Source organism: Empedobacter falsenii, assembly GCF_013488205.1.
In the GTDB taxonomy this organism is placed as follows: domain Bacteria; phylum Bacteroidota; class Bacteroidia; order Flavobacteriales; family Weeksellaceae; genus Empedobacter; species Empedobacter falsenii_C.
Genome location: NZ_CP040908.1, coordinates 1,565,590 through 1,623,260, shown reverse-complemented (window position 1 = coordinate 1,623,260; position 57,671 = coordinate 1,565,590). Strand labels below are relative to the sequence as shown.

Annotated in this window: 51 protein-coding genes and 1 pseudogene (2 of these 52 only partly in view); 27 read left to right on the top strand and 25 right to left on the bottom strand. The window is 31.0% G+C overall.

Features of this window, described 5'->3' with window-relative positions; translation table 11 throughout:
• The 4 genes from FH779_RS07555 to FH779_RS07540 all read left to right on the top strand — a co-directional run.
• Window positions 1-62, top strand: the 3' portion of a protein-coding gene (locus FH779_RS07555; RefSeq protein WP_180906609.1) for a helix-turn-helix transcriptional regulator. Its footprint begins 196 nt before the window's first position; only the last 62 of its 258 coding nucleotides appear in the window; the start codon falls outside the window, past its left edge; the stop codon is at window positions 60-62.
• Between the two features lie 288 nt (window positions 63-350).
• A complete protein-coding gene (locus FH779_RS07550) occupies window positions 351-1,427 on the top strand; it encodes a DUF262 domain-containing protein (RefSeq protein ID WP_159155288.1) in 1,077 nt (358 codons plus the stop codon).
• 1 nt (window position 1,428) lies between these two features.
• Window positions 1,429-1,998, top strand: a complete 570-nt coding sequence (locus tag FH779_RS07545; RefSeq protein ID WP_180906608.1) for a hypothetical protein — start codon at window positions 1,429-1,431, stop codon at window positions 1,996-1,998.
• Window positions 1,999-2,450: 452 nt separating this feature from the next.
• Window positions 2,451-3,035 carry an SOS response-associated peptidase gene (locus FH779_RS07540; RefSeq protein ID WP_038330378.1) on the top strand — a complete coding sequence of 195 codons (585 nt, stop codon included), beginning with the start codon at window positions 2,451-2,453 and terminating at the stop codon, window positions 3,033-3,035.
• On the opposite strand, the gene FH779_RS07535 is transcribed toward FH779_RS07540, so the two are convergent.
• Window positions 3,024-3,830, bottom strand: a complete 807-nt coding sequence (locus FH779_RS07535) for a GIY-YIG nuclease family protein (protein WP_180906607.1) — start codon at window positions 3,828-3,830, stop codon at window positions 3,024-3,026. The genes FH779_RS07540 and FH779_RS07535 overlap by 12 nt on opposite strands.
• Before the next feature lie 90 nt (window positions 3,831-3,920).
• Here FH779_RS07535 and FH779_RS07530 point away from each other — a divergent pair, with 90 nt between their 5' ends.
• Together FH779_RS07530 and FH779_RS07525 are read left to right on the top strand one after the other, a co-directional pair.
• Complete coding sequence (locus FH779_RS07530; protein WP_317169021.1) at window positions 3,921-5,189, top strand: Y-family DNA polymerase; 1,269 nt, start codon at window positions 3,921-3,923, stop codon at window positions 5,187-5,189.
• The gene (locus tag FH779_RS07525; RefSeq protein ID WP_180906606.1) at window positions 5,190-5,648 is read left to right on the top strand and encodes a LexA family protein; all 459 of its coding nucleotides are present in this window, start codon (window positions 5,190-5,192) and stop codon (window positions 5,646-5,648) included.
• A 320-nt stretch (window positions 5,649-5,968) separates the two neighbouring features.
• On the opposite strand, the gene FH779_RS07520 is transcribed toward FH779_RS07525, so the two are convergent.
• Window positions 5,969-7,315, bottom strand: coding sequence for an IS5 family transposase (locus tag FH779_RS07520; RefSeq protein WP_180904470.1), 1,347 nt, complete (start codon window positions 7,313-7,315; stop codon window positions 5,969-5,971).
• 757 nt (window positions 7,316-8,072) lie between these two features.
• Between FH779_RS07520 and FH779_RS07515 the strand changes: the two genes are divergently transcribed.
• The 7 genes from FH779_RS07515 to FH779_RS07485 are packed head-to-tail and all read left to right on the top strand — an operon-like array spanning window position 8,073 to window position 19,179.
• Window positions 8,073-10,910, top strand: coding sequence for an SNF2-related protein (locus FH779_RS07515; protein WP_180906605.1), 2,838 nt, complete (start codon window positions 8,073-8,075; stop codon window positions 10,908-10,910).
• 14 nt (window positions 10,911-10,924) lie between these two features.
• Window positions 10,925-11,467 (top strand): transposase, encoded by a 543-nt coding sequence (locus FH779_RS07510; protein ID WP_180906604.1) that lies wholly within the window; start codon window positions 10,925-10,927, stop codon window positions 11,465-11,467.
• Window positions 11,468-11,482: 15 nt separating this feature from the next.
• Entirely contained in the window at window positions 11,483-14,533 is a 3,051-nt protein-coding gene (locus FH779_RS07505; protein ID WP_180906603.1) for a site-specific DNA-methyltransferase, read from the top strand.
• 36 nt (window positions 14,534-14,569) lie between these two features.
• Window positions 14,570-15,097, top strand: a complete 528-nt coding sequence (locus tag FH779_RS07500) for a hypothetical protein (RefSeq protein ID WP_180906602.1) — start codon at window positions 14,570-14,572, stop codon at window positions 15,095-15,097.
• Window position 15,098: 1 nt separating this feature from the next.
• The gene (locus FH779_RS07495) at window positions 15,099-15,539 is read left to right on the top strand and encodes a helix-turn-helix transcriptional regulator (protein WP_180906601.1); all 441 of its coding nucleotides are present in this window, start codon (window positions 15,099-15,101) and stop codon (window positions 15,537-15,539) included.
• A 5-nt stretch (window positions 15,540-15,544) separates the two neighbouring features.
• Window positions 15,545-15,979 carry a hypothetical protein gene (locus FH779_RS07490; protein ID WP_180906600.1) on the top strand — a complete coding sequence of 145 codons (435 nt, stop codon included), beginning with the start codon at window positions 15,545-15,547 and terminating at the stop codon, window positions 15,977-15,979.
• A 5-nt stretch (window positions 15,980-15,984) separates the two neighbouring features.
• The gene (locus FH779_RS07485) at window positions 15,985-19,179 is read left to right on the top strand and encodes a DEAD/DEAH box helicase family protein (protein WP_180906599.1); all 3,195 of its coding nucleotides are present in this window, start codon (window positions 15,985-15,987) and stop codon (window positions 19,177-19,179) included.
• A 178-nt stretch (window positions 19,180-19,357) separates the two neighbouring features.
• On the opposite strand, the gene FH779_RS07480 is transcribed toward FH779_RS07485, so the two are convergent.
• The 3 genes from FH779_RS07480 to FH779_RS07470 are packed head-to-tail and all read right to left on the bottom strand — an operon-like array spanning window position 19,358 to window position 20,866.
• Entirely contained in the window at window positions 19,358-20,338 is a 981-nt protein-coding gene (locus FH779_RS07480; RefSeq protein ID WP_180906598.1) for a type II toxin-antitoxin system HipA family toxin, read from the bottom strand.
• A 1-nt stretch (window position 20,339) separates the two neighbouring features.
• Window positions 20,340-20,660, bottom strand: coding sequence for a HipA N-terminal domain-containing protein (locus tag FH779_RS07475; RefSeq protein ID WP_180906597.1), 321 nt, complete (start codon window positions 20,658-20,660; stop codon window positions 20,340-20,342).
• Complete coding sequence (locus FH779_RS07470) at window positions 20,657-20,866, bottom strand: helix-turn-helix transcriptional regulator (protein WP_180906596.1); 210 nt, start codon at window positions 20,864-20,866, stop codon at window positions 20,657-20,659. The genes FH779_RS07475 and FH779_RS07470 overlap by 4 nt, the downstream gene beginning before the upstream one ends.
• 504 nt (window positions 20,867-21,370) lie before the next feature.
• On the opposite strand from FH779_RS07470, the gene FH779_RS07465 reads away from it, so the two are divergent.
• Both FH779_RS07465 and FH779_RS07460 read left to right on the top strand, forming a co-directional pair.
• Window positions 21,371-21,991 (top strand): DUF6088 family protein, encoded by a 621-nt coding sequence (locus FH779_RS07465; RefSeq protein ID WP_180906595.1) that lies wholly within the window; start codon window positions 21,371-21,373, stop codon window positions 21,989-21,991.
• Window positions 21,992-22,351: 360 nt separating this feature from the next.
• Window positions 22,352-22,903, top strand: a complete 552-nt coding sequence (locus tag FH779_RS07460; protein ID WP_180906594.1) for a ferritin — start codon at window positions 22,352-22,354, stop codon at window positions 22,901-22,903.
• Between the two features lie 92 nt (window positions 22,904-22,995).
• Here FH779_RS07460 and FH779_RS07455 read toward each other — a convergent pair whose 3' ends face one another.
• Window positions 22,996-23,547 (bottom strand): lipocalin family protein, encoded by a 552-nt coding sequence (locus FH779_RS07455; RefSeq protein WP_180906593.1) that lies wholly within the window; start codon window positions 23,545-23,547, stop codon window positions 22,996-22,998.
• Window positions 23,548-23,550: 3 nt separating this feature from the next.
• Window positions 23,551-24,393: an alpha/beta fold hydrolase gene (locus tag FH779_RS07450; RefSeq protein ID WP_180906592.1), complete on the bottom strand. Its 843-nt coding sequence runs from the start codon at window positions 24,391-24,393 to the stop codon at window positions 23,551-23,553.
• A 187-nt stretch (window positions 24,394-24,580) separates the two neighbouring features.
• On the opposite strand from FH779_RS07450, the gene FH779_RS07445 reads away from it, so the two are divergent.
• Window positions 24,581-25,795: an NAD(P)/FAD-dependent oxidoreductase gene (locus tag FH779_RS07445; RefSeq protein ID WP_038330343.1), complete on the top strand. Its 1,215-nt coding sequence runs from the start codon at window positions 24,581-24,583 to the stop codon at window positions 25,793-25,795.
• A gap of 63 nt (window positions 25,796-25,858) precedes the next feature.
• Here the strand turns inward: FH779_RS07445 and FH779_RS07440 are convergent, their stop codons facing one another.
• Window positions 25,859-26,017: a lmo0937 family membrane protein gene (locus FH779_RS07440; RefSeq protein ID WP_115000514.1), complete on the bottom strand. Its 159-nt coding sequence runs from the start codon at window positions 26,015-26,017 to the stop codon at window positions 25,859-25,861.
• Window positions 26,018-26,063: 46 nt separating this feature from the next.
• On the bottom strand, window positions 26,064-28,673 hold the full coding sequence (gene cphA, locus FH779_RS07435; protein ID WP_038330341.1) for a cyanophycin synthetase: 2,610 nt from the start codon (window positions 28,671-28,673) through the stop codon (window positions 26,064-26,066).
• 145 nt (window positions 28,674-28,818) lie between these two features.
• On the opposite strand from cphA, the gene FH779_RS07430 reads away from it, so the two are divergent.
• Both FH779_RS07430 and FH779_RS07425 read left to right on the top strand, forming a co-directional pair.
• The gene (locus tag FH779_RS07430; RefSeq protein WP_180906591.1) at window positions 28,819-29,700 is read left to right on the top strand and encodes a cyanophycinase; all 882 of its coding nucleotides are present in this window, start codon (window positions 28,819-28,821) and stop codon (window positions 29,698-29,700) included.
• A gap of 1 nt (window position 29,701) precedes the next feature.
• The gene (locus tag FH779_RS07425) at window positions 29,702-30,544 is read left to right on the top strand and encodes an isoaspartyl peptidase/L-asparaginase (RefSeq protein ID WP_038330340.1); all 843 of its coding nucleotides are present in this window, start codon (window positions 29,702-29,704) and stop codon (window positions 30,542-30,544) included.
• Window positions 30,545-30,555: 11 nt separating this feature from the next.
• On the opposite strand, the gene FH779_RS07420 is transcribed toward FH779_RS07425, so the two are convergent.
• The 9 genes from FH779_RS07420 to FH779_RS07380 all read right to left on the bottom strand — a co-directional run bounded on the left by FH779_RS07420 (window position 30,556) and on the right by FH779_RS07380 (window position 38,899).
• Window positions 30,556-30,810, bottom strand: coding sequence for a hypothetical protein (locus FH779_RS07420; RefSeq protein ID WP_038330338.1), 255 nt, complete (start codon window positions 30,808-30,810; stop codon window positions 30,556-30,558).
• A gap of 49 nt (window positions 30,811-30,859) precedes the next feature.
• Window positions 30,860-31,846, bottom strand: a complete 987-nt coding sequence (locus FH779_RS07415; RefSeq protein ID WP_180906590.1) for an SDR family NAD(P)-dependent oxidoreductase — start codon at window positions 31,844-31,846, stop codon at window positions 30,860-30,862.
• 77 nt (window positions 31,847-31,923) lie between these two features.
• A complete protein-coding gene (locus FH779_RS07410) occupies window positions 31,924-32,175 on the bottom strand; it encodes a GlsB/YeaQ/YmgE family stress response membrane protein (protein ID WP_019976198.1) in 252 nt (83 codons plus the stop codon).
• 128 nt (window positions 32,176-32,303) lie between these two features.
• A complete protein-coding gene (locus FH779_RS07405; RefSeq protein WP_180906589.1) occupies window positions 32,304-32,819 on the bottom strand; it encodes a pyridoxamine 5'-phosphate oxidase family protein in 516 nt (171 codons plus the stop codon).
• 277 nt (window positions 32,820-33,096) lie between these two features.
• On the bottom strand, window positions 33,097-35,220 hold the full coding sequence (locus FH779_RS07400; RefSeq protein WP_038330328.1) for a catalase: 2,124 nt from the start codon (window positions 35,218-35,220) through the stop codon (window positions 33,097-33,099).
• A 241-nt stretch (window positions 35,221-35,461) separates the two neighbouring features.
• On the bottom strand, window positions 35,462-35,866 hold the full coding sequence (locus tag FH779_RS07395) for a hypothetical protein (protein WP_038330326.1): 405 nt from the start codon (window positions 35,864-35,866) through the stop codon (window positions 35,462-35,464).
• Between the two features lie 10 nt (window positions 35,867-35,876).
• Complete coding sequence (locus tag FH779_RS07390; RefSeq protein ID WP_038330325.1) at window positions 35,877-36,143, bottom strand: hypothetical protein; 267 nt, start codon at window positions 36,141-36,143, stop codon at window positions 35,877-35,879.
• A 1-nt stretch (window position 36,144) separates the two neighbouring features.
• Complete coding sequence (locus FH779_RS07385) at window positions 36,145-37,137, bottom strand: cbb3-type cytochrome c oxidase subunit II (protein WP_038330323.1); 993 nt, start codon at window positions 37,135-37,137, stop codon at window positions 36,145-36,147.
• A gap of 10 nt (window positions 37,138-37,147) precedes the next feature.
• Complete coding sequence (locus FH779_RS07380) at window positions 37,148-38,899, bottom strand: cbb3-type cytochrome c oxidase subunit I (protein ID WP_038330321.1); 1,752 nt, start codon at window positions 38,897-38,899, stop codon at window positions 37,148-37,150.
• A gap of 481 nt (window positions 38,900-39,380) precedes the next feature.
• Here FH779_RS07380 and FH779_RS07375 point away from each other — a divergent pair, with 481 nt between their 5' ends.
• Genes FH779_RS07375 through FH779_RS07365 form a run of 3 tightly spaced genes read left to right on the top strand, consistent with a single transcriptional unit; the run spans window position 39,381 to window position 41,031 of the window.
• The gene (locus FH779_RS07375; RefSeq protein WP_038330319.1) at window positions 39,381-39,797 is read left to right on the top strand and encodes a Crp/Fnr family transcriptional regulator; all 417 of its coding nucleotides are present in this window, start codon (window positions 39,381-39,383) and stop codon (window positions 39,795-39,797) included.
• A gap of 31 nt (window positions 39,798-39,828) precedes the next feature.
• Window positions 39,829-40,680, top strand: a complete 852-nt coding sequence (locus FH779_RS07370; RefSeq protein ID WP_038330317.1) for an SDR family oxidoreductase — start codon at window positions 39,829-39,831, stop codon at window positions 40,678-40,680.
• Between the two features lie 6 nt (window positions 40,681-40,686).
• A complete protein-coding gene (locus FH779_RS07365) occupies window positions 40,687-41,031 on the top strand; it encodes a hypothetical protein (protein ID WP_038330316.1) in 345 nt (114 codons plus the stop codon).
• Between the two features lie 228 nt (window positions 41,032-41,259).
• On the opposite strand, the gene FH779_RS07360 is transcribed toward FH779_RS07365, so the two are convergent.
• From FH779_RS07360 to FH779_RS07340, 5 genes are all read right to left on the bottom strand, one after another.
• A complete protein-coding gene (locus FH779_RS07360; protein WP_038330314.1) occupies window positions 41,260-41,859 on the bottom strand; it encodes a Crp/Fnr family transcriptional regulator in 600 nt (199 codons plus the stop codon).
• A gap of 191 nt (window positions 41,860-42,050) precedes the next feature.
• Window positions 42,051-42,617 carry a YciE/YciF ferroxidase family protein gene (locus FH779_RS07355; RefSeq protein WP_052217411.1) on the bottom strand — a complete coding sequence of 189 codons (567 nt, stop codon included), beginning with the start codon at window positions 42,615-42,617 and terminating at the stop codon, window positions 42,051-42,053.
• 57 nt (window positions 42,618-42,674) lie between these two features.
• Complete coding sequence (locus FH779_RS07350; protein ID WP_115000521.1) at window positions 42,675-43,301, bottom strand: KGG domain-containing protein; 627 nt, start codon at window positions 43,299-43,301, stop codon at window positions 42,675-42,677.
• Window positions 43,302-43,740: 439 nt separating this feature from the next.
• Window positions 43,741-44,376 (bottom strand): hypothetical protein, encoded by a 636-nt coding sequence (locus FH779_RS07345; RefSeq protein WP_052217408.1) that lies wholly within the window; start codon window positions 44,374-44,376, stop codon window positions 43,741-43,743.
• 1,128 nt (window positions 44,377-45,504) lie between these two features.
• Entirely contained in the window at window positions 45,505-47,076 is a 1,572-nt protein-coding gene (locus FH779_RS07340) for a Na+/H+ antiporter (RefSeq protein WP_180906588.1), read from the bottom strand.
• A gap of 225 nt (window positions 47,077-47,301) precedes the next feature.
• Here FH779_RS07340 and FH779_RS07335 point away from each other — a divergent pair, with 225 nt between their 5' ends.
• From FH779_RS07335 to FH779_RS17745, 3 genes and pseudogenes are all read left to right on the top strand, one after another.
• Complete coding sequence (locus FH779_RS07335; protein ID WP_038330308.1) at window positions 47,302-48,180, top strand: helix-turn-helix domain-containing protein; 879 nt, start codon at window positions 47,302-47,304, stop codon at window positions 48,178-48,180.
• 64 nt (window positions 48,181-48,244) lie between these two features.
• On the top strand, window positions 48,245-49,396 hold the full coding sequence (locus tag FH779_RS07330) for an iron-containing alcohol dehydrogenase (protein WP_038330306.1): 1,152 nt from the start codon (window positions 48,245-48,247) through the stop codon (window positions 49,394-49,396).
• A 501-nt stretch (window positions 49,397-49,897) separates the two neighbouring features.
• Window positions 49,898-50,365 (top strand): annotated as a pseudogene (locus FH779_RS17745) (type I restriction endonuclease subunit R); the annotation flags it as partial.
• An 830-nt stretch (window positions 50,366-51,195) separates the two neighbouring features.
• Here FH779_RS17745 and FH779_RS07315 read toward each other — a convergent pair.
• Window positions 51,196-52,401 (bottom strand): PepSY-associated TM helix domain-containing protein, encoded by a 1,206-nt coding sequence (locus tag FH779_RS07315; RefSeq protein WP_038330304.1) that lies wholly within the window; start codon window positions 52,399-52,401, stop codon window positions 51,196-51,198.
• A 6-nt stretch (window positions 52,402-52,407) separates the two neighbouring features.
• Complete coding sequence (locus FH779_RS07310) at window positions 52,408-54,591, bottom strand: TonB-dependent siderophore receptor (RefSeq protein ID WP_180906587.1); 2,184 nt, start codon at window positions 54,589-54,591, stop codon at window positions 52,408-52,410.
• Window positions 54,592-55,665: 1,074 nt separating this feature from the next.
• Here FH779_RS07310 and FH779_RS07305 point away from each other — a divergent pair.
• The 3 genes from FH779_RS07305 to FH779_RS07295 all read left to right on the top strand — a co-directional run.
• The gene (locus FH779_RS07305; RefSeq protein WP_180906586.1) at window positions 55,666-55,878 is read left to right on the top strand and encodes a hypothetical protein; all 213 of its coding nucleotides are present in this window, start codon (window positions 55,666-55,668) and stop codon (window positions 55,876-55,878) included.
• 46 nt (window positions 55,879-55,924) lie between these two features.
• Complete coding sequence (locus FH779_RS07300) at window positions 55,925-57,382, top strand: DoxX family protein (protein WP_180906585.1); 1,458 nt, start codon at window positions 55,925-55,927, stop codon at window positions 57,380-57,382.
• A 72-nt stretch (window positions 57,383-57,454) separates the two neighbouring features.
• Window positions 57,455-57,671, top strand: the 5' portion of a protein-coding gene (locus FH779_RS07295; RefSeq protein ID WP_180906584.1) for a DUF6520 family protein. It continues 50 nt past the right edge of the window; 217 of the gene's 267 nt are visible here — the first part of the coding sequence; the start codon lies at window positions 57,455-57,457; its stop codon lies off the right edge, out of view.

The window sequence follows — 57,671 nt, the reverse complement described above, 5'->3', positions numbered from 1 at the left end:
GGGACAATGAAAAATCTGAAACTTACGAGGAGTTTGTGAAAAAAGTAAAAGACATTAAATAATTAAAAACGTTTAGTTTAAAATAAAAATCTTAAATTCGAAATGAATATAAGTCATAGGCATGACGTTCATTTATTACTCAGGTGTTAGATTTTAGGTTAAAAGTTCACCTGAGTTTTTTATTTATACGTAAATTAATATAAGTAAAGGGCTTCTATATAGAAGCCCTTTACTTATTTACACAACAATGGTTATAAATTAGATTTTTTTATATATTTGTTATTTACGAAACTAAAGCTATAGTATTCGTAAAAAAATGTTATGTATAATACAAATAACCCCTCAAATTTATGAGTGAAGTAAAAGATACAAAGTCATTTTCAATTAACGATATTCTTTCATGGAAAGATAATGGCGAATTAATATTATCACCAAAATATCAGAGAAATAAAGTTTGGAATCTAAATGCAAAATCTTATTTAATAGATACAATATTAAGAGGCTATCCTATTCCTCAAATTTTCATTAGACAACAAATCGACATAGCAACTAGAAAGACTTTTAGAGAAGTAATTGACGGGCAACAACGTATTACTGCAATTTTAGAATATTTCGATAATCAGTTTAAAATCCAAAAATCACATAATAAAGAATTTGCCAACTTAACATATACTGAACTTCCAGATGCTGAAAAGGAAAATTTTTTAAACTATAACATAAGTTTCGAGATTGTAAAACTTAAAGACGACTCTAAAATATATGAAATGTTTGCTAGATTAAATACAAACAATATAGCATTAAATAAACAAGAGTTAAGAAACGCTCAATATTGGGGTGAATTTAAAGTTTTCATTCTAAGAAAATCATCTGACTTTAAAAATATTTTTATTGATAAGAAAATTTTCAAGGATAAGGACTTAAGTAGAATGGCAGATGTAGACTTTATGAATTCGTTAGTTATTAATTTAATTGATGGTATTGTCACTGACAGCAATACAAAAACTGAATCGGCTTATAAAAAATATGACAAAGAATTTCTTAATCAAGATTTAATTGAGGAAAAATTAAATCGCATTTTCTTCATCATTGAAAGTATTTTTTATAACCAGTTATTTAATTCAAAAATATTTTATCGTAAAAATTATTTTTGGACTTTATTTGTAACGCTTAACCATCAATTGTTTGGTAATCTAGATGTTTCAATTCCTAGAAATCCAAAATTTGATAATCATAATTTTGATACTAATATTAATTCATTCATAAGTAAACTTTCGCTGTTTGAATCAGAATTTTTAAATGCTGAATATGATTCTGAAAATGCACCACATAATGTTTTAGAATTTGAAAAATATCATCGTACAAGAACTACGAGTAAAGATGAAAGAATAACTAGAGTAAGAATACTTTCAGAATTTTTAATGGATTAGAATGAATAACCAAGATTTAATTGATGAAATTGATAAGTGGAACGCTGTATTCTCATCAGCTTTAACAATTGATAGTTCCTTATATGAACTAGCTTTTTTTAAAATATTTATAAAATTTGAAAAATTTCTTTCAGATTCATTTGAGAATTATGCTATAGGAAATTCAAGTATTCATGGATATTGTCCACCAAGAAGATTAACTTTTGATGATTTAGAACACTTAAATAAAGTTATAAAAAAAGAAAATAGATCGTTTGTAAATCATTTTGAGGTTATTAAAAATATTTCTGATTGCTTTTTTACAAACAATCCATTTGATATAATTAAAACAGACCCCAATTATTCAAATATTATTAATCAAATGAAAGTTATTCGAGATTATATTGCTCATGAAAGTACTGCGGCAAAGCAGAAATATATAGTTAATATATTAAATAACAGACTATTTATCGAACCTCATCAACATTTACTTTCTATAAAAAGAGGCACAAGTCTATCCTATTATACATACTATATTAATTCCATTAAAGATATAAGTAACTTCATAATCAATACGCCAGTAAGCGCGTAAATAGTTCTTTACATAATAACTAAGCTATTATCTTGCCCTGAGGGCATGAGAGTATTGAAATTACTGAATACAAATAACAAATAAAAGTAGTAAAGTAAAGCCTGTTGAACCCTTCGATAAACTCAGGACAGGCTCACCGAAGTTAGCTTTTAATTCTTATGGAGTTATCTAAGTTTGTTTTAAACTACACAAGCAGTATTTTATATGATTACTGCTTTTTTTGTGCTTATTTAAAATGCGAAGTAGTAAAAACTATAAAAAACACAAAATAGTATAAATAATAACCTCTTTAAAAGCGGGTTTAGGGAGGTTTTTTGTTTTATATGAAACCGTAGTATATAAAACTCTTTATAAAAAACATTCGTTTTAATTCTTCTACAATCATTTAAATTGATTCAATTTTTAATTGTTCTTATAGTCGTAATCATTACCTTTATTCCAAAGTAGATGCTATGTGTTTTCATGTAAAAGTGACCAAAACAAAAGAACAGATTGAAAAGAAATCGAGGTTGAAATTCAAACCCGAGGTTACATTTACGCCAAATCCTCATTTCAAAGGTTTTGATCATCCAAAGTTGCCTGTTATCACTAATCAACAAGATTATATTCATTTGTTCGAGTGGGGTTTAATTCCGCATTGGGCTGGAAATGATTTTAATTCGAATAACACCTTAAACGCACGTATTGAAACTATAGATGAAAAACCATCTTTTCGAGATGCTTACACCAATCGTTGTGTGATATTGGTTGATGGCTTTTATGAATGGCGACACGAAGGCAAAGACAAAATCAAATATGATATCGGAATCAACAATAATCTGATGTGTTTAGCAGGATTATATTCTGATGATACGTTTACGATAGTTACAACTGAAGCTGTCGGCATTATGGATTATATCCACAATACTAAACATCGTATGCCAATAGTCCTAAATGATGATGAAAACTTAATGAATTGGCTTAATTGTAAACCAATTGTTCCGTTTACTGATTTCAGCTACCAGCGTGAAGATGGTCAAGTGAGTTTATTTGGATAATTCGGATTTTATATGTCGAAATAAGATTTTTCGGACATCCTTATTATCTTGTTTTTGTTCAATAAATGATTTCATTTCGTCTAGATTCTCAATTAAATGATCGCAATAGCCAAATCCTTTGTAAACTCCTTTTTCAATTAATACAATACCTTTTTCATTTTCAGTTCTTCCAACCAATTCAAATAAAAAGTCCTTTTTGGGTAAATGCACTGTTTTCAAAAATTGACGAACTCTTTTGTTGTAAAGTTTCACATCTTCCCTATTTATACAAGCTCCGTTACATTCTTCTAAACTATATTGAAAACAACTTGATTTGATTTTATATAAACCATTTACTTTTTGACAAAGCTTATATTTTTCAGTGATATAGAATAAATAATCTTTTGCTTCATTTAACGATGTAAATGAGATAATTTCGTTCCCAGAGTTATCAATTTTCTTCACAATTAATGCATGATAACCATCCGAATTTATTTCTTTATATAATGCGTAAAAGAACTTAATCTTGCGTTGAGCTCGATTAAATATTGGCAGATTTTGTTTGATTAATTCAGATTCTCTCAACAAAGCAATCAATTCATTTCCTGTATTTTCAAATTGTATAGAATGCGTAAAATGTTGTAGCTTGATTTCCTTTTTATCAAGTGATTTGAAATGCTGAATCAATCTTTTTCTGATATCAATACTTTTTCCAATGTAGATAATATCTTGCTTGTCGTTGTATAAATAATACACGCCACAAATATTTTTTGGAACTTTGTCAACCAATGTTTTCAATCTATCATTCAGTACCATAGCGCAAATTTACAGAATCAATTTTTAACTTTAATTTTTTAACACTTTTCCGCGACACCTTGTAGCGCTTTATTTGCTCAACTTTGTAACATGATGTATGCTTTAGTTGACTGCAATAATTTTTATGCTTCGTGCGAACGAGTTTTTAATCCAACGCTGAATGGAAAGCCTGTTGTAGTACTTTCTAACAATGATGGTTGTGTAATTGCACGTTCTAATGAAGCAAAAGATTTAGGGATTCCAATGGGTGCTCCTGCTTTTGAATACGAGAATAATTTTAGATTAAATAAAATTAATGTATTCTCTTCAAATTATGCTTTATATGCGGATATGAGTAATCGCGTGATGATGATTTTAAAATCCTATTGTCCTGATATAGAAATTTATTCGATTGATGAATCTTTTCTTCTTTTCAAAGGCTTTGATAACTATGATTTGGTAAATTACGCCCAAGAAATTAAACAAAAAATATATACCATTACCAAAATCCCTGTTTGTATTGGTATTGCTCCTACAAAGGCTTTAGCTAAAGTGGCGAATCGAATAGCAAAGAAATTTCCTAAACATCATAATGGTGTTTATATGATTGATTCGAAAGAGAAAATAAACAAAGCTTTAAAATGGTTAAAATGTGAGGATATCTGGGGAATAGGGCGACGTTTAGCTAAACGTTTATCTTATATCGGATGTCGGAATGCATTTGATTTCACCTTGCTTGAAGATGAATACATCAAACGAAATTTCTCCATCGTTGAATTGCGTTTGAAAAAAGAATTATTAGGCGAAAGCGTCTTAAAATTAGATGAAGTTCAACGCAAAAAATCAATTGCCACAACTCGAAGTTTTGAGAAAACAATCAATGATTATGAAAATCTGAAAGAGCGTGTTTCTACTTTTGCTGTTTCTTGTGCCGAAAAGCTTAGAAAAGAACAATCAAAATGCAACATTATTACTGTTTTTGTGATGACCAATCGTTTTGATGAAAAGCAATCATTTGTTTCAAACTCATTAAGTACAACCTTAGATTTTGATTCGAATTCGAGCATTGTTTTGTCAAAAACAGCTTTATTTTTATTGGATAAATTGGTTCCTGCAGAAGGCAAAGTTCCTGATTATAAAAAAGCTGGCGTTATTGTTTCGGCTATTACACCCGATAATCAAGCACAGATGAATTTATTTCATACAGAATCTCCAAAACATAAAGCGTTGATGAGTGTGATGGATAAATTAAATGCAAATTATGGCGATCATATGCTAAAATTAGCTTCTCAAGATATACATAGAAAATGGAAAATGAAGCAAGAACGATTGTCACCTTGTTACACAACAAGATTTACAGATATTTTAAATGTTTATTAAATGGTACATTTTATTCAAGTTCCGAAATTCTCAGAAGAGTTAATCAATATTCCTATCAAAACAGATGGTGAAAAACGATTTGTTCAATTTTTTGGTGATGTTTCGGCAGGTTTCCCCTCTCCTGCTGCTGATTTTGTACAGAATAATATTAGTTTGGATGAAATTTTACTGAATCATCCCGAAGCAACTTATCTTAATCGTGTGGGTGGCGAAAGTATGTATCCTGAATACCTAAAAGGTGATTTACTTATCATTCGATCTGATATCGAACCCAGACATCATGATGATATTGTAGTATCGGTCAACAATTCCGAATACACGTTCAAACGTTATGATGCCATCAACAAACAATTGATTTCTCTTAATCCGAAATACAAAAATTGTATTCAATTACAAGATGAAGATGTTGTCATTATTTTGGGAGTTGTAACTGATTTGGTGAGGCATAAGAGGAAATAAATCATTTCTAATGTTTTATTTATAATTTATTACATTTTATCCAACTTTAATAAAATCTCAAAATAATGGAAACAAATTTTTATATTATAAACATGCATAAAATACTTAATCTGGCTAGAAATTTACATGAAAAAGGTTACAATAATTTGAGAGTTATACCCTCATTGTCATCGTCAGGAATGTATTGGAGATGTATATTTCTAGTTGATGTGAATGGAAAAAGAAACAATCTTAATATAACAAATTGGATTCATGAATTTTATGATGTTAATCTTAAAGAAATAGATCTTGATGAATTAACGAGATTATTTAGTCGTTCCTTAACAAAACCCACTATTTAATTTATTTTTAAAAACAGGATTAGAAAACAGCATAATTTGTATCTTATAAAATAAGATAATAATTTTCTGTTTCAGTAGTTCCATCATTTTCTTCATGTTCCAAGCGGTTGCAGCTAGTAATGCATTGATTTGTGGTCCCGTTTCTCCCATGAAGTAATTTTTTGCCAGCCTAAAATCGGTTTTTAAATGTCCGATGATAGGTTCTATTGCCGCTCTGGTTCTAAATTTTTTGCGCTTTGTCTGCTTTTGATAAGCAGTGTCTTTTTTTCTTGGAGTGCTTGGGATGGAGATTTTCACGCCCTTTATTTCTGATTTTCCTCTGCCACCTCTATCGTAAACGAGTTCTTTTGGGAGCTTTTGACCACCGGTTTCCATCTGTTCCAAAAGTGGTTCTATGGTGTGACCATCGTAAGGAGTTTGCAAAAATGCTTTAATCCCGAGAATGATTTTCTTGCCTTTGTTGGCGGTGGTTATCAAACCTACCTTATTCCCAAATTCATACTGGCTATGCGCTTTTCCTTTGGCAATACATCGGGTAAAAGGCTTGTGAATGCTGTAAATTTTATCGGCATCGTTTCTTTTTTGTGTGACAACCTTGGTGTACAATGTCATTAAATCTTTATAAAATTCTTGCTGTTCTGCATTAAAATTCCGTTGCAATTCACGAATCAGTCTCATGGCGATGGTTTTGAGCTGTCTTTGAGATTTCCTTGCCGCTTTTGCCCGCTTGGGATGTTTTCCGTTGTAGGTGTTGCGCACCATTTGTTTGCTGACTTTTGTGTAGCGTTGTCTTTGTTTTATGCCTTCATTTCCGGCTATTTTGTTGCAATAATCGATCACTTTTTTGCACAATTTTGCATCGGTAGGAAAAGAGGTATTATTCTCCTGAACGGTAGTATCGGACAAAACAAAATTTGAGGTGTTCGTCTTGGCATCGTGCATTCTTACGCTGTAGGCAAAGATTTTTTCGATGCCTTTTTCGCCAATTCTTTTTCGGAAATGAACAAAATTACTCGGGTCACAAGGAAATTCGTGTTCAAAGAAAACCCTGCCACAAAAATGCTGCATATAAGGATTCATGATCCAGGCTTTTTCCAACGTCTCATCGCCCAAATTATACAAATGTTTCAGTAGCAAACAACCCACCATAAACCGAATCGGATGGCTCGGATTGCCCACTTTGGAATACAAGGACGAAAATTCTTTCTCAAAATAATTCCAATCTATTTTTTCTGAAAGTAGAACAAGTTCATGCTCGTGGTCAATAAAATCCACCAACATTGGGCGGAATAATTCTGGCTTCTTTTCTGGATTTTTCCCCAACATATTTGCAAGGTTTTAAAGCTCTAAGATACAAATTCTTGCAATAAAAAACAAACTTTTTAAACCCAAAATACTAATAATCAGTAAATTATAAGTAGTTTAAGGAGAGACTATTTATTTCAGAAGAAAAAGAATTTCTAAAAAATGCTAAAAGCGAAAATAATCAATATGTTGAATGGTTTAAAAATGTACTTGAAAAAGTAAAAAAAGATGAGTTAACATATGCTTTTTCAGATTTTTATTCATCAACTCATTATTGGAAAACTTCAATCGGAAATAAAATCAAAATTATTCCTGGAGAAGAAAAGTATAATTTTTAAACTAATAAATCAACTTCTAAAAATTCATTGCAACGATAAAATCCAATGATGATTCAGTTTTTCAATAGTATCTGAATCAAAATCAGAACACGTACAAAACGTGACATCAGCATAAACTTGACACATAAATTTAAGTTTTTATAAATATACTTTTTCTTTTCAAAAGCTTCTATCCTATTCTACCTTTTTATTCGTTGTTTATTATCATAGCGTCTTATTTTGTCGCTATACTTCATTATATTTAAAAAACAATAACAAATATGGTTTACCGTAAATAATTATCCGTTATTATGACTTTATTTGCAGTTTAACATTTTGTATATTTACAAATATTTTTAAAAAAAATTCAATGATAAATTATATAATCATCACATTTAAATGTAATTAAATATATAAACATAAAAAATCTAATATTTCCTTAAATTGTATATCAATTAAATATGATCAACCAATACCAAGCTAAATATTACGCCTACGAATTATCTAAAAAATCAACTTCAGATAGTCCAGAGAAGTTCGGAGCTACATTGATGGATGCCAAGGTAGAATTGAATCCCCACCAGGTGGAAGCCGCTTTATTTGCTTTTAAATCACCATATTCTAAAGGAGCTATTCTTGCTGACGAAGTTGGTTTAGGTAAAACCATTGAAGCAGGGATTTTATTAAGCCAAAAATGGGCAGAAGGAAAAAAGAAAATATTAATTATTTGTCCTTCCTCTCTACGTAAGCAGTGGGTAAACGAATTAGAAGATAAATTTTACTTAAAAGCTGAAGTTTTAGATAATATTTCTTACAATAAAAAAGCTAAAGCTGGAATCAAAAATCCATTTGATAATGGCCATACCATAAAAATTTGTAGTTATCAATTTGCTCGTAAACGTGCGGAAGAAATACAATTGACTTCTTGGGATTTGGTTGTATTAGACGAGGCACATTATTTAAGAAATGCTTACAAATACGGAAATGTAACGGCACAGACTATTCAAAATGCAATTCGTGATTATAAAAAAGTTTTACTTACAGCTACTCCTCTTCAAAATAAATTAGATGAATTATATGGTTTAGTTTCTTTTATTGATCCTGAAATATTTGGTGATATTAAAAGTTTTAGGCGCAATTATATCTTAGAATCTGGCAATAGAGATATTGAAGGTTTAAAAGAAAGATTAAATTCAATTGTTCATCGTACGTTACGTAGAGATGTTAAAGAATTTATCAATTACAGAGAACGTATTCCGATTACTCAACAGTTTACTCCATCAAAAGAAGAACAGGAGTTATACGATAAAGTTTTAGAATATCTAAGACAAGAAAGAACTTACGCTTTTCCGCCTGCTCAAAAACATTTAATGCAATCCGTAATATTTAAATTACTGGGTTCATCTTCATTTGCAATAAGTAGAACGTTAGAATCTTTATTAAAAAGGTTAAGAATGCTATTGGAATCTTCTAAAGTGGTTGAAGATGACTTATATGAAATGTTCTTAGAAGAATACGAGAATTTAGATGATGAATTTGATGAAGGTGAAATTATTGATGAAGGTGACTTTAATGAAATTACTTTAGATGATAAAATTGCAATTGAAGAAGAAATTAAGCAATTAGAAGAATTTTTAATACTTGCCAATAGCATACAACATAATGAAAAGGGAGAGAAATTATTAATTGCTTTAGATCAAGGTTTTGCAAAATTAAAAGAATTAGGTGCAAAACAAAAAGCATTAATATTTACAGAATCAACTAGAACACAACAATACTTATTAGAGCGTTTATCTAAAGAAAAATATGCAGGAAGAATTTTAATCTTTAACGGTAATAATTCGGATCCTATATCTAATCAAATTTATCGAGATTGGATTGCAGATGATAAAAATGCAGGAAAAGTAACTGGATCTAAGGCAGTTGATATAAGACAAGCCTTAGTAGATGCTTTTAAAAGTGATCAATACGATATTATGATTGCGACAGAGGCAGCAGCAGAGGGTATCAATTTACAGTTCTGTAGTATGATCGTTAATTACGATTTACCTTGGAATCCACAACGTGTAGAACAGCGTATTGGTCGTTGTCATCGTTATGGTCAAGAATATGATGTGGTGGTTGTAAATTTTCTTAATGCAGCGAATGCGGTAGAAACACGTGTGTACGAATTATTGGAAAATAAATTCCGTTTGTTCGAAGGTGTTTTTGGTTCTTCTGATGAGGTGTTAGGAACAATTGAGAATGGAGTTGATTTTGAAAAAAGAATTATAGAAGTATACAAAAAGTGTCGTACGAAAGAAGAAATAGAAGCATATTTTAATCAATTACAAAATGAATTTGAAGATCAAATTAATCAAAAAGTAAAAGAAGTACAATCTAAATTATTCAATCATTTCGAAGCAAGCGTAATCGAAAAACTTCGTACTACGTATTCAGAAACAAAAGTATTTATTGAAAAATTCGAAAAATGGTTGTGGGAATTAACACAATTCTATCTTAAAAACAAAGCACAATTTATTTTTGATGATTTTACCTTCATTTTAGAAAATGGTGAAAAATATACATTAAATAAAAAGCGTGAAGATGCCAAGCGTTTTCTGATCAATGGTTCGATAGCACAAAAAATAATTAGTCAGGGTAAAAAAGAAAAAACGCCTTTGGCTCATTTGTCATTTAATTGGAGTAACATTAATGTTAAACATACAGATATTAGTAAGCTAAAAGCGAAGTCAGGCGTATTAAGAGTGAGCAATTTAGAGGTTTCATCTGAAATTGAATCGCATTCGGTTTTACTTTTTTCTGGAATAACGGATGAAAACGAAGTCCTAAATGACGATATTTGCCGCTTTATTTTAGGGCTTAATTCTACAATCAATGATTCTTTTAAAGGCGATTTAGATACAATCGATAAACACCATGCTATCATTAAACAAGAAAGGTTAAAATATTTAGAAGATACCGATGCAGCTTTAATGCAACGTGAATTTAAAAAATTCCATAATTGGGCAGATGATAAGATTTTTGAATTAGAATCCGAATTAAAAGAAGCTAAGAAAGAGGAAAAAGAAATTGATAGAGCTGCTATGCAAGAAGGATTATCTGGTGCGGAAGCTTTAGCCATGCAAGAACAATTAGCAAAGGCGAAGAAAAAAGTATCACGCCTGAAAAGAGAAATGTTTGATCGTGAGGATGAAATCAACGAAGAACGCGACCAAATGATTGCTGAAGCGAAGAGTAAATTAAACAGAACTATAACAGAAGAAGAAGTTTTCACCGTTTCTTTTGAATTAATATAAATCGAAGCAATAGTTTGTGTCCGTTAAAAAATAGAAAGTCGCCAAGAGCAAAATGGTGGGATTATACAAATCCTGCAGCATATTTTGTGACGATTTGTACCAAAGACAGATCGCCGATTTTGGGTGAAATAATAAACGGTAAAATGCACCATTCGCATTCAGGTATTATAGCCAATATATTGTGGTATGAAATTAAAAATCATTTTCGCAATGTAGAATTAGACGAATACGTGATAATGCCCAATCACGTACACGGAATTATTATCATAAAACCAACGATGGAAACGGATAATATGGTAGGGACAGGGCGAAATGATATTGTTGTAGGGACAGGGCATGCCCTGTCCCTACAACCACCACCACCACCACCAAATCTATCAACCATTATTGGTTCGTATAAATCAGCGGTAACCAAACATTGTAACCGTTTAGGGTTACCGTCAGGTTGGCAATCTCGTTATCACGATGTCATTATCAGAACAGAAATAGATTATCAACGTATCAAAAAATACATCATCACAAATCCTGAAAATTTGGATACCGATGAATTAGCATAAAAAATAATTGTAAACATGAACAATTACGAAAATTTACAAAAGGTTTTAAAAGAAATATTTGAGATGGATAAGGCGGATTTAGATTTTGGAATCTACCGCATTATGAAACAAAAACGCGATCAGGTAATGGATTTTATCGATCGCAAATTACCAAAAGATATCAAAGATATATTAGCTCAAACACAGTCAAAAGATGCTGTAAGTATTCAAGCAGAAATAGATCAATTGGGTAAATCTTTGGATGATGCGGGTGTTGCTCGTGAATCGGCTCCTAAATATATAGCTTTGAAAGCGCAATTAGAAAATGCGATTGATACCAATGATTTAGAGCAAGAAGTATTCTCGCATTTGGCAAATTTCTTTAAGCGTTATTACAAAGACGGTGATTTTATTTCGTTACGTCGTTACAAGAAAGATGTGTATGCCATTCCTTATGAAGGTGAGGAAGTAAAACTGCATTGGGCAAATCACGACCAGTATTATATCAAAACATCAGAATATCTAAAGAATTACAGCTTTAAATTAAAAGATGGGAAATCGGTTCATTTCCAATTAAAGGAAGCGTCTACTGAACAAAACAACAATAAAGCACAAGGCGATCAAGAACGTCGTTTTGCGATTTATGAGGAACAACCTGTGGAAGTGATTGATGGACAATTATACATCAACTTTACGTATGAACAGCATAAGAAAACGGTAAAACAAGAAGATTTAACTAAACAAATTTTTAAATCTTTACAAAATAACACGCCAAACGAATTCCTTGATATTTTTTCTCCCTACAAAGATATCAATGGAAAAACAAAGACGAGAAAAGAAGATAAAAAGGATGTTGTTTGTGAAATTATATATCATCATTTGAATTCTTTCATCTCGCGTAACAGTTTCGATTATTTCATTCATAAAGATTTAGGTGGATTTTTACGTCGTGAGTTAGATTTTTACATCAAAAACGAAGTCTTATACATCGACGACATCAATACCGAAAATCCTGCTTTTTTTACAGCGCAGTTATCCAAGATAAAAGCGTTGAAGACCGTTGCGACTAAGATTATTACCTTCTTAGCACAGATAGAAGATTTCCAAAAGAAATTATGGCTGAAGAAAAAATTTGTCATCAGTACCAATTACTGCATTACCTTAGACCGTATTCCAGCAAAATACTATCCTGAAATTGTAGCCAACCAAGCACAATTAGACGAATGGAAAGAATTATTCGATGTCACCCTGAGCCCGTCGAAGGGTCCAGAAGCATTGAAAGAGGAACCCTATTTGGTATTGGACACCAAACACTTCTCCGAAGAATTCAAAGATAAATTATTAGCAGAATTCGACAATTTAGACGAAGAAACCAACGGTCTATTAATCAATTCCGAGAATTTACAAGCATTGAATGTGATGCAGGAGAAGTATAAGGAGAAGATTAAAACTGTATATATTGACCCGCCATATAATACTGATGGAGATGGATTCTGCTATAAGGACTCATTTAGAGATTCGTCATGGTGTTCAATGCTTTATGACAGATTATCATATACAAAACCATTGCAAAAAATTGACAGTTCTTTATTTTGTTCAATAGATGAAATCGAACATCATAACTTGCATAACTTACTTTGTAATGAATACGGTAAAGAAAATTATTTAGGAGACTTTGTTTGGTCTGCAGGAAGAAAAAATGATTCAAAATATATTTCAGTCTCTCATGAATATATGAAAGTATTTGTTTTGAATAAAGAATATTTAAAGCAAAATAAGATTGAATGGAAACAAAAGAAAAAGGGACTAGATGATATCTATAAGGAATATAATAGATTAGTAAAATTATTTAAAGAAGATTATCAAACAATCACTTTAGAGCTAAAAAAATGGTTTAAATCTTTACCTGAGTCACATCCATCTAAAGCTCATAAACATTATTCTGTAGTAGATAAAAATGGAATTTATTTCCCTTCAGATATATCTTGGCCTGGAGGTGGTGGTCCTAAATATGATATTTTACATCCTATAACTAAAAAATATGTTAAAATCCCATCACGAGGTTGGATTACAAATGAAATAACATTAAAAGATTGGATTGATAAAGGAATGGTCCACTTTAATGAAGATGAAAACTCTGTACCTTGTTTAAAAACGTATTTAATAGATAGAGAATTTCAAGCTCCATATAGTGTAATATATCAAGATGGTCGAGGAGCAACTAAGCGTGTAAGACACATTTTAAATCAATCTAATTTTGGGTATCCTAAAGATGAAAATGTATTATTAGATACATTTAAAATGGTATTAGATTCAAATGATACAATAATTGATTATTTCGCAGGTACGGCAACAACGGGTCACGCTACGATAAAATTAAACCGTGCGGACCAAGGAAATCGAAAATACATCTTGGTAGAAATGGGTACCTATTTTAATACCGTAACCAAGCCACGTATTCAAAAAGTCATCTATTCCGATAACTGGAAAAATGGGAAACCGCAAGATAAAATAGGTATTTCGCAGATGTTTAAATACCAAGTGTTAGAATCGTATGAAGATGCCTTAAACAATTTGCAGTTACCCAATAAAACCAATGCCGCTTTATTAAACTTTGAGGAGCAAGCACAAGAAGAGTACCTCTTAAATTATATGTTGGATGTAGAAACACAAGATCATCTGTTCAATGTACAAATGTTCCGTAATCCGTTCAATTACCAATTAAAGGTGACCGAGAATAACGAATTAGTGCCTACAAAAGTAGATTTGGTAGAAACCTTCAATTATCTCATTGGCTTGTATGTAGAACGTGTACAACGAGTAGGCGATATCAAGTTTGTAGAGGGTAAAACCAGAGAGGGCATCAAAACTTTGGTCATTTGGCGAAATCTGGAAACCACCAGCAATGAAGAAACTGCACAACGTTTCCGTAAAATCTACGATAGCGTTCGTTCTTCAGAGTTTGACCAAATTTACATCAACGGCGATCATCATTTCGATAATATGCGTACAGGTGAAGATACCTTCAAAGTAAAATTGATAGAAGAAACCTTCTTTAAGCAAATGTTTAATGTTTCGGAATTGTAAAATTTACATAATAAAATAAACCTATAAGTTGATTTTATGAAAATAGTTAATATATTTGCAAACAGATTGTTCGCACTTCACTATCAAAACGAGACGTATAATGAATACGATCGTTTGATGGATTTGTGGGACGATACTACATATATTTATGATTTTTTAAAGGAGAATGTAGCTGATATTCCGAAAGGAAAAAATATAAAGGATATTGCAGAAGATATTATAGAGGATGCTTATGCTATCGAGGATACGTTATTAGAAATTACAGAAACATCAGACAAAACTTTATCACAATTTTTCAAGCCATTATACAACCAAGAGTATCAACTAAAAGTTTTGTCTTTACAAAAAGGTCGAGAAGATTACCTTAGAATTTACGCTATTAGAATAGACGATGATACTTTTGTAATAACAGGTGGAGCAATAAAATTACCATTGCACCATTTAATGGATGATCGACCACACACAAGATTCGAATTGCAAAAGTTAGAAAACGTAAAAGCCTTTCTTAATGAGAATGGAATTTTTGACGACGATTCATTTTTTGAATTTTTAAATGAAAATTAAAATGACCAACAAAGAAAAATTTTTGACTTTAGTTTCAAACACTGAAACAAAGACAATTGAAAGAACAAAAGCTCGCTCTGAGCGTAGAAAATACACAAGACTTTCTAAAAGAATAGCTCTAACCATTTTAGCACGATTAGACGAGTTAAAATGGAAGCAGAAAGACTTAGCTGAAAAAATGGATGTTTCTCCTCAGCAAGTAAACAAATGGGTGAAAGGAAACGAAAACTTTACTTTAGAAACTTTGGTATTACTTGGGGAAGTTTTAGGTGTAGATTTAATTGATGTGGTTACAAAATCTTCAACAAATAAAAGAGAAGGTGTGAAAGTTTCTTTTTCAGAAGATTATACAGTTTTAAACACAATCAAATCATTAAAGCCTGCAATTACAATGAGCGATGATAGGGTTTATGAGCATAAGTATGAATCCTTAACAGCTTAATTGATATGAATAAAAAACAATTACCTATACCATTTAAAATTGTTAAGGTAGAAGAAAATCAATTTTCTGTTTTTGAAGATACATTAGCCATTGAAGAACGTATCCAGCAACAAATTGGTTTTGGATTCGGTTGTGATGCAGAAAATAATATCATTGCAGTGGCAATGGAGTTTGTATTGCACAAACAAAACCAACCATTAACAAAATTAGAAATAACCTGTTATTTTGAAATTGAGCCAAACGCATTTAAAGAAAAATTAGTTCAAGCTGAGGCTATTATTTTACCTTGTGGTTTTGCAAAACATTTAGCAGTGATAACGACGGGCACCGCTCGTGGTGTTTTATTTGCAAATACAAAGAATACAGAATTTAATAAGTTTATCATTGGGTTAGTAGACATAGATAAAATGTTTACTGAAGATATCCATATTAAACTATAACCAATATGGCAAACTTTCACGACAAGCTTGTACTCAATAAGTATATGCTATCGCTTTTCGGAATTGATAGCATTGGCAAAAAAATCATCGGAAAAAAAGGCGTTGAAATCTTTACAGAATTAAAGCTTTCTTCTAACGAAGGCTATACCGAAGAAGGTAATACAAAATATTTGCAAGCCTTAATGGCGCATATGTACAATTCAGAACAGATGACCGCTACGATGTTGCAAACTTATGACGAAAATATTGTTCGTTACACCAAAAGGATTTCTGAAAAACGAGAGGAATTAATCACTTGGAAGTATTTCCAATATCTTTCTTTATTGTTCACAGAAGTCTACTTGGATAAGTATTTCAGTAATAAAGTCAAATTATTGGCAGATGTCAATGAATTTGTCAAAGAATTCAACCTGAAACAAGCCCAAGCCAATGCAGGGAAGAAAAAAAGCAAAGATATTTTTATTGCACAGCCTTTTACTTTAGAAAACCTAAATAAATTAGCATTTTGGAATGCGACTGGTTCGGGTAAAACTTTGTTGATGCACATCAACATCAAGCAATATTTGCATTATGCCAACCAATACAACCGAGGCCACCAAAACAAAGTATTGTTAATTACGCCAAATGAAGGATTAACCAAGCAACATTTAGCGGAATTTAAGCTTTCTGATATTAGAGCGAATAACTTCTCTAAGAACGATTCAGGAATGTTTTCAGGTAAGCAAGTAGAAATCTTAGAGATTACGAAATTAGCAGAAAACAGTGGTGATAAAACAGTTGCAGTAGAAAGTTTTGAAACCAACAACTTAGTTTTGATTGATGAAGGTCACGGAGGAATGTCTGGTGATTCGTGGAAACGATTCAGAGATCAATTGAGTTTAACAGGTTTTGCTTTTGAATACTCAGCAACATTTGGACAAGCAATTAATGCTGCTTCAGGAGCAAAAAAAACAGAATTTACACAAGAATACGCTAAAAGTATTTTATTCGATTATTCGTACAAATATTTTTATGAAGATGGGTATGGTAAAGATTATCGTATTTTAAATTTAAAAGAAGATAATACCGCTTATCAGCAATTATATTTAACAGCGAATTTAGTTTCCTTTTTCCAACAACAATTAATTTTTAAGGAGCAGAAAACTTCTTTGAGGGATTTTTTATTGCATAAGCCTTTATGGATTTTTGTAGGTGGAAAAGTTAATGCAGTTCGTAAAGAAGGTGGTAAAGACGTTTCGGATGTCTTGGAAATTATTTATTTCCTAACCGAATTCTTAAAGAATCCAACGGTTTCTATTCAGAATATTGATGCAGTTATCACTGATAAAGCAGGATTGGTAGACAAAAATGGGTATTCTATTTTTGAAACATCATTTACCTACATCCAAGAGCAAAATCTAGATGCAACAACCATCTTCAATTTAATCAATGAATTGGTGTTCAATAACACCACAATTGGTGCTAATCTGTATGTAGATAATCTGAAAGGTGCTGATGGTGAATTAGGGCTTCGTGTAGGTGATAACGACTATTTTGGCGTTATCAATGTAGGTGATGAGAAAAAATTATATGAATTAGCGGTTGCTAATAATGTGTTGGGTACAGAACGTGATTTCTCTGATTCTTTATTCAAAAAGATTAACGAAGATACTTCATCCATCAATTTATTGATTGGTTCTAAAAAGTTCTCTGAAGGTTGGTCATCTTGGCGTGTATCGTCAATGGGTTTAATGAACGTAGGAAAAAGCGAAGGTTCTCAAATTATTCAGTTATTTGGTCGTGGTGTTCGTTTAAAAGGGTATAACTTCTCATTAAAGCGTTCAACGGGTTTGGATGATTATCAAAAGCCTGATAATATCAAAGCACTGAAAAAATACCTAAGACATTTAGAAACACTTCAGATTTTCGGTGTAAAAGCCGACTATATGGAGAAATTCAAAGAGTTCTTAGAAGAAGAAGGTTTACCAACGAACGATTCAGCTTGGATAACGATAAAAGTACCAACGATTCAGAAAGAAATTGTACAACAAAATAGATTAAAATTAATTGCTGTTAAAGATTCTGAAAACTTTAAACAGAAGATTCTTGTGCCGTTAGTGTACAATGCATCCATTTTTGATGGGAAAATAGTAGAGTTAGATTGGTATCCAAAAATTGATGTATTAGAGAAGAAAAGTTTCGGAAATGCAGTAAACAAAAACTGTAGCTTTTTAAGCTCTAAGCATATTTCATTTTTAAATTGGAATGCTATTTACTTGGCAATACAGAATTTTAAAGCGGATAAAGGATATCATAACCTTAAAATTGAATTAGATCAACTACAAGCCATCTTAAATGAAGTTTCTTGGTATAATCTTTTGATACCAGTGCATAAATTGGAATTTAAGCAATTTAGTAATGTACAGATTTGGCAAGAATTAGCCATTACCTTACTAAAGAAATACATAGAGCAGTTTTATTTGTTCTATAAGAATGAATTCAATTCAGACCACGTAGAAGCGATTCAATTAAGTGGTGCGGGTGATAATTTCGTTTTAGAATACGATTTTAGATTAAATACGGAAGAAGAAATTGAAGAGTATCAATCAAAAGTTGAAAAACTAAAATCGGAAGTGATGGATCCTGCTTTTGATACTATTCAAATAGGAACTGAGGTGTCTGCTTTTGATAATTTATTACACTTATATAAACCTTTAGTTTATGTAGGTAAAGGCTATAAAGAAAAATTACAAGTAAGCCCAATTCCTTTAGATGCTTCTGAAAAACAATTCTTAGACGATTTAATCTCATACATAGGAACTAATCCTAATCATTTAGAAGGCAAAGAAATTCACGTATTAAGAAATCAAAGTAAAAAAGGATTAGGTTTCTTCACAGATGGAAACAATTTCTATCCTGATTTTATTTTGTGGATTGTAGAAGGTGAAAAACAAGTTATCAAGTTCATCGATCCTAAAGGTATACGAAATTCTAAAGGTATTAATGATCCGAAGATTCAATTTTTTAAAGTCTTAAAAGATAAGATTCAACCACAAGTAGAAGATGCAGGAATAGAATTAGATTCTTATATAGTTTCAAATACAAGCCATTTTGATGTTGGCTGGGGTAATCAAATACCAAAAGAAGTTTTTCATAAGAATCATGTTTACTTTCAATATGATGACGCTAATAATTATATTAATATGATATTGAGAAATTAGATTATTATAAGATAATTTAAATTTATGAGTTATAAATTTGAATTAATCAATACTTCATCTAACTGTTAAGGGGTAAAAATAATTATCAAGTGAAGTTATAGCTATCACACTTAAAACGTCCGTTATTTCACACAAAACATATTAAAATGTATGAAATAACGGGCATTTGTATTTGAAGTTAATCATTTTTTAATTTCTTCAATCGACGTTGATAATTTTGTAAATAATTACGTTTTAATTTTTCTGATAAATACGATTTACCAATTAAATCTACCACTTGATCTTCCTTAGAAGATAGATTTTGAATGACTTTTATGATTGATTTTTCTGTCATTTCTGCATTCTCACCTAACAAAAATAATTGGTCTATTATTTTTCCTTTTGAAATTGATTTAGGTAATAATCCCTCTTTTAATGCAAAATCTGAATCGTCAATATGAATTTTAGTATTTAATAAATCATAAGCTGGACTTAATTTAAAATCGCCTTGTTGAGTTTCTATTAATGAAAAATTCTTTAAATGAGCATCTCCATTGGAAAACAGATAATTGAATACGATTAATGTATATAGCTTAGGCGCTTCTACTTTCCATGCAGGAACATATTTTTTCAATGCTTCAAATAACTCCAGATAATTCCCTTCATACTTATATTGTTCTCCATCTGTTGCTGGTGATTTTCCTAATAGTGATGCAAAATCTTCTGCGGCTAATTTATTTCCATATCCATCATAATCAAAACGCTTCGTAAGGTATGCAGGACTTCCATCTTCAAAAAATACTAACGCATTTTCTGCTGTTTCAATTTTAAAAATTTGTTTAGCGATTTGCATCGTCAAATGTTCATTTGCTGGTGCAAATTCACTATATTTTGGTAAATCAGAAATTGGTTTTAAAATATATTGACCACTTTCGTTTTCATTGGTTAATCTTAGTTCTTTTCCATCAAGAATTAAAGAATATTTCTCTTGAAATCCTGAAATAGAAATATGTGTTTGATTTTGGTTAAAACTACTTTTATCCTTACGATCAGTTGGCGAAGTATAATTTAAAATTGGATTCACTTTTTTTCCATTAAACAACTTCTTTAATACACTTGGACTATATGTATTAAAATTTTCTTTTAAAGAACCGGGACAATTAATTAATTCTAATTTCATTTTACACTCTTTCTATTGTTACTGCACCAATTGTATCTATTTTAGATGCTTGTAATAATATTCCAAAAGCATCATCTTCATCAATCTTATATGTTTTACAAATCATTCGTTTATTTACACCTTCAGGTAATAGATGATAGAAAAAAGGAAATAATGATTCTGATTCGAATTCAATTTGATTTTTAGGCAATGTTAAACTGACTGATGGTTTAGATTCATCTGATAGCCAATTCTCATTGTATTTAAAATGAAAGCGACCATTATCCAATTGCGTTAGAACTCCTGCCCTTTCTCCTTTATATAAAACATGTGCAATTCTCATGATTCAATCGTTTTAACTTCTAATTTCATCTCTAATCCTAACGCATCACATAATTTTTGCAATGTTTCTAAGGTGGGATTACCTTTACCACTTTCAAATTGTTTTAATGTTCGTAAACCCACACCCGAAATATCAGCTAATGATTCTTGTGTAATATCTAAAACTTTACGACGTTCTTTTATCTGTTCGATTATTAATAGTGTCATATATTGCACTTTTATTGTAAATTTAGATATAAATCTTATATTAAACAAGAAAAGTGCAATGAATTGCACTTTTAGAAGAATATTTTAGGTTTGATATGTAAGAATCAATAAATAGTGTAATAAAATGCACTTAATAAATCTTAATTTGAAAACAGAACTAAATAATGGGAAGGTTAGATGGATTTGAAAAAGCTAACCCAAGCTATATTTGTAAACTTATAAACTTTAAAAGACAGTGCATTTTTAAAGAAATAGGCCAAAAAAACGTGAAAGATGAATTAATAAATCTAATACATTCTACTGTGCTACAATTAAATAATGTAGTCATTCAAAAAACAATTAAAGTACACCCCTAGGTTTACAAGATGATCTTTTCAAACTAGCAGCAGATGATGAATTTGGGCGAAAATTACAAGATATAGAATTACTATAATTACATTTTTAAAATTAAATTTTGTCACAAATTTTCACTAAATTTGTGACATAAAATTAACCAAAAACAAAATGAAATCAGCTAAAAATCAAATAGAAACAAAGATTTCAAAATCATCTTTTGGCAAAATATTTTTTTTAGCTGATTTCTCAAAATATGGCTCTTCAGATAACATCCGTAAAGTACTTTCTCGTTTAGAAAAAGAAGGTTTAGTTGAGCGTTTAGCTCAAGGTATTTATCTTAAACCTAAAAAAGATCCGTTGTTAGGTACTATTTATCCCACAACTGAAGAAATAGCGAAACAAATCGCACAACGAGATAAGGCACGTATTTCTCCCTCAGGAGTTTTGGCTTTATATTTATTAGGATTAGCAACTCAGGTTCCTTTAAAAGCTGTATATCTAACTGATGGATCACAACGCGAAATAAGAATAGGAAATCGTACCATTCAATTAAAAAAAACAGTTCCTAAAAGCTTTGCCATCAAAGATGAATTATTACACTTAATTGTTCAGGCTTTTAAAGAAATAGGTCAAAAAAACGTGACAGATGAATTCTTAATTCAAATACAACCTAACGTGCAACAATTGAATAATGAAGTAGTTCATAAACAATTAAAGTACGCTCCTGTTTGGATTCAAAAACAAATTATTAATATCATTAAAGAGCAAAACAAATCAAGAATTATTTAATCAGTAATATTAAATTGTAATAATTAAGATTGATTCTTTTATCGGATATTGCTAATATTTCGTTAAAATATTAATACTTTTTGTACACCAATAGTACACCACACTCCCCTACACTATTGATAAATAAAGGCTTTTACACTTTCTGCATTGGAAAATAAAACTTATTAAAAATTATATTATATAGAAAAAGGTTCTCAATTGAAAAATTGAGAACCTTTTTCATTTTCTGGTTTTGCGATTTCATCTTAATTCAATTTAAATCTACTCTAAATATCAATATTTTAGAAAGTATTAACATTTAAATTAATAGTTTGGTCTGAAAATTCCAATCTAAAATATCATAACTAAATAATCACAAAAATGAATACAACTAGAATTTCAAAAAATTTACAAAATGCTTTAAATAAACAAATTACACTTGAAGCTTTTTCTGCTCAAATTTACTTGATGCTTGCTTGTTGGGCAGATGATAACCGATTAGATGGTATTAAAAGTTTTATGATGAAACATTCGCAAGAGGAACGTGTTCATATGGCAAAAATTATAGAATATATACAAGAACGAGGTGGTAGTGTAAAAATTGAAGCCATACAAAAACCTGGTCCTGAACCAAAAAATGTTTTACAATGTTTTGAAGCAGTTTTGAAACAAGAAATTGAAAACACAGAATCTATTTACAAAATTGTAAAAATGTGTATTGATGAGGAAGATTGGGCTACTTGGAATTTTTTACAATGGTTAGTAATGGAACAACGTGAAGAAGAAAAATTAGCTTTAGACTTGCTAGATAAAGCTAAATTAGCTGGTGGTGCTAATATGTCTGATGCTGCAAAATTTGATTTTAATAAGACTATTGGTCAAACAGGACAGGAATTTCCTGTTGCAGATAATATTAATCCTCTAACTGAGTAATTTATTTTTTGTATAATAAAAACTAAAGAATTAAAAACCCACTGAATTTACTAAAAAATCATTGGGTTTTTAATTAGGAAATTAATCACACATCAATCTTGCTTTGTCCACGTTAATTGGGAAATATCATAACCTTTTTCTTCTGCATAGTTGAGATACTTCTGTTTTACCTCTTCTGAGATTGTTTTCTTTCGAGATAAAATCCACATATAATCATGACTTTCTCCAAAAACTAAAGCTGTTTCATAAATCGGATCCATCATTACAATATTATATCCTGAATAAAATGGTCCAAAAAATGAAACTTTCAGCGCACCTTTTCCTTCTTCTCCATTAAAAGTTGCTTTTCCATGTGCTTCTTTCCATTTATTCTCTTTGTCATCAAATCCACGGTTATGGACTTCAATCACTCCTTTTTTATTCAGAAAATAAGTTGCTGTAACTTGATTCAAATTCTTTTCAAACTTAAAGTCGAAACGTGCTATTTCATACCATTTTCCCATATATTGTTGTGCATCAAAATTTTCAACAACTGTTACATAAGATGGTATTTTTACTTTTCTAAAATTTAACCACGCATAACAAACTCCTCCTAAACCAGCAATTGCTATTCCGGAGATTATCTTTTTACTCGAATTTTTCATATTCTAATCTTTTTGGTGTTCTATATTCAACAGAAATTCTACCAAATCCATATTCAACTGCTCTTTATGAGTAATATTCAAGCCATGCGGAGCATCTTCATAAACAATATAAGTCGAATTCGTAATCAATTTTGAAGCTTGATCTCCTGCTGTTTTTATTGGTACAGTTTGATCATCTTTTCCATGAATAATTAATGTTGGCACATCAATCATTTTACATTCAGTTCTAAAATCTGTATCCATCCAAGAGCGTGCAGCTTTTAGAGTTGCAATAGGTGAAGCATGAGAAGAAACAGAGAAATCAAAATCTAATTGTTCTTTGCTTACAGATTTTTTTAACAAACCATGATTGTAAAAGCCTTTATGAAAACCTTCTAAAAATTCCAAACGACTTGTTTCAAGTTGATGAATAATGTGATCTAAATCCTTTTGCGGAACGCCATACTCATTATCATCAGTTTGTTTTACTAGAGGAATAATTGAACTAATTAAAGCAATTTTTGAAATATTTTTGTTTCCGTAATTCGCAATATAGCGAACTACTTCTCCTCCACCCATCGTAAAACCTACTAACACTACATTTTTCAACTGCAAATCATCAATCAACACGTGTAGATCTTCTGCCAATGCATCATAATCATAACGATCCCATGTTGCACACGATTTTCCAAAACCTTTTCGGTCATAAGCTATACAACGAAAACCAGCTTCGACAATTTTTGCAATTTGATATTCCCACGATTGTAAACTAAGCGGCCAACCATGAATCAAAATAACGGGTTGAGCAATTTTATCACCATAATCGATATAATTCAGTTTATAATTTTTTCGTTTTAATTTAGCCATAATTTTATTTTTAAGTGATTTTATAATCTAACTTAGATTAACTTCTAATTCATCACAAGCATCAAGCCAATTATCACATTTTTAAATGTTTAACATTTTCAAAATTATTTCACACAGCAAAAGAGATTTACTATTTTTGGCTTGATTTTTAGGGTATAGTTTATCTAAACCACTTAACGCAATAAATATGGATTTACATTCTGGATTACCTTATTGGATTGTTAAAAATGAATTTTTTGACTTATACAATCCACTTCGAAATGATTTTAAAATTGATGTTGCTATAATCGGTTCTGGCATTACAGGTGCATTAGTAGCTCATGAATTATGCGAAGCAGGAATAGAATGTGCATTAATTGATAAACGAACTATTTCTACTGGAAGTTCTGCCGCAAGTACAGCACAATTACAATATGAAATTGATACGCCTTTATGTAAATTAATTCATAAAGTTCCCAAAAAAATTGCTATCGACGCTTATTTTAATTGTTTACAATCAATTACAGATATTGAAACTATTTTTAAGAAAACAAATATTGATGCTGATTTTACAAGAGTTCCAACCGTCTTATTGGCAAGTAATAAAGCTGGTGTTGAGTTATTAGATAAAGAGTTTGAAATAAGAACAGAAGTTGGCTTACCTGTAAAATATTTGCATGCACAACAATTAAAAGAATATCAAAACATAGACGGAATTGCTGCATTACAAAATGATACCTCAGCTCAAATGGATGCATATAAAGGAGCGATTAATTTACTGAAATATCATCAACAAAAACACAATCTAAAAATTTACACGCATACAAAAGTTGAAAAAATACAAGAAACTAAAAAAGGTTGCAAACTCATCACACAGCATGGCCATACTGTTTCGTGTAAATATGTAATTGTTGCAACTGGATTTGAAGCAGGGCAATTCCTTCCTAAAAAAGTGATGAATTTGTTATCTACCTATGCTATTTGTTCCGTTCCAATTGATGAAAAAATGATTTGGCCAAACCGTAGTTTAATTTGGGAAACTGCAGAACCTTATCTATACATGAGAACTACAAAAGATAACCGTTTGATAGTTGGTGGTGAAGATGAAGATTTTCAAAATCCTGAAAAAAGAGATGAACTACTTCGTACTAAGGTCAAAATTTTAGAACGAAAATTCAAAAATCTATATCCTACTATTGAATTTAAAACTGAGATGGCTTGGTGCGGAACATTTAGTTCGACTGATGATGGTTTACCTTATATGGGAGCATGGAAAAAAGGAGATCGTACTCTATTTGCTTTAGGCTATGGAGGGAATGGAATTACATTTTCTATGGTTGCAGCTCAGGTTTTAAAAAATATTATTCTTAATAAAATTGATGATCGTTTAAAAACTTTTGGTTTTGATCGAATAACAAAATAGGGTTATATATTTAAAAAATAATCTGAAAGAATTTTGATATATTCTTTCAGATTATTTTTAATACTAAGGTTTTCGGCCTGTAATTAATCTGTACAATAAAGCTATGATAGCAAGTACAAGTAATATGTGTATAAATTGACCTACTGCTTGGCCGAATCCGAAATAACCTATAGCCCACAAAATAAGTAATACTACAGCAATAATTGAAATTAGATTTCTCATAAATTTTGATTTTAATTAAACATTTACTTTTTATAATTTAAATTGTTTAGGAATTTTTGTTCATATGAAATTGCACTACTTCTATAGCATTGGAAACAGCATCGCTAAGTGCGACTATAAAATCACCTTTTTCTGCTTTGTTTATTGTATGTTCTATCGCTTCAATTTCGTTCGGAATTATTTCATAAGGAAAATTCTCTTGAACTTCATGAATACCTTTTACAAGCAACTGTATAATTTCTTTCTCTGTTCGACCTCTTAAGTGTCGCTCTTGTCGAATAATAATATAATCAAACATCTCAGCTGCTATTTTTCCACACTTTTGTATGTCTTCGTCTCTTCTATCCCCTACACCTGAAATAATTCCAATTTTTTTATTTGCTTCCACTTTAGACAAATAATCTTTTATAGCTGTGTATCCTGCAGGGTTATGTGCGAAATCGATTAATATTTTAAATTCTTTGAACTGAAAAATATTCATTCTACCAGGTGTTAAATCTGGACTTGGGAAAAAAGTATTCAACGCTTTCGTAATCTGGGGAACATGCAAACCTGATATATATGCTGCTAATACAGCAGCTAGAACATTTTGAATCATGAAAATAGCTTTTCCATCCATTGTTAACGGTATATCGTAAATATTCGCAACAACTATTCGTTCTTTTTTAGTCTGTATTACAATATTTTCTTGTGTATACAATGCGACTATATTTCCTTTTTTTATAAGTTTTTGAACTTCTTTACTTTTTTCATCCAATGAAAAATATGCTATTTGACATGCTAATTTCTTTGAAATTTCCATTGAATAATAATCTTCAATATTTAAAATTGCCCAACCGTCTTTTTTCACACTTTCAACAACAACAGATTTTACTCTGGCTAATTGCTCTAAAGAATCGATATCTTTTAATCCCAAATGATCTTCTGTAATATTGGTTATTATACCAATATCGCAAGCACTAAATCCAAGACCTTCTCTCAAAATTCCACCTCTTGCTGTTTCTAAAACAGCAATATCTATTGTTGGATCATTCAATATTTTTTTTGCACTAATAGGACCTGTTGTATCCCCTTTCTCCATTAGCTGATTGTTGATATAAATACCGTCAGATGTTGTATAACCTACATTTTTTCCAGTGTTTTTAAATATATGTGCAATTAAACGAGTGGTGGTTGTTTTACCATTGGTACCTGTAATTGCTAATATTGGAATAGTTGGTAATTTTTGAAAAGGGAATAGCATATCTAAAACGGGAGAAGCAACATTGCGCGAAATTCCTTTTGTTGGTTCTATATGCATTCTAAATCCTGGAGCTGCATTTACTTCTATAACCACTCCACCAGATGTATACAAAGATTCGGATAAATTGGATGCTATGATATCAATACCACATATATCCAAATTGATGACTTTAGCAATTTTCTCTGCTATGATAATATTATCAGGATGAAGGTCTTCAGTTGTATCAATAGATGTTCCTCCTGTACTTAGATTTGCTGTTGCTTTTAAATAAATTATTTCAGCACGTTTGGGTATAGATTGTAGATCGTAGTTTTTTGATTTTAATAATGAAATGGTATGATGGTCAATGCTAATTTTTGTTAAAACTTGTTCATGACCTTCTCCTCTTTTAGGGTTTTCATTTTCAATTTGAATTAATTCTTTTATCGTAAGTTTTCCATCTCCAATTATATGAGCAGGTATTCGTTTGGCCGCAGCAACTACTTTTTTATTGATGACCAATATTCTAAAATCATAACCTTTTACAAATTTTTCTACGATTATTTTTTGACTAAATTCTCGTGCATTCTGGAATGCTTTTTCAGCAGTTTCATATTCATTTATATTGGTGGTTACTCCTCTTCCGTGATTACAATTATATGGTTTAATAACAATTGGATAGCCTATTTCATCTATTATTTTTTTTAAATCTTCTTCATTTTCGCCTATACCACCATCAGCGATAGGAATAAATGCATCCTTTAATAATTGTTTGGTTCGAAATTTATCACATGCAATCTCAACAGCCAGATAGTTGGTTTTATCTGTAATTGTCGCCTCTAATCTAGCTTGATTTTTACCATATCCCAATTGGATATAAGAATGATTATTTAATCGTGTCCATGGTATTTTTCGGTTTTCTGCTTCATTAATTATACTTTGTGTAGAAGGACCGAGTTTATTTGAATTCCATATTTTAGTCATATTTTTAATATCATCTAAAATGGAATAAGACGAATTAGATATTAATGCTTCTGCAATTCTAACAGCTGCTTTTGCTGCATATATCCCTACCTGCTCATCTTGATAAGCAAATACAACATTATAAGTACCTGGCGTATTTGTTTCGCGAGTTCTGCCAAAGCCTGTATTCATACCCGCTAGGGTTTGTATTTCTAATGCGATATGCTCAATTACATGCCCCATCCAAGTTCCTTCTTTTACACGAGTAAAAAAACCACCAGCTACCCCTTCAGAACAACGATGCGAAAACATTGTAGGTAACCATGATTGTATACGTTCTGCAAATCCATCAATTTTGTTCGTTGGAAATTGTTCTAAGCGACCTAAATTCAATCGCATTTGAATTAGTTTTTCTCTCTTGATACTCCAAAAATTTGGTCCTTTTAAAATCGATATATTTTCTATTTTCATATGTGGTAAGTGTTAAAAAATTTAGTAAATGATTACAAGAACTAGACCTTTTTCCCTTATTAACACTATTTTACCATTATTTTAAGGTTTATTCTCCTCTTGTCCAGTTAATATTAATTAAATTGAAGTTATAAAATCAATAATGATGAGTATTAAAGGAAAATTAATAATTGTTGGAGGTGGAATAAATACTGCTGATTCCTTACCAACGCATTTACCACGTGAGGAAATTATCAATGATTTCTTTTATCAAAATGGTATTCTAAAAAAGATTCTTGAGGAAGCAAAACACAAAGAAAATTCTAGAATTGAAATTATAACCACCGCTTCTCAATCTCCTAAAACTGCTGCTGAAGCCTATATCAAAGCTTTCAGTCTTTTGGATGCACACAATGTTGAACATTTGGATATAAATACACGTTTAGATGCGCTTTCACCAGAATCGTTAAAACGATTAGATGAAGCTGATGTTGTATTATTTAGTGGAGGAGATCAACTTAGGTTAACCTCAACTATTGGAGGTACACCTTTTCAACAAAAACTGTTGCAAAAATATTATCATGAAGAGTTTATTTATGCAGGTACTTCAGCAGGAGCAGCCGCCGCTTCATCTAGCATGATCTATCAAGGAGCAAGTTCTGATGCATTACTAAAAGGATCTGTTGAGATGAACAGTGGTCTTGGATTAATAGATTCTATTATCGTTGACACTCATTTTATTCAAAGAGGAAGAATTGGACGCCTTTTTCAGGCTGTTACAGGAAATCCCATGAAGATTGGAATTGGTTTAAGTGAAGATACTGGGCTAATTATAAGCGACAACAACAATAAAATGACAGCAATAGGCTCTGGTTCAGTTATTTTGGTTGATGGTCGAGAAATTTTAGATACTAGTCTTTCTCAAATCGAAATTGGATATCCAATTTCAATAAGCCATATTATTTCTCATGTGATGACACGAAATGATGTTTTTCATTTTGATCAAAATAAAATAATAATCAAAGATTCTCAATATAATAATCAATAAAATGAAACTAATTATTCACGGTGGTTTTTTTTCAGAATCATTAACCGATCCTGAAACTAAATTTCAAAAACAAAATGCTTTAATTAAAATAGTTCAAAAAGGGTACGACTATTTAACAACACATACAGCAGTTGAAACTGTTGTATATACAGTAAGTTTATTAGAAGACGACCCTTTATTTAATGCAGGTTTAGGTTCTCAAATTCAATCGGATGGAAAAATAAGATTAAGTGCCGCTTTAATGAATGGGAATACTCTTAAAATGTCTGGTGTTATTAATATAGAAAATGTTGAACATCCAATTTTAGTTGCAGAAAAACTAATGACTTACGATGATCGTATTTTGGCTGGTAGCGGAGCAATAGAATTTGCACGTAAACATGGATTCGAGTATTTTAATCCTGAAACTGAACAACGTAAAAAAGAATTCGAAGAAAAAATAATTTCTTCGAAAACAAGTACAGTTGGATGTGTTTGTTTAGATGGCGATAATAATATTGCTGTGGCTACATCAACTGGAGGAAAAGGTTTTGAAATACCAGGGCGTGTTTCAGATTCTGCTACTGTTGCTGGAAATTACGCCAATCAATCCTGCGGTGTTAGTATGACTGGCGTTGGTGAAGATATTGTAAGTGGCGCAATGGCTGCTAAAATTGTAACAAGAGTCTCGGATGGTATGAGCATTGAAGCTGCATTTACTAAAAGTTTTGAAGAACTTAAAGAGTTTAATGGATATGCAGGAGCTATTGGCATAGACAACAAAGGAAATAGTTTTCATTTAGATAGTTTTCCTTCAATGGTTTTTGCTTCTTTTGATGGAATTGAATTGAAATATTTTGATTAAAATGTTTCATTCTAATCATTTAATATATCAAACAATTTGTTTTTTATATATTCTACTACCTCTAATTTTTCTTGATTGGACATCTGTATTTCAGCAGTTTTCTCTATATCACCTCCTTCACTTATAATAACACCTTCACGAGGATCTGTCTCACAATTTTCTGAGAACTCTTTTTTTCCTTTCTCGTAACCTTTTTCAAAAGCTCGATTATATAATTCATTCAATAAGCTTTGAATTGAATCTGAATTTAAATGTTCTGGTTTCATATGAATATATTTTAGTTAATAATTTGTTGCTATAAAGTGTTTTATAATCCTATTTGTATTTTCTTCTAATCCTTGTGGTTGTATACAATCCTAAACCTATTAATATACCTAAAGAGACTATTCTTTGAGTAGATTTTGAAGGAACAGGAATACTCGTTTCTCCATAAATCTGATGCGGATCTGAAGATGCATATAAAATATTGCCTTCGTTATCATTACCATTACTAAATTTCATCATTAGTCTCATTACTGCAGTTGCTAAATTGGTAAATGTTTGTGGGAATATACCATGAATAAATTTTATTAAGTATGAACTTGCATCTGGAAACGTATCATTTTTAGGTTTAATTGTTAGATTGTATATTACTTTTGCCGTATCATTAGGATCTGCAGCGAAAGGAGGTATTTTAAAATCTAATCCAGAATATTTTGCTGAATGCATATTTCCTGTTGATCTCTGAATTTGAGGATAAATATTACAAATATGTATAGCTGGATAGACACTGTATTCGCTTTGTAATCCACTAATCAACCCTTTTATTCCTGTTTTTGTAGCAGAATATACTGAGCTAAAAGGCGCAGGCATAAACCCTCCTATTGATACATTGTTGATGAGTATTCCTTGATTTTGTTCTTTAAAAACTGGTAAAACATAATAAGCTCCATGCATATATCCCATGAGATTGGTTTTTATAACCTGTTCATTAACTTCCATTGGAATTTCTCCAAATTTCCCACTAGACATTACCCCTGCATTATTTACCCATATATCTATGCGTCCAAATTCTTTCAGAGCAAATTCAACTAAATCTTTTACTTCATTTGCATTAGAAACGTCAGTTGATTTATAAACCGCTTTTCCACCGAAAGCATTGCATTCTGAAACCGCCTTTTCTAAACCTTCTACACCTCGTGCTGCCAAAACCAATTGATATCCATTTTGAGCAAATAAGTGTGCTGTAGCTAAGCCAACACCACTAGAAGCGCCAGTAATTACCGCTGTTTTAGTAATTAAATCAATGACTGTATTTTTCATAATTATAAATAGTAATATTAAACAAAAAGTCTCAGCGCTCTGAGACTTTACAGTATTTTAATCGTTAATTAGACAGTCTATTTTTTCGAAATCATTCTATACACTGCTAGACATAAAACTGCTCCAGCAATTGCAACTAAAAAACTAGAAATATTAAATCCGCTTACATCGACACCTAAAAGCATCGATCCAAGCCACCCACCGACAACAGCTCCAATAATCCCAATAATTATTGTTACTATCCAACCACCTGGATCGTTACCAGGGTGTATTGCTTTTGCTATTGCTCCGGCTATAAGGCCGAAAATTATCCATGTTAGAATTCCCATAATGTGTGATTTTTAAATATTAATAAATTGCGTTAATAAAAATAATATTTCAAATGCAATGCCATAAATAGTTTGTTTCTGCATTTTTCTTTAATTAATTAACATTGTAGAAGACAATAATTTATTCTTTATAGTTTCAGTTCTCCTTCAATTCCTCCGTCTTCAATTGTACTTCCTGTAACGGCGGCAAAAAGCATTTTCGACATGGCAATAAACTTATTGTCTTTGGTTTCGTAATAATACCCATCGTTTGGCGAAAATTTTATTACACTGATATTAGGATCGTCTTTTCCATCAAACCAAGCATTTGCAAAATTGGTCCAGTATTTATCAATTAAAGTTTTATCTTTTGAAACACTGGCTTTTCCTTTAATAAAGATGTATTCGTATTTAGAATTATTCATAAAATACAGTTCTACATTAGGATTGGCTTCAATTTCATCATTTTTCAGTGAACGAACGTCACTCAAAAACCAGAGGTTACCAACCTCATCTACTTCCTGAAGAGCCATTGGTCTACTTGTAGTATTACCGCCAATATTAGTGGTAAAAAAGCAAGTTCGGGCAGTTTCAGCAATAGATTTTATCTTTTCAATGGCTTTATTTCCGCTCAAATTTTCTGTCGGTGACTGTGCATTTCCCATAATTTTATTTTTTTATTTCTGAATTGTGATTAAAACAATTTTTCTCCTCATTGATATGAAAAGTAAAATTTGTACAAACTATAATGTCATTGCTATCAAAATGTTTTACAATGCCATTTTTTTCCATCGTTACGACCCAACACGAATTTTGATGCATACCATAATCAATTATAAAAATAGTATGACCTCTACCAATAGGGGTATCTACAAGTATTGTAGGACTAAGTTGTAAAATCATTCGTCTAAATTTTATAATTATATCACGTTAAACATTTTATTATGAAGGAACCTTCCTTTCTTCTTCACGGTCCCAAATACGATGTAATTTCATTACTTGAATAAAATCCACAATCCAATTCTCATTTTCATCTTCTAAAATCACTCCTCTATCAGGTTTCACAAATGAATTATCCATTAACGTACCTGCTCCTTTTGCAAATGCTAATATTTTACAATGTCTGTAAGAATCATTGATAAATTCATAATAATCTGGATTCAATTTTAAAGATTCAATTGATTTGCCTGATGGTGTAAACACTGCATCATAACAAACAGATGGATCTGTAAGATAACTATGGGAAATCTTTTCTTTACTTCCTTCTTCATAAGTTAGTACACCTACTTTAGATGAAATTAATACCGCTTGAGCTCCCTCTTTTTCCAATGCTTTTTTTAATTGATCTACACTTTTTTTAGAAACACCATTATCCACTAAAAAGGCTACTTTTCTAGTTTTAATAGTTCCTTCACCTTCTTTTACTTTCATACTCAAAGCATCAGATGAATTTATTTCTTGTTTTTTAGGCTGTAGAGGATAATTGGGATGATTTTGCCTTGCAAAACTTAATGTCAGTTCATCCAACTCTTTTGGAGGCTTAATACCAAGATTATCTCCTACTTTTTGCGCTAGAGTTTTATCAATTTGATGAAGTATAGCAACTTGTCTCTCTCTAATTTTTGGATCAGTTACCTTACTCAATTCAAAACTAAAAGCATCTATAATATGTTGTTTTTCTGGTTTGGATTGTGAATTAAAAAATAAGGTTGCTTGAGAAAAATGATCAGCAAAAGAATCAGATCTTCCTCTTACTTTTTTACCTTGTACCTCTTGTTGATGTGATTGAAAGCCCTCTTCACCTTTCAACATAGCATGATAAGGACATCCCGAAGCTTTACTATTTGGAAAATAACTTACACCTCCTTTCAGTATATCAATTCTCCCTGTTCCATCTTTTTGATTATTATGCTTTTGGTTTAATGATCTATTAATAGGAATTTCATGAAAGTTTCCTCCTCCTAATCTATAATTCTGTGTATCCATATACGAAAAAACACGACCTTGCAGTAAAGGATCATCCGATAAATCTATACCTGGGATAATTCTTCCGGGGTCGAAAGCCACTTGTTCTGTTTCAGCAAAAAAATTGTCTGGATTTCTATTAAGTGTCATTGTGCCAATAATTTTAACGGGTACTAATTCCTCTGGAACTATCTTTGTTACATCTAATAAATCAAAAGAATATTTTAATTCATCTTCTTCAGGAATTAGTTGAACACCTAAATCCCATTGCGGAAAATTACCTGTATCAATAGCTTCCCATAAATCTTGACGATGAAAGTCAGAATTAAATCCGGAAATTTTCTGAGCTTCGTTCCATGCTACAGAATGTACTCCTAATCGAGGTTTCCAATGGAATTTAACAAAAGTTGCTTTACCTTTCTCATTAATCAATTTAAATGTATGTACACCAAACCCCTCCATCATTCTAAGGCTACGAGGAATTGCTCGGTCAGACATCGCCCACATTATCATATGCGCAGATTCAGGCATTAATGAAATAAAATCCCAAAAAGTATCGTGCGCTGAAGCAGCTTGGGGAATTTCTTTATCTGGCTCTGGCTTAACAGCATGTATTAAATCAGGGAAATTCATAGCATCTTGAATAAAAAATACAGGAATGTTATTTCCAACTAAATCATAGTTACCATCTTCTGTGTAAAATTTTACAGAAAATCCTCTAACATCCCTAGCTAAATCTGTAGATCCTTTAAATCCTGCAACGGTTGAAAAACGAATAAATAGTGGAGTCGTTTTACCTTTTTGAAGAAATTTTGCACATGTATATTCACTTATATCCTCATGTATTTCTAATATTCCGTGAGCTCCACTACCTCGAGCATGTACAACACGTTCAGGTATTCTTTCTCGATCGAAATGACCCAACTTATCAAAGTATATATGGTCTTGTTGTAAGGAAGGTCCTCTATCTCCAACTTTTAAGGTGTTATTATTATCATAGATAGAGACACCGTCATTAGTTGTCAATTTTTGATTCGAATTATCAACTGTAAATTGACTCATTTGTTCTGATTTAAGATCTGATTTTTTTGATTTTTTCATATGCTAATATTAATTAATGAATTAGAATTGACGAATAGAACGTAATAAGAAAAATAAAATCAACACAAAACCTATAGCTTTATTGTTATTTGTTTATTTTATATATAAATTTATTATGACATAAATCAATTAGAGTGCCAAATATTAATTATATGACAAAAATTAATTCATTTAAATAACAACAAGATATTTAATTAAATATATCTAAAACGTACTTTATTAATCTATTATCACATTGTTTTTAAACAGCATAACTAGTAATCTCATAATATATAGCCCATCCAATGAACAAAATTATAAGTATCCATATCCAATAAGGAATAGTTTTAGGTGTTTCGCTACCATTAATTAAAAAACTTTTTTGTTTTCCTTTATCGTAAGCATTTATCATAAGTGAAACAGTTCCATTTAAAATAGACTTATTTTTTATTCCTTCTACTTGAATAAAAGGTCCGTTTGTAACAGTAAACTGTATGATTTTAATTCCTTCTTTGCCCGTTGTCGAACGACTAACTATTTTTAAAAAATGTTCTCCATCAACCATCTTTTCTGTATCTAAATCAAAAACAGTAGGTGCGTCCAATTCTGCAATCGGCTGCAATTGATCATCTAAAAATAAAAATATTTTGCTTCTGTCATTTTTCATACGATCTGTTTTAATCTGAATAAAATAAATTTTTTATGTGTCCACTTTCTTTTTCTCCTGGTTTAAATAAATATTTTAGGGATAGAATAAAAGTCCATAATGTAATTAGAATAACAATTACTACAATAAACCAATCCCAATCGCTTTGAGGACCTGTTCCATGTGTAAAATTCTGTGTGATTTTTGGTTGTTGCAATTGACATGCATCACATGCAAACAAAGCTGATGTTAGGAATATACTTACAAAGCACATATTATTTTTAGCTCTTTTATTCATATTATTTTATTTTATCTAAGATGACTTGTACTTCTTCAGCAGTAATTTTTTTTGCCTTATTTCCCCAACTTGAACGTTCGTGATTTATTATAGCTGCTACATCTTCTGCTGTAAAACCTGCATTCTCCCCCACTGCTGGCATAGTTGCATATTCAGGACGGGGATCATATCCTTTCATAATTATAGTAACATATAATTCTAAAGCTCCTCCTGTAACTACAGGACTATTTTTTAAAGGAGGAAATGCTCCAGGAACTCCTTCACCATTTGCTTGATGACAAGTAGCACAATTAGCCGTATATAATTCCTCTCCATTTGGTAAATTGGACATCGTTTCACTTCCATTGTTACTTTTTATCTTCTTTTTGTATAAAAAATCAGGTACACTACTATCGTCTGTAAATTCAGTTTGTTTTAAAGATTTTAAATAAGCAACTAATTGTAAAGCTTTTTTACTCGCAACTATCTTTTTATTACGTTTAACAAATTTCTCAGGAACTTTTACTTCAACATCATCCTTATGTAGAAAATCACGTTCGATAAAAAGAAAAGGATAAGCAGGCATAATAGATTGTGCAACAGCTGCGCGAGGTTGATATAAGTGAATCAAATGCCAATCATCGCTAGGTTGTCTTTCTCCCACATTTGTTAAATCTGGTCCTGTGCGTTCTGTTCCCATTAAATTGGCTGTATTTCTCCAAAGATCTAATCGCTTATTAATCGCATAATCTGCAGGTATACTTGGACGTTTTCCAAATACATTATCCATTTCTACATTGCGTACTTGCTGAGTATGGCAAGCAACACATCCATTCTCGATATAAACCATTTTTCCCGCTTGTTCATCTGCAGAGAGTTCTTTTGATTGTCGTGGTAATGGCTGATTTATTTTTTGATTTTCTAAGGCAGGAATAATTGCAATATATGTAGTCAAGAAGAGAAAAAGACCAAGGGCTGCCCCAAAAAGAGTTTTATGATTATTAAAAAATGACATATAAATTTATTTAAAGATTAAACTCTTTTTCACTATGCTGTTTCTTCGCCGCTAATATTTCAGAAGGAGTTACTGGAATTGTAGTGTTTTCTCCTTTTTTTATCATCCTATAAAAATTATAAGCAAAGATTAAATGAGAAAACCACATCATAGTACCTCCTATTGCTCGCCAGAGCCAATAAGGTCCCATATTGATGACTCCTTGAATAAAAGGTTTTTTATCCATCCATAGTTGTCCTGTACCTGTTCCGCCAATCATGAGTGCAATAACATAGAATAATAATCCAATCAAAGCCAACCAAAAGTGTATACCAACTAATAATTTTGGAGGCTCTTTACCTGTTAATCTTGGTACTAACGTATAGCAAAACCCCCACAGCATAAACGTGATAATGCCATACATTGTTAAATGAGAATGAGCAACAGTAAAATCTGTAAAATGCCATAATAAATTGGTGAATCGAAACGCTTCTACTGTTCCTTGAAAAGACCCTGTAAAATAAAAAATAATCGACATAAAATAGAAAGGCAAAGTGTAACTAGTTTTCAATTGATACCAAGCTCCATTAAATGTTAATAAAAAATTTGCTGTACCTGCAGCTACAGGGATTAACATTCCAGCACTTGCGACTATTGCAGTTGTTTGGAGACTCCAAGGTATAGCACTAAAAATAAAATGGTGTGTTCCTATCAATGTGTAAAATAAGGTGTGTGTCCAGAATGCTAGAATTCCTAAACTATACGAATAAATAGGTTTATTGAGTTGTTGTGGAAGAAAATAGTACATCAATCCCAAATTAATCATCATAAACCACATCCCAATTGCTTGATGCATATAATAACCCTGCATTATAGTTTCTCCCATTCCATTTTGCCAAAAAGGTAAATAACAAACTATAAGAACGACAACAATAAACATTGTTCCTGAAACAATATACCAATTTGATATATAAATTTCTTTTGTTTTGCGCTTAGCAATTGGTCTAAAAAAATTGTACAAAGAAACTGCTACTCCTAAAGCGAAAGCGGACATGACTGGCCATATATATTCCCTATATTCCCCACCACCATTATTAATTCCGGCAAGTAAAAATATAGTCCCAACTAAAACAGCCATATTAACTAAAACGAGAGAAAGATAACCAAGCTTTAAATTAAAATTTTCGATATTGCTTACTCTTGGTATTACATAGTAAGCAAAACCAAGCATGGCCAAAGATGCCCATCCCCAAAAAACGGAATTTGTATGTGAAGGCCTCATTCGTCCAAAACTAAGCCAGCTTACGTGATCTAAATCTGGTACAACAAATTTAATTCCTAAATAAAGGCCAAATGTTGTTCCAATAATCAACCAAAAAGTAGCTGTACCTAAAAAATATAAGATGAGTTTGCTTAAATCATTTGTTATGTATCTTTGAAAACTTGAAGTTCTTCTTTTAACAGGAAAAACTCTCAGCTCTTCCACTATATTAATATTTCTTACAATACCATTTTCATCCGAAACAATGTAATTCTCTGAAAGGTTATGTGATGTAAGATTTAATTTTAAGAAATTTTCTTTTTGGTTATAAACTAAACGTTCTTCTTTAGAAAGGCTTTCTAATTTTTTTTCAAGTTCTTGTGCTTGTTTTCGTTTTATTAGAGTACCATAAATTCCTAAAAGTCTAAAAATAATGATAAGCAAGCCTGAAAAGACAATTGCAAATATTAAAAAAATGGTAATTTGAACTCCATTTTCTTGTAGTAATGATCCACCTTCCATAATCGAAGTATTAAAATTTAAATATTGAGATCCAATACAGAATTGATCTCTTTAATAAAAAAGAGAATTCCTAATATTTATAGGAATTCTCCTAACACAAATAGATATTTTATCGACTTCTCTTAATAGAGTCGACATCGTAAGATGTGCTATCGACTGGAAGTATAGTATCAGCAGAGTCAGGAGACATTGGATACTCACCTGATAATATACTATCATGTGTAATAATAGAATCTTTCTGATTCGGTAACACTTCATTTCTTGGTTTACAGCTAATAGCTGATAAAACGAATAAGAATGTAATGACTGCAATAGTTTTCATAAAATATCTTTTTGTGATTAAACAATACACAATGACAATCGACTCATCATATTGTGTGTCAAAATTAGAAGTAGAAAACTGATAAGGTTATGATTGTACTCATAAATAGAACTAAAAAATCAAAGTAGATTGGTTAAAACTACTTTAAAAACTTAGGATATGTTAATAGACAAAGATTTATTATTTGAATTTGGTGCAACTCAGCAAACCTACAAACCAGGAGAATTTATTATTAAAAAAGGCATAACAGCAAAATTTTATCTACAAATACAAAGTGGAAAAGTAAAGAGAAAAAATTATCAACACGAAAAAATAGTTTTAGAAACTCAGCTTTCTAAAGGACAAAGTTTAGGTGAGTCATTTCTATTTTCGGAAGATCTATATACTATTACAATTCAGGCAATGGTAGATTGTGACATATTAAAATTAGAGAAAGTAAGTTTTCATAATCTTTTAGAAAAACATCCTCATTTGTATGGTAATATTTGTAAATGTATGAGCGAAAAATTGTTTCATAAATTTATTATGATTCAACATTTATCAATCAGAAAACTTGGAATAGATAATTATAAGTGAATATTTTTTATAAACATTAAAACTAATAAAAATGAAAAAATTACAACAAGCAAATCAACAACAAACCAGACCAGGAAAAGAAAAAAAAATGCAACCAATTCCCGAGACATATCCAATTATATATCCGCAAGAAGGAAAATTGGCTGGAAAAACAGCCTTAATAACAGGTGGAGATAGTGGGATTGGAAAAGCTACAGCTTTACTTTTCGCTAAAGAAGGTGCAGATATCGCAATTGCATATTTAAATGAAAAAGAAGAGGCGTTATCGACTAAAAAAGAAATTGAGAAATTTAATGTCAATTGTAAAATAATAAAAGGCGATTTGTCTATTGAGAAAAATTGTAAAATTGCAGTTGAAAAAACTATTGAATCATTTCATAAAATTGATATCTTAATTAATAATGCAGCTTTACATTGGGAATGTGAAACATTAGAAGAAATTTCAACGAAGCAGCTAGAAAAAACATTTAAAAACAATGTATTCTCATATTTCTGGATGACAAAATACACTTTACCTTATATGCAAAAAGGAAGCACCATCATCAATACTACTTCAGTTACTGCTTATAGGGGAAGTCCAAAATTAATTGATTATGCTGCCAGCAAAGGAGCTATCGTTTCATTTACAAGAAGCTTATCTGCTAATTTAGTAAAAAAAGAAATTAGAGTAAATGCTGTTGCACCTGGTCCTGTTTGGACACCTCTTATTGTATCTTCTTTTGAACCTGAAAAAATTGCAACATTTGGAAGTGACAAACCTATGGAAAGAGCTGCTATGCCAAATGAAATTGCACCTGCTTTTTTATTTTTAGCTTCAGAAGATGCTCGATTTATTACGGGACAAGTAATCCATCCAAATGGTGGAGAAATCATAAACGGCTAAAGAAATATGAAAAAATCAGATAATACTCATTCAGAACATGAATTTTTATGTTTAATTCATGAATTTATTTTTGGAACTACAACTGCACATTTGATTCTTGATCCCCCATTTATTATTAAATCACTTGAGAAAATTAGTCAAACTACTTTATGTAAACAAAAAAAAGATTTTTTTGAAAATATAATTACTGACTACAAAACATCAGTAATCAAATTTCTTGACAAGAATAATTATTCACATGGAGAAATCTGTCTAACAAAAAAAATGTTAATTCATTTTTATTCAAAATTTTCTTACAATAAAGTAAAAAAAGAACAAGAGTTAATAACATTGATACACAGAGATTTATAAATAACATTAGCCCATTATTAATTGTATACAAATAATAATGGGCTAATAAAAATAATTAAATTATTTTCTACTATTTCTTCTCTTTTTTCTTTTTTTGAGCCAAAAAAATAAAAATACCCATCCTCCTATAAGCATTATTATATAAGCGAAAATATGCAGGCTAGATAAAAAAAATTCTTTAAATTGTGGGAACATAATAGTTGTTTTTAGGAGTTTAACAAATTCTTTTTAATACAGTATTTTTCCCTTTTGTAACCTTAACATATTCTGAGATTCCATTAACTTGACCGTTCGAATTACAGTTTCTACACACATTCCTGTTATACCAGCTAATTGCTGTCGTGTTAAATCTATTTTAAAAGAAAAAGGCACTGTTGATTCTATAGCATTATTTTTCAAATAATCCAATAATCCTTTCATTCTAATAATGGGGTTATTAATGGAGTTATTTTGCATCATAAGAAACTTATAATGCAATTTCTCTGACATACAACGACTAAGATTTATGTATAAGCAAGGATTAGATTCCAATAATTCTAAAAAATTAGTTTTACTTAATCTTAAAAATACGGTATCTTCTATAACTTGAGCGTTCATCGGGTACAATCTTTCTAAAAACAAGAAACATTCTCCTACGCTATTTCCTGGTAATAGAATGTTTTGTATAGATTCTTTTCCTTCTTCATTAAAATGATTAACTTTAACTTTTCCTACAATAATCTGATAATAGAAAGAAGGATGAGCACCTTCCGTAAATACAGTCTCTCCATTCTTAAAATAGACTCTTTCAGCACCAAACTGATACAATAATTTTTCATCAATAAGCATAGTATTAATCTTTTGTGGTTTGTTTTTAAAATATAGTAATAGAGGCAGTAAATCGTTTTAAAAAGAATCAATAAGTATACCATAGGATAAATGAGTATGTTAAACTTTATCAGTACAATCCTTTTCAAATAAAAAGATCTCTTATTAATAATTATTATGAATAAATATTAATAAGAGATCTAATCACAGAACTAATTTTCTTCTTCCGCTTCAAAATTGATTAAAGTTTCAGCAATTTCAGTAAGATTATCATCCGTTTCTTCTTCTTCAGACAATGTTTTTTCAAGTAAATCAGCAACCTTTTCATGTTCCATTGTCAAAGCTAACTGCACAAGTCCTCCATACGTTGCAATTTCATAATGTTCAATTTTTTGAGCAGCAATAATCAAAGCCGCGTCACGCGTCATCGATCCGTCTTTAGTGGATTTTATAATCTCTTCTGCCTCTTTTATTAATCCTTTTATTGCTTCACATTCTTTTTTATCTGCTTTTTCATCGAGTAAAGTAAAAACTTTTTCTAATCGGCTGATATGCTTTTTGGTTTGTAATTGATGATCCTCAAAAGCATCTTGAAGCTCTTCTGTTGTAGCAGATTTTTGCATTTTTTCCAATCCATCAATTAATGCATGTTCAGCATAGTATATATCTTTAAGTGCAGAAATAAAGAATTTATGCAATTCTGATTTTTTCATTTTATCATCAATATTTTCGATTGATTTATCCATTGAATCAATTTGATGAGACTCTTTCTTTGCCATAATTATTCATTTTTTTTAATAAAAATTGCCCCTCCTAAAAGAGGCAATATAAAACAATTAACCATTTCTTCTACCTCCAAAACCTGAACGGCTTGAATTTGAAGAACGCCCGCGTTGATTAGAAGATCGTCCACCTCCATGAGATGCTCTACCTCCCATACGCGCAATACGCGTACGTTCTGCTTTGCTCATTGAAGCAAATCCTCTTTTTGAAGTTCCCGATCCACTTCCTGAATTTCTGCTATTCCCACTTCTTGATGAATTGCTTCGAGAATTAGAAGAAGAGTTAGAAGTAGATCTTCGGTTATTAGATCGTGATGATGAAGAACGGTTACCACGACCAGAAGATCGATTATTAGAAGAAACAAATCTACCCATACTATCTCGCTGTGGCGTACTTCTTCTATTTCCTCTTCTATTATCCTGATCATCTTCATCATCATAATCTTCGTCGTCGTAATCATCATCGTCATAGTCATCATCGTCATAGTCATCATCTTGATAACCGCTTATAAAATCATCATAGTCTTCTTCATAATCAGAAAAATCATCATCATAATCTTCATCTTGTGATGCATCATTAAAACCATGATCATAACCCAGCTGATAAATTTCTTCTAAGGTTGATTTAGCATTGTTTGAATTACTGTGCGAATTGTGGTTGTTTGAATTACTTCTTTTCATAATTGTAGTTTTGTAATTTATGACACAAATTGACTAGTATTTATTATGACATAAATTGGATTTAACTTTTATTGAAATACTAATTAGATTTCTTTCTATGGCTAAATTATTCACATAAAGATTGTGATATTATGACTCAAATCATAATAGTATAAAAACGTTTTCAATTCTTAAAATCAATACATTAAAAAAAATACCCGCAATATTTAGCGGGTATTAAAAAAGAATAAAACATTAATAAGTGTGATATGTAAAAGTAATTAATTTAACCTTGTTTCTTTCCAATAAGGAGTCGTAATACTAAGGAAATAAAAGCCATAAATAATAGAAAATGCACAATTCCATGATAGCTTATACCTAATCCAAAATATATTAATCCCCAAAAAATTATTAGAATGGTTGCTATCAACACAAATGTATTTCTCATCTCAGTTTTAATTTAAAAGTTAATTAAGCCTTCACATAAACATTTCCATTCTAATTTAGCTATTCCAAACATTCCTCCTAAAGCAATAATGAAGTTTCTAAAAAAATTGATTAAGTTTGTATGACTTAAGTTAGGGTATTCATTTCGACCATATACTCCTATTTTGATTAAATTATTATCTTTACTTATTCGAAAAGTTGAGGTCGACTTTTTACTATAAAAATGAGCAATTAATTTGCTGTTTTTTTTATTTGGAGAACTAGATGGGGAACAAATAAAAGACAAACTTGCTTGATTGTCATCAATAGATTTTTGCTCGCAAATTGATACTATTTTTACCCAATCAAATCCATTTTCACCAAAAGTTCCTGGTCCTGGTATATCAATTCGTATAAAATCTCCAACAATTGGTAAACGATTAACATGAGCTCCACTTTGGTCAAACAATCTAAAATCAGCAGAAAATTCACCACAGAAATGTTTCCAATTATTTATAGAAAGAAATCTACATCTTAGTATTTGGTAACAATCATCAATTAATCCATCATCATTGAAATATCTATTACTTTCTGTATCATGAAAGCCTCCTCCTCTTTGTTTTGGAATTTCATTATAAGTTTTTGTTAGATATTTTTTCAACTTTTTCATAATGTATGAATTAACATGAACGAAATTAGCTGCATCTATTGCTTATATTTATGATTGAGGTCATATTTTTAGTAAAGAAATTATTAGATTATATGTTGTTCTTTGAGGTTAAAGACAATTGTACTTTAGAAAAAATCACATAAACTAACAGTTCCACTAAAATAAATTTGTTTTAAAAAAAACAATTAGAGATTATTTCACTTAAAATACTAATTTTTTTTATTAGATTTATTAAAATAATTTACTATTGATATGAAAAAAGTTAGCAAGAATTAGTATTTTATGTTAATTTATTCACAAAAATCACTACACTAATACTACACCACACTCCCCTACACTATTGATGAATAAAGGGATTTACACTTTCTGTATCGGAAAGTAACCTCATCAATACTAACATAGTATAAATATATTAAAAAACCTCCTAAAATCAATGTTTTAAGAGGTTTTTTTAATATTTCAAAGTATACAAAAGAATAAATATGTTATAGGTTTATTATAGTTATTTGTATCAAATATTTGTACCTTATTTGTATTTTTAATAAAATCAGTTGAAAAATTTGAGTGAAAATTGGTATTTTGGACGAAATAAAGTCCTTTTAAATATTCTTATTTCTCCTTAATGGATTTTATACACTTTTAAAAAATGTACGTTATCAAAATAAATGGGATACTTCTTCCTAAAAATTAAGAGAGTGTTTGGTTTATAAATTTATTATTTTTTCTTGAAAATACAACTTCCTTCTTTTTGTAATTGTTTGTTGTTTAATACTTGCTCTTTGTTCCAAAATTTTATCTGCACTACCAAAATAAACATCCAAAGGAGTATGGTTATTCAAAGCCTCATGATAACGTTGATTATTGTAACGATAAACAGATTTTCTAAAGCTGCTTTTAATTCTTCTGGAGCGAAGTAATTATCAAGTTTTACCATTTTTGATGGTTCTGTAATAGTGTTCAATTTTTCCTTGTGTTTGTGGATGATTGGGTCTTCCGTGTATTTGATCCATTTGATAATTGTCTTATAAATACGATTGAACAAAACCTCCTTTAAGAAAATTCACGTGTAATATCTTTTAGTACAAAAGAATAACTCTCCACGTCAACAAAGTGTTTTGTTTTTAAAAATTAATGCATTCCCAGTTTTTCTTCCTGTAAATCGAGCATTTTTAAATGTTTACGTACAATTTCTTCGTCAAGAAGAAGTTCCTCACGGTTTTTGGAGATCAGCCATTCGCGCTGATGGTTTATGATATCCAAGTAAACTTCACGGTATTCTGGAAAATTCAGAATGACTTCCGAACTGTTGACACGATTTTCCCAGATTTGTAACTGATCCTTTATCGCCGGGAATTTTTCAAGTTTTTCGAAATGGGTATCCTGGATTCTTTTCACTCCTATTTTTGCAAGTTCGTTCCGGATTTCATTATCGATTTCCTTTTCAGAGCGGGTAAAATCAGGATCCTGAATTTTGAATTTTGTGATGAGAAAAGGCAGCGTCAAACCCTGAACCAACAAAGTAAGCAGGATGACCACGAAAGTGATAAATAAAATCAAGTTCCTGTGCGGAAAGGGTGTTCCATCATGCAAAGTCAGCGGAATTGAAAGTGCGGCAGCCAGTGAAACCACGCCGCGCATTCCCGTCCAACCGATTAAAGCAGGCACTTTCCAGCCTGGATTTTGTCGGTCGGCAACAGTGATGAAATTACGCATAATCATCGTGGTGAATACGGCACCATAAGCCGCAACGATTCTTGTTATAACCAGAATAACTGTAATCAAAACGCCATAACCAAATGCTGTGAACAAATCTGTTTCAAGCCCTGAAACAATCTGTGGTAGATCGAGCCCGATCATCATAAAAACAATACCATTCAGCAAAAAAACCAAACTGCTCCAAACATTTAGCGTCCCTAAACGCGATGAAGTAGCCAGAAAAGAATGACTTCTGTTGTAAAGCAACAAACCACCACAAACTACAGCCAAAACACCGGAAGCGTGAAGCTCTTCCGCCACAAGATACATGAGGAACGGCGTTACGACTGTGAGTACAATATCGATATTGGCATCAGTTGGCAACAAGCGGTGCATCTTCATAAAGAAAATTCCTATAAGGATTCCGATTCCAGCACCCCCGATACACATCCACAGAAAACTAAGGGCAACTTCGTGCCAGATGAATTGTCCCGTCGCAACGGCAATCATTGCAAAGCGAAAAATAATCAATGATGAAGCATCGTTCAGCAAACTTTCACCTTCAAGAATGGAAGAATACCGTTTCGGGATTTTTACAAATTTCAAAATCGCTCCGGCACTCACGGCATCCGGCGGCGAAACTATTCCCCCCAATAGAAAACCCAGTGCCAGCGAAAATCCAGGAATAAAATGATTGGCGACAAAAGCTACAACCAAAGAGGTAATAAACACTACCACGAAAGCAAAACTGACCACAATCCTGCGCCAGCGCCATAATTCTTTCCAAGAAGTCGCCCAGGCAGCTTCATACAAAAGTGGCGGCAGGAATATAAAAAATATTAGTTCAGGTTCTATATGAATTTTAGGCGTGCCGGGAATAAAACTGATGCCCAGACCGGCCAGGACCAGCAAAACCGGATATGCAACTTTTATTTTTTTGGCAAGCATCACCAGCAAAACGGTGATGATTACTAGGATCAGGTAAAATGTGAGATTCTCTAGCATTTAGTTTTTAGATTTTTTTGATTAAAGAAGTTTCTCGAAAGCTTTTCTTACACCGCTTACCAGGTAACCCTCGTCGCAATAAGTATATCTTATTTTATTGAGTATGTGAAGCATTGGCTGCGTTATCAAAATTCGTATCCACTTTTCGCTGAAAATTTACAAATTTAATTCGATATCCTATAGTTTTATTCTAATTTTGTAACGAAATCGAATGAAGAAAACGAAATGAAGCAGTATCACCTAAAAGATTTTAATCAAAAAAGAGAAGACGAAAATTTATCTTTTCGTGTATTCGATTTTACATCCGCTACTTTAGCCCCCTATACCATACCTCATCAAAATACACACTTTTGTGTCTTGATGGTTGAAGAAGGCATTCTGGCTTTACAAGTTGAAGAAAATAAACATATTCTTCGTCCTCATAAAGTAGCTGTTATTTTCCCTCATCAGGCCAGTTTAATACAAGTTCAATCTGAACAAATAAAAGGAAAACTTATACTTTTTGATGAAGTGCTTTTTTGTTCGGATATTCTTAAGAATGAACTTAGCGTATACAATGTCAATTTATCCACCCAATTGAATTGCACAATTTTAGAAGAAGAACCATTTAAAGAAGGCTTACGCACTGTAAAAATTGTACAAGATATTTATCACCACCCTAGTTTGATCAAGAAAGAACAAGCACGTTTTTTTATTAAAACGTTTTTATTATCGCTGATTGAATCTGTACATGGCCAACACGCCTTACTTTCGACATCTCATAGCAGCGATCAACAATTATATGTGCATTTTAAAAAACTCTTGAACGAGCGATACAAAACTCAACGTACGGTTCAGTATTATGCGGATCAATTGCACATCACGCCTAAAAAATTAAACACCATTACGAAAAAGCATTGTGGAGAAACGGCTATTGATGCCATTCATCACCGCATCTTAACGGAAATTAAACGCCAGCTGATGTTTGGAGATCGTCCTCATAAAGAAATTGCTTTTGATTTAGGCTTTAATTCACCTGCTGCTTTGAATAAATTTGTAAAAGCAAAATTGAACGAAACCCCTACACAATTACAACAAGAATTGGCTCAAATGTATAACACGTAGTCCTGTTTGTATAATAGTAAAGACATTTTAGCCGCTAACTTTGCCGAATAAAATAAAATATAAAATGAGTAAATTATTTGTTGCGGGTGAAGTATTTCATGGCGCTGGATCTTTAGACGAATTAAAAAATATCAAAGGTAAAAAAGCATTTATTGTAACTGGAGGAAGTTCTATGCGTAAAAGTGGAACTTTAGATAAGGCGATTGCATATTTAAATGAAGCTGGTATAGAAACTATTGTATTTGATGGGGTTGAAGAAGATCCTTCTTCAGCTACAAGTTTTAAAGGTGCTGAAGCTATGCGTGAATTTCAACCAGATTGGATTGTTGGTTTAGGTGGTTGTTCAGCAATTGATGCTGCAAAAATGATGTGGGTTTTCTACGAACATCCTGATGCTGATTTTGATGCCATGACAACACCATTTACTGTACCTACGTTAAGAAAAAAAGCAAAATTTATTGCGATTCCTTCTACAAGTGGAACAGGAACAGAAACAACTGGTTTAGCCGTAATTACAGATCGTGAAAAAGGTGTGAAATACCCTATCGTTTCTTACGAATTAACACCGGATGTTGCCATTATAGACGGAGAAATTTGTGCTTCTATGCCTGCTCACATAACTTCAAATACAGGATTAGACGCTTTAACACATTGTGTAGAAGCTTATGTATCGAATATTGAAAATAACTACGCTGATGTTTTAGCGAAAGGAGGTTTAGAAATTGTTTTTGATAACTTAAAAGAAGCGGTGAATAACCCTACGAACATCAAAGCTCGTCAAAACATGCACGATGCATCTTTTATGGCAGGTTTAGCATTTAATAATGCATGGTTAGGAATTGTTCACTCATTATCTCACCAAGTTGGGGCATTATACGGAATCCCTCACGGTATGTCGAATGCCATCTTTTTACCTAATGTTATTCGTTATAACGCAAAAGTTTCAGATCGTTTTCCTGATTTAGCAAAAGTTATTGGAAAATCAACGGCTGAAGAATTAGCACAAGCTATTGAAACGTTAAGAAGCGAAGTGAATAATATTGGATCGATTAAAGAATTTGGTATTTCAAAAGAAGATTGGGATAAAAACTTAGATTATATTGCTAATAATGCTTTAGTTGATCCTTGTACAGGATTTAATCCACGAGTACCAACTTTAGAAGAGTTAAAAGAAATTTACAATATCTGTTACGAAGGTTTAGTTTACCAAGACTAATCTATTAAGACTTTGTAATATAACTCCTAACCTCAATTATCGAATGATAATTGAGGTTTTTAATTCTATCTTAACCGAAAAATTTTCTGTTAGGTTTGTTTGGTGTTTGTCCGTACTTCGTTCGGTGTTCGTTCGGTGTTAACTGTTTTAAAGGATTTTCGGTACATTACATTATTTTCTAGATTTTTTTCTTCGACATTCGATTTATTGATGAAAATTATTCAGTTTCAAAATCCTTAACTATTTCATTAAAATTACTGTTATTGTACTTGATCTATATCTCATTAACATCCATTACCTAAGCTTAGATCTTATTTACTACTTCTACTCTATCTTATTCTTTGATATTATGGTACAATAATATCTCTAAATGTCCTACTTTGTCGTATATGACACATAATTTTGATGAATTAATACAATTATGGTTTCCGTAAATATTTATCTATTATTTTGATATTATTCGTTATTTGATTTTGTTTATTTATTTCCTAAACTTTTACTATGGATAAACGTCAATTTTCTGAAAAAGATATCAGTACTAAATTAATTACTCCTGCGAAAGAAAATGCTGGATGGGATAGAATGCATCCATATTTTGAACAAAAGACTTTTACAGATGCACGCATTCATATTTGTGGAAATCTTACTGCTCGTGGTAAATAAACGTGCAGACTATATTTTATACTATAAACCGAATATTCCAATCGGAATTATTGAAATTAAAGAAAATAATCATAGTGTGGGTGCAGGAATGCAACAAGGTTTAGAATATGCAGCAATATTAAATTTATCATTTTTCTTTTCTACAAGGGTAATTGTTTTCTATTTCATGATAAAACCATTCCTAATTAAATTAAAACTGAATTGGAATTAGACCAATTCCCCTGTCCTAAAACATTATGTAATAAATACGTGAAATACAAAGGAATTAAAATTGAATTAGCCAAAGAAATCGTAGAACAAGATTATTAAAAATATTTGAAATTAGAAGGAGGTCCCATAGTATGGCTTAGGTATTCCTTTTCTTATTGTTCTTTTTTTATTCATTAATTTTAAATTTTAATTATCAGTATTCATATGCCCTTCGGGGAACAGACTAAAAAGTAACCAATACTTCGGCAGGCTCAGCACAAGCAAGTCAAGGCTGTAAACCTCTCTACTAAAAATATTTTCATTTCTCTAAAGATTTTAAAAACCCTATTTAAATCATTATTATTCTTTCATTTTTTTGCGCATCCAAAAAAACGAAACAAAAAAAGATGCCGACAGTAGTCTCTCAATGATTCAACTAACTAAATTATTTTCATAAAGTTGGCAACTCGCTTCGCTCAAACACTCCAACTTTTTTTATTCCAATAATTTAGAGTTGAATTACATTTCGATTCTAAATCGTCGGAGTTTTAATTCATTTTCAATAACATTTGAGATTAAGAGGAGGAGCCACGGTGTGGCTCAGGTATTCCTTTTCTTTATTTTCATTTTATTATTCATAGCTTATCTATTTTAATTATCGGTATTCATATGCCCTACGGGGAAGCTCATCCAAAAAAACGAAACAAAAAAGGATGCCTCATCCGTTCTCACTACTTCGGAATGACAACTGGTTTTTGTTATTCCTTATTATCGTCTAAGTCTTCAATACAATGTTTTGCAATTTCATTTATTTTCTGTAGAATTTTAAGTTAGTTGATTAACCATTTATCTAAATGAGTATTCTCTTTTGATAAAAAAAGACCTCAAATTCACATAAAAAATGAATTAGAGGTCCTTTGACATCTTAAAGTTTATTTAAAAACAACTTAACTTTTCTTCTTTTTTTTCCTTCTTCCCCACCATATCATAAAACCTGTTACTGGTAGAGAAGCAGAAATTAAGCTTACAACAAAAGCCAATATTTTTGTAGGCAATCCTAAAATAGATCCAACATGAATATCATAATTTGCTCCAACAACTTTCTCTCCAAAGTTCTTATCTTTTGGATCATGTATATGTAGCAATTCTCCTGAATTTTCATCAAAAATTAAACTACTGCTGCTATAATAAACTTGTTTTTTATGTGCAACATAAACTTCAAAATTTGGATGTTCATGATCGTCCATATGTTCATGTCCTAAATCAATAGAGAAACCATACGAGTTAGGATAGTTGGTTTTTACAGTTTCAATAATCTTATCGAGTGTAGATTCTTGTCTTAATTCAATTGGCGCAGTTGTTTTTATATGAGAAAAATCTGGATAAGTTGTATTGCCTCCCGAAAATATCACATAAATAGCAGCTTGAATAAAGAAAAAAGCATAAAATAATCCAGTAATAGAAAATATTAAAGCGAAAATTGAAGAATAAAAACCTAAGATATTATGAAGATCATAATTTTTACGTTTCCAATTATTTATGTTTTTCCATCTGAACCAGAAGCGTTGTTTTTTAGCAGCTTTATTTTTTGGCCACCATAATACAATACCGCTAATTAACATAAAAATAAAGATAATAACAGGAATTCCTACCACATAGCTTCCCCAGCTCTGTTTTAATAAGAAACTCCAATGTATCATTTTTACGATATTAAAAAAGCCATTTTTTTCATCATAAACTCTTAAAACTTTACCTGTATAAGGATTTACATAAGCTTGTTTATAAATAGGAAATTCATCAAAATAATTCCAAGCATTTACATCATGTTCATACCAATAGAACATATAAGACATGTTTTTATCCATTGGTATATTTACCCAATGAATAGGATATTTTTCTTGGGTTTGTTCGTCAACTAATTTTTCAAGTTGACGAATTGGGATAACTTTCTTATTCTCTACATCTTTTTCTTGATGATAGATAACATCCTTACGCGCAATATTTTCAAATTCATCTTTGAAAACATATAACGCCCCAGTTACTGAAACAACAAAAATTATTAATCCAATAATTAACCCAAACCAGAGATGTAGTTTACCAAATATTTTTTTCAGTTTTCCTACTTTTTTTGATGATTTTTGCTTGGAAGCCATTTTTGATTAAAATTTATATGTAAGACTTCCCGAAACATTTACTAACTGTTGTGGATTTGCTGTTGTATAACCAATCCAATAATGTTCATTTGTTAGATTATCTACTTTTACACCTATTCTAAATTTCTTCGCATCGAAAAAAGCATTTGCATTTACGATAAAATATTCTGGTAAATAAAAGGTGCTATTTACTTGATTTTTGCTCGCATAGTTTGCTCCAATTCCGAATCCTAATCCTTTTATTTTACCATCTAAGAATTGATAACTTGCATTAAAATTTGCTAACCACTCAGAACCAGCAGTTGTAGGTCTTGTTCCTTCTAAAGAAGTATCTGTTGGATTTTCTTCAATTTTTGCATTATTATAAGCCAAACCTCCTACTAGCGAAAATCCTTTCACTAGATAAGCATTAAGCTCTAATTCTACCCCTTCACTTTTTACCTTTCCTGATTGTGATTGAACAGATTGAAAAGTATCAGTATATTCTCCTGTATATAATAAAGAATTTTTGACATTGATATTATAATAACTTAAGGTCGCATTAATTTTATTATTAAAAATATTCATTTTAAAACCTCCTTCAAATTGATTTCCTTTTTCAGGATCAGAAAGAACTTGAGTATTTTCTTTATCTATGGCATAATATCCATTGCTTTTGAAACTATTTTGGTAATTACCAAAAACAGAGAATTTAGTTGGAACAAATTCATATACAAATCCAAACTTTGGAGACCAAGCTGATTGTGAATATGGTTCTGTTGGGTTATTATATAAATTACCTCTTTTAGAATCGTTATTCTCGTAACGAATAGAAGCTAAAATATTTAATCCTTGTACTGGTGTAAAAACATTTGATATATAAGCACTATACGTATTTAATTCACCTATTATTGGATATTCACCAACCGAATTCGAAGTATTATAAAAATCTTGTAAAGTATGATTATTCATGTTTGAATAATTTCCATTTTTAAACGGAACCCAATCAAAATCACCAGAAATAAACATTTGATTATTTTTGGTTTGCATATAATCTAAACCAACAACCGTTCTATTTCTCATTTTACCAAATGTATAATCGAAATTAAAATTTTGTTGTAATTGGAAAATTGTTTTTTTACTATCTCTTGTTGATTGATCTGCACGCATAACGCCTAATTCTGTATCTAATGGATTTTTAGTATAAGTACTTTCTGGAGCAACATAAAAATATGGGCTAAATCCATTCGATTGAGAATAAGCATTACTAATATTCGTAGATGATTTAATATGATCGTTAATTTTATAATTTATTTGACCAAATAAATTTCTGACTTTTGATTTGGCTTTAAGACCATCTCCAACATAAGATTGTTTGTAATCTAATCCCAAAACTCTTTCAAAATCTTTCATATTATTAATCCCTAAAGAAGGATTACCTGCTAAGTAAAAAAACATCTGCTCAGCCATTGCATTATTTTCGTACATTTCAAGATCAACGTTGATATCTAATCGATCATTCGGTTTGTAACGTAATGATGGAGCAAAAGCAAAATATTCATTTCCACTATTTTTTTTCTGAAAAGTACCAGAATTTGTATACGCTGTATTGACTCTAAACATTAATTTATTATCATTCGTAACTGGAGCATTAATATCTGCAGATGCACGGTAGTAATTATAACTTCCACCTGCAATACTTACTGATCCATCAAAATTTTCATGCGGTTTTTTTGTAATTCTATTTACAACACCTCCATAAGACGTAACATTACTACCAAACATTGTAGCAGAAGGACCTTTCAATACTTCTAATCTTTCTAAGTTTACAGCATCTATTGTAGTAGAAACAGGGGCTACCAAACCGTTACGTAAAGAGTTGTTGGAAACAAAACCTCTTAAAGTAACATAAGCTCCTCCATCTCCAGATCGACCGGTAGAATTCCACATTTTTTGTAAACCAGTTACATTACGATAAGCATCGTCTACTGTAAAAATAACTTGATGATCTAAAACTGATTTATCAATACTCGAAAAAACTTGAGGATTCTCGATAAACTTCAACGGCATTTTATTTGAAGTATCGGTATCTTTTTTTATAAAAGTATTGATAATTACTTCGCCTAATGTATTTGTCTGTATTGAATCTTTTTCTTGTGCAGAAGTAATGCACGCATATAATAATGAAAGTACTATTGTTACTTTTTTCATTTTGAAAATTTTGACAAAGCTATTTCATTATTTTAATTTATTCTAAATTAATTTAATAGTTTTTTCTTATATTCATGTTTTATTAATTAAGTTTTTTTTATGATAATTGAAAAACATTAACATAACGAAATAAAAAAAATTCACTTTTAACAACATTTGAGATTAAGAGGAGGAGCCACGGTGTGGCTCAGGTATTCCTTTTCATTAATGTCACTTTTTACTTGACTAAAAAGTAACCAAAAAGTCAAGGCCGTAAACCTCTCTACTAAAAATGATTTCACTCCACTAAACTTTTTACAAACCCTACGGGCTAAAAACTTTTTAACGTTACATTCAACCATTTTCTTAACGTGAGAGTTTTAATGCCGGTTTCTCCATCCTTTTTCCAATACTCAAATCCACTTTTAACAACAGATTTTGTCATTCTGGACTTGTCGAAGAATCTTATTTTCATTTTTATTCATGTTTTTGTTAATTCTATTTTAAATGAATTCATGTACCCTTTGGGGAAGTCTTGACACAAAAACATTTGAAATTAAAAATTTGAGATTAAGAGGAGAAGCTCCTGTGGAGCTTAGGTAAAATTGTTACAAGTTGATTAATAATTATATGTTCATTTTTATTCATGAGTTATTATTGTTTTTAAATGAATTCATATGCCCTTTGGGGAAGTCTTGACACAAAAACATTTGAAATTAAGAGGAGGAGCCACGGTGTGGCTCAGGTATTCCTTTTCATTAATGTCACTTTTTACTTGACTAAAGAGTAACCAAAAAGTCAAGGCTGTAAACCTCTCTACTAAAAATGTTCTCATTCCACTAAAGATTTTAAAAAACCTACGGGCTAAAACCTTTTTAACGTTACATTCAAATATTTTCTTAACGTGAGAGTTTTAATGCCAGTCTCAACATCCTTTTTCAATATTCAAATTCATTTTTTAACCGCAAATCATTTAACATTTGGAGTGTATGAATTTATAAATTAGACAGGCTTTTTATGTTTTTGACGCATTGACATACCTCCTATTTTTTACGCTAAACCTAATTTCGATACAAACTTTAAAAATGAGAAACTATGAAATCTTTTTATTTAATTGTACTTGTGTGTTTTGTATTCAATAGCTGTATAGAAGATGAAAATATTCTAATTGACACCCCAATTCATTCAGAACGTATTACTTCTTCTTTGAAAGATAATATTAAGGATAGCATTCCTTCTAAAAACGACCCGCCTCGTGATAAAGATCCCTATATGAGAACTATTGATGAAGATGAAAACGGAAACTGATGTTAGATGTTAGGAAGTTATTTTTTATGAATTAAAATACTAAAAGATGAGAAAAATTGCACCGTTTATACAAACGCTCATTTGCTACCTATTTATTGTTTTGTTTATTTATGCAGCGGTGAGTAAACTGATGGATTTTGAAACTTTTCAAACTCAGTTAGGACAATCGCCCTTATTAGCAAGTTATGCGATTCCTATATCGTATGGAATTATTGCTATAGAACTTGTAACAGCAGTTTTCTTGATGTTTGAGCGAACTAGAAAATTAGCCTTGCAGATTTCACTTTTATTAATGGTGATGTTCACTACTTATATTGTCATTATTCTACATTTCACGGCGTTTACTCCTTGTTCTTGTGGTGGAGTTTTAGAAAAGATGGGATGGACGGAACATTTGATTTTTAATATCGTATTTGTATGTTTGGCTCTAATTGGCATTAGAATAGCAAAATCCTCTCAAACATGGAGAGGCTATATAATTGAACAAACTACTCTTACAATAATCGGAGTTGTTAGTGTAACCATTATATACGGTTTATCTGAAAAAAAATCTCAATATAATAATGCTTTTACACGTAAATACATTCCGCATTTTGCAGAAAAACTAACTACACTCAATCTAGAATCCACAGGATATTATATAGCAGGTATTGATAGTTGCTATGCTTATTTAGCTCATCCTAATGCTCCTTTATTTCTTAGAACTTATGATTATCATACACAAAATGTGACTAATAATCGGATCAAAATAAAAAATGAGCTACTCCCTTATAAACGAATAATAACATACGTTAACTCCCCTTATTTCTACTTAGGGGATGGAACAGTAGGAATTATAGAAAAAGGAATATTATATGATTACACGACTTCTCTTGAAACTATTGATAATGCTTATTACAATCAATATGTTCCTGGAAAAGATGATCATTTTGGTCTTTCTGTAACAAGTCAAAAAACTAAACAAACAGCACTCGCTATATTGTATAAAACAGTGGATGGATTTCAACTAAAAATAAACGATACAACTCTAAAAAGCCAACAAAATGGAGCATTTGATTTGGATGGATTACTCATTTGGAATGAACAACATCAGATTTTTTTATATGTCTATTATTATAAAAATGAAATTATCATCCTTGATTCTATGATGAATGAAAAAAATGTTATGAAAAGCATCGATTCTTTAAATGAACCAGAACTTGATGTTGCTTTTTATAAAAAAGACCAAAACTATCGATTAGGTCCAAAGACAATTCGAGTGAATGAAACGATAGCTACCTATGGTGATTATCTCTACATCCACAGCAAACGACTGGGAAATTTTGAAGAAGAACACCAAAGTGCAAGCATCATAGATGTATATGATCTCGTAAACAACCATTATCTCCACAGTTTTTACCTCTATCATAAACCTAAACAACAACTTAGGGATTTTAAAATATACCAAAACTCTGTTTTCGCTGTAATTGATGATGAAATCTATCGTTACCAATTAAAAAAATAAATCGTTGCGCAACGCAGGGGAAGACTGAAAACCTGTATAATAGAGTAAGTCACCACATTAAAATGAAACAAAATGAAAACAAATTTTCTAAAAAAAGCGCTACCTATCGGGGTAGGAATGATGGCTGTTGCTTTTGCATTTGCCACTGAAGGGAAATCTTCTAATGAATCTACAGAGTATGCAACTGCCTATATTTACAATGATTTAGAAGAATGTGAACAGGTAGATGCCACTTGCAATAACATAGGAACTGTAAGTTGTACAATTGGTTCTAAAGAAGTATTTGAAT

Excerpts from the sequence above, each read along its gene's own strand:
- FH779_RS07550 (WP_159155288.1), top strand. The coding sequence starts at position 351 with ATGAGTGAAGTAAAAGATACAAAGTCATTTTCAATTAACGATATTCTT.
- FH779_RS07545 (WP_180906608.1), top strand. The coding sequence starts at position 1,429 with ATGAATAACCAAGATTTAATTGATGAAATTGATAAGTGGAACGCTGTA.
- FH779_RS07540 (WP_038330378.1), top strand. The coding sequence starts at position 2,451 with ATGTGTTTTCATGTAAAAGTGACCAAAACAAAAGAACAGATTGAAAAG.
- FH779_RS07535 (WP_180906607.1), bottom strand. The coding sequence starts at position 3,830 with ATGGTACTGAATGATAGATTGAAAACATTGGTTGACAAAGTTCCAAAA.
- FH779_RS07530 (WP_317169021.1), top strand. The coding sequence starts at position 3,921 with ATGATGTATGCTTTAGTTGACTGCAATAATTTTTATGCTTCGTGCGAA.
- FH779_RS07525 (WP_180906606.1), top strand. The coding sequence starts at position 5,190 with ATGGTACATTTTATTCAAGTTCCGAAATTCTCAGAAGAGTTAATCAAT.
- FH779_RS07520 (WP_180904470.1), bottom strand. The coding sequence starts at position 7,315 with ATGTTGGGGAAAAATCCAGAAAAGAAGCCAGAATTATTCCGCCCAATG.
- FH779_RS07515 (WP_180906605.1), top strand. The coding sequence starts at position 8,073 with ATGATCAACCAATACCAAGCTAAATATTACGCCTACGAATTATCTAAA.
- FH779_RS07505 (WP_180906603.1), top strand. The coding sequence starts at position 11,483 with ATGAACAATTACGAAAATTTACAAAAGGTTTTAAAAGAAATATTTGAG.
- FH779_RS07500 (WP_180906602.1), top strand. The coding sequence starts at position 14,570 with ATGAAAATAGTTAATATATTTGCAAACAGATTGTTCGCACTTCACTAT.
- FH779_RS07495 (WP_180906601.1), top strand. The coding sequence starts at position 15,099 with ATGACCAACAAAGAAAAATTTTTGACTTTAGTTTCAAACACTGAAACA.
- FH779_RS07490 (WP_180906600.1), top strand. The coding sequence starts at position 15,545 with ATGAATAAAAAACAATTACCTATACCATTTAAAATTGTTAAGGTAGAA.
- FH779_RS07485 (WP_180906599.1), top strand. The coding sequence starts at position 15,985 with ATGGCAAACTTTCACGACAAGCTTGTACTCAATAAGTATATGCTATCG.
- FH779_RS07480 (WP_180906598.1), bottom strand. The coding sequence starts at position 20,338 with ATGAAATTAGAATTAATTAATTGTCCCGGTTCTTTAAAAGAAAATTTT.
- FH779_RS07475 (WP_180906597.1), bottom strand. The coding sequence starts at position 20,660 with ATGAGAATTGCACATGTTTTATATAAAGGAGAAAGGGCAGGAGTTCTA.
- FH779_RS07470 (WP_180906596.1), bottom strand. The coding sequence starts at position 20,866 with ATGACACTATTAATAATCGAACAGATAAAAGAACGTCGTAAAGTTTTA.
- FH779_RS07465 (WP_180906595.1), top strand. The coding sequence starts at position 21,371 with ATGAAATCAGCTAAAAATCAAATAGAAACAAAGATTTCAAAATCATCT.
- FH779_RS07460 (WP_180906594.1), top strand. The coding sequence starts at position 22,352 with ATGAATACAACTAGAATTTCAAAAAATTTACAAAATGCTTTAAATAAA.
- FH779_RS07455 (WP_180906593.1), bottom strand. The coding sequence starts at position 23,547 with ATGAAAAATTCGAGTAAAAAGATAATCTCCGGAATAGCAATTGCTGGT.
- FH779_RS07450 (WP_180906592.1), bottom strand. The coding sequence starts at position 24,393 with ATGGCTAAATTAAAACGAAAAAATTATAAACTGAATTATATCGATTAT.
- FH779_RS07445 (WP_038330343.1), top strand. The coding sequence starts at position 24,581 with ATGGATTTACATTCTGGATTACCTTATTGGATTGTTAAAAATGAATTT.
- FH779_RS07440 (WP_115000514.1), bottom strand. The coding sequence starts at position 26,017 with ATGAGAAATCTAATTTCAATTATTGCTGTAGTATTACTTATTTTGTGG.
- cphA (WP_038330341.1), bottom strand. The coding sequence starts at position 28,673 with ATGAAAATAGAAAATATATCGATTTTAAAAGGACCAAATTTTTGGAGT.
- FH779_RS07430 (WP_180906591.1), top strand. The coding sequence starts at position 28,819 with ATGAGTATTAAAGGAAAATTAATAATTGTTGGAGGTGGAATAAATACT.
- FH779_RS07425 (WP_038330340.1), top strand. The coding sequence starts at position 29,702 with ATGAAACTAATTATTCACGGTGGTTTTTTTTCAGAATCATTAACCGAT.
- FH779_RS07420 (WP_038330338.1), bottom strand. The coding sequence starts at position 30,810 with ATGAAACCAGAACATTTAAATTCAGATTCAATTCAAAGCTTATTGAAT.
- FH779_RS07415 (WP_180906590.1), bottom strand. The coding sequence starts at position 31,846 with ATGAAAAATACAGTCATTGATTTAATTACTAAAACAGCGGTAATTACT.
- FH779_RS07410 (WP_019976198.1), bottom strand. The coding sequence starts at position 32,175 with ATGGGAATTCTAACATGGATAATTTTCGGCCTTATAGCCGGAGCAATA.
- FH779_RS07405 (WP_180906589.1), bottom strand. The coding sequence starts at position 32,819 with ATGGGAAATGCACAGTCACCGACAGAAAATTTGAGCGGAAATAAAGCC.
- FH779_RS07400 (WP_038330328.1), bottom strand. The coding sequence starts at position 35,220 with ATGAAAAAATCAAAAAAATCAGATCTTAAATCAGAACAAATGAGTCAA.
- FH779_RS07395 (WP_038330326.1), bottom strand. The coding sequence starts at position 35,866 with ATGAAAAATGACAGAAGCAAAATATTTTTATTTTTAGATGATCAATTG.
- FH779_RS07390 (WP_038330325.1), bottom strand. The coding sequence starts at position 36,143 with ATGAATAAAAGAGCTAAAAATAATATGTGCTTTGTAAGTATATTCCTA.
- FH779_RS07385 (WP_038330323.1), bottom strand. The coding sequence starts at position 37,137 with ATGTCATTTTTTAATAATCATAAAACTCTTTTTGGGGCAGCCCTTGGT.
- FH779_RS07380 (WP_038330321.1), bottom strand. The coding sequence starts at position 38,899 with ATGGAAGGTGGATCATTACTACAAGAAAATGGAGTTCAAATTACCATT.
- FH779_RS07375 (WP_038330319.1), top strand. The coding sequence starts at position 39,381 with ATGTTAATAGACAAAGATTTATTATTTGAATTTGGTGCAACTCAGCAA.
- FH779_RS07370 (WP_038330317.1), top strand. The coding sequence starts at position 39,829 with ATGAAAAAATTACAACAAGCAAATCAACAACAAACCAGACCAGGAAAA.
- FH779_RS07365 (WP_038330316.1), top strand. The coding sequence starts at position 40,687 with ATGAAAAAATCAGATAATACTCATTCAGAACATGAATTTTTATGTTTA.
- FH779_RS07360 (WP_038330314.1), bottom strand. The coding sequence starts at position 41,859 with ATGCTTATTGATGAAAAATTATTGTATCAGTTTGGTGCTGAAAGAGTC.
- FH779_RS07355 (WP_052217411.1), bottom strand. The coding sequence starts at position 42,617 with ATGGCAAAGAAAGAGTCTCATCAAATTGATTCAATGGATAAATCAATC.
- FH779_RS07350 (WP_115000521.1), bottom strand. The coding sequence starts at position 43,301 with ATGAAAAGAAGTAATTCAAACAACCACAATTCGCACAGTAATTCAAAC.
- FH779_RS07345 (WP_052217408.1), bottom strand. The coding sequence starts at position 44,376 with ATGAAAAAGTTGAAAAAATATCTAACAAAAACTTATAATGAAATTCCA.
- FH779_RS07340 (WP_180906588.1), bottom strand. The coding sequence starts at position 47,076 with ATGCTAGAGAATCTCACATTTTACCTGATCCTAGTAATCATCACCGTT.
- FH779_RS07335 (WP_038330308.1), top strand. The coding sequence starts at position 47,302 with ATGAAGCAGTATCACCTAAAAGATTTTAATCAAAAAAGAGAAGACGAA.
- FH779_RS07330 (WP_038330306.1), top strand. The coding sequence starts at position 48,245 with ATGAGTAAATTATTTGTTGCGGGTGAAGTATTTCATGGCGCTGGATCT.
- FH779_RS07315 (WP_038330304.1), bottom strand. The coding sequence starts at position 52,401 with ATGGCTTCCAAGCAAAAATCATCAAAAAAAGTAGGAAAACTGAAAAAA.
- FH779_RS07310 (WP_180906587.1), bottom strand. The coding sequence starts at position 54,591 with ATGAAAAAAGTAACAATAGTACTTTCATTATTATATGCGTGCATTACT.
- FH779_RS07305 (WP_180906586.1), top strand. The coding sequence starts at position 55,666 with ATGAAATCTTTTTATTTAATTGTACTTGTGTGTTTTGTATTCAATAGC.
- FH779_RS07300 (WP_180906585.1), top strand. The coding sequence starts at position 55,925 with ATGAGAAAAATTGCACCGTTTATACAAACGCTCATTTGCTACCTATTT.